General features: G+C 69.9%; 50 protein-coding genes and 1 pseudogene (1 of these 51 running past the window's edge). 32 read left to right on the top strand and 19 right to left on the bottom strand.

What is annotated here, in order from left to right; genetic code table 11:
- The 6 genes from ABZ873_RS15165 to ABZ873_RS15140 all read left to right on the top strand — a co-directional run.
- Positions 1-1,170, top strand: the 3' portion of a protein-coding gene (locus ABZ873_RS15165) for an MFS transporter (protein ID WP_360870813.1). 93 nt of this gene lie to the left of the window's left edge; 1,170 of the gene's 1,263 nt are visible here — the last part of the coding sequence; its start codon lies off the left edge, out of view; the stop codon is at positions 1,168-1,170.
- A gap of 35 nt (positions 1,171-1,205) precedes the next feature.
- Complete coding sequence (locus tag ABZ873_RS15160) at positions 1,206-2,402, top strand: hypothetical protein (RefSeq protein WP_360870810.1); 1,197 nt, start codon at positions 1,206-1,208, stop codon at positions 2,400-2,402.
- 65 nt (positions 2,403-2,467) lie between these two features.
- On the top strand, positions 2,468-3,277 hold the full coding sequence (locus ABZ873_RS15155) for a DUF317 domain-containing protein (protein ID WP_360870807.1): 810 nt from the start codon (positions 2,468-2,470) through the stop codon (positions 3,275-3,277).
- Positions 3,278-3,297: 20 nt separating this feature from the next.
- On the top strand, positions 3,298-3,774 hold the full coding sequence (locus ABZ873_RS15150; RefSeq protein WP_360870804.1) for a hypothetical protein: 477 nt from the start codon (positions 3,298-3,300) through the stop codon (positions 3,772-3,774).
- A gap of 90 nt (positions 3,775-3,864) precedes the next feature.
- On the top strand, positions 3,865-5,553 hold the full coding sequence (locus ABZ873_RS15145; RefSeq protein ID WP_360870801.1) for a SpaA isopeptide-forming pilin-related protein: 1,689 nt from the start codon (positions 3,865-3,867) through the stop codon (positions 5,551-5,553).
- Positions 5,554-5,633: 80 nt separating this feature from the next.
- On the top strand, positions 5,634-6,686 hold the full coding sequence (locus ABZ873_RS15140; RefSeq protein WP_360870798.1) for a SpaA isopeptide-forming pilin-related protein: 1,053 nt from the start codon (positions 5,634-5,636) through the stop codon (positions 6,684-6,686).
- An 830-nt stretch (positions 6,687-7,516) separates the two neighbouring features.
- Here the strand turns inward: ABZ873_RS15140 and ABZ873_RS15135 are convergent.
- On the bottom strand, positions 7,517-8,863 hold the full coding sequence (locus ABZ873_RS15135; RefSeq protein WP_360870795.1) for a pyridoxal-dependent decarboxylase: 1,347 nt from the start codon (positions 8,861-8,863) through the stop codon (positions 7,517-7,519).
- A 278-nt stretch (positions 8,864-9,141) separates the two neighbouring features.
- Here ABZ873_RS15135 and ABZ873_RS15130 point away from each other — a divergent pair, with 278 nt between their 5' ends.
- Positions 9,142-9,876, top strand: coding sequence for an amino acid racemase (locus ABZ873_RS15130; protein WP_360870792.1), 735 nt, complete (start codon positions 9,142-9,144; stop codon positions 9,874-9,876).
- 88 nt (positions 9,877-9,964) lie between these two features.
- Positions 9,965-11,638 carry a helix-turn-helix domain-containing protein gene (locus tag ABZ873_RS15125; protein ID WP_360870789.1) on the top strand — a complete coding sequence of 558 codons (1,674 nt, stop codon included), beginning with the start codon at positions 9,965-9,967 and terminating at the stop codon, positions 11,636-11,638.
- Between the two features lie 114 nt (positions 11,639-11,752).
- On the opposite strand, the gene ABZ873_RS15120 is transcribed toward ABZ873_RS15125, so the two are convergent.
- A complete protein-coding gene (locus ABZ873_RS15120) occupies positions 11,753-12,367 on the bottom strand; it encodes an isochorismatase family protein (RefSeq protein ID WP_360870787.1) in 615 nt (204 codons plus the stop codon).
- Between the two features lie 144 nt (positions 12,368-12,511).
- On the opposite strand from ABZ873_RS15120, the gene ABZ873_RS15115 reads away from it, so the two are divergent.
- From ABZ873_RS15115 to menC, 11 genes are all read left to right on the top strand, one after another.
- A complete protein-coding gene (locus tag ABZ873_RS15115) occupies positions 12,512-13,837 on the top strand; it encodes a serine hydrolase domain-containing protein (protein WP_360870784.1) in 1,326 nt (441 codons plus the stop codon).
- Positions 13,838-13,858: 21 nt separating this feature from the next.
- Positions 13,859-14,797: a serine hydrolase gene (locus tag ABZ873_RS15110; RefSeq protein WP_360870781.1), complete on the top strand. Its 939-nt coding sequence runs from the start codon at positions 13,859-13,861 to the stop codon at positions 14,795-14,797.
- Entirely contained in the window at positions 14,788-15,702 is a 915-nt protein-coding gene (locus ABZ873_RS15105) for a serine hydrolase (protein WP_360870778.1), read from the top strand. Before ABZ873_RS15110 ends, ABZ873_RS15105 begins: the two co-directional genes overlap by 10 nt.
- A 226-nt stretch (positions 15,703-15,928) precedes the next feature.
- Complete coding sequence (locus tag ABZ873_RS15100; RefSeq protein WP_360870775.1) at positions 15,929-17,512, top strand: ABC transporter substrate-binding protein; 1,584 nt, start codon at positions 15,929-15,931, stop codon at positions 17,510-17,512.
- The gene (locus ABZ873_RS15095; RefSeq protein WP_360870772.1) at positions 17,509-18,528 is read left to right on the top strand and encodes an ABC transporter permease; all 1,020 of its coding nucleotides are present in this window, start codon (positions 17,509-17,511) and stop codon (positions 18,526-18,528) included. Before ABZ873_RS15100 ends, ABZ873_RS15095 begins: the two co-directional genes overlap by 4 nt.
- A complete protein-coding gene (locus ABZ873_RS15090) occupies positions 18,528-20,345 on the top strand; it encodes a dipeptide/oligopeptide/nickel ABC transporter permease/ATP-binding protein (RefSeq protein WP_360870768.1) in 1,818 nt (605 codons plus the stop codon). Before ABZ873_RS15095 ends, ABZ873_RS15090 begins: the two co-directional genes overlap by 1 nt.
- On the top strand, positions 20,342-21,034 hold the full coding sequence (locus tag ABZ873_RS15085; protein ID WP_360870765.1) for an ATP-binding cassette domain-containing protein: 693 nt from the start codon (positions 20,342-20,344) through the stop codon (positions 21,032-21,034). Before ABZ873_RS15090 ends, ABZ873_RS15085 begins: the two co-directional genes overlap by 4 nt.
- A gap of 81 nt (positions 21,035-21,115) precedes the next feature.
- A complete protein-coding gene (locus ABZ873_RS15080) occupies positions 21,116-22,138 on the top strand; it encodes a membrane dipeptidase (RefSeq protein ID WP_360870930.1) in 1,023 nt (340 codons plus the stop codon).
- 242 nt (positions 22,139-22,380) lie between these two features.
- Entirely contained in the window at positions 22,381-23,463 is a 1,083-nt protein-coding gene (locus tag ABZ873_RS15075; RefSeq protein ID WP_360870928.1) for a M20 family metallopeptidase, read from the top strand.
- A complete protein-coding gene (locus ABZ873_RS15070) occupies positions 23,460-24,239 on the top strand; it encodes a GNAT family N-acetyltransferase (protein WP_360870762.1) in 780 nt (259 codons plus the stop codon). The genes ABZ873_RS15075 and ABZ873_RS15070 overlap by 4 nt, the downstream gene beginning before the upstream one ends.
- Before the next feature lie 24 nt (positions 24,240-24,263).
- The gene (menC, locus tag ABZ873_RS15065; protein ID WP_360870759.1) at positions 24,264-25,376 is read left to right on the top strand and encodes an o-succinylbenzoate synthase; all 1,113 of its coding nucleotides are present in this window, start codon (positions 24,264-24,266) and stop codon (positions 25,374-25,376) included.
- Positions 25,377-26,141: 765 nt separating this feature from the next.
- On the opposite strand, the gene ABZ873_RS15060 is transcribed toward menC, so the two are convergent.
- The 4 genes from ABZ873_RS15060 to ABZ873_RS15045 are packed head-to-tail and all read right to left on the bottom strand — an operon-like array spanning position 26,142 to position 32,387.
- Positions 26,142-28,442, bottom strand: coding sequence for a TniQ family protein (locus tag ABZ873_RS15060; RefSeq protein WP_360870756.1), 2,301 nt, complete (start codon positions 28,440-28,442; stop codon positions 26,142-26,144).
- On the bottom strand, positions 28,439-29,548 hold the full coding sequence (locus ABZ873_RS15055) for a TniB family NTP-binding protein (protein WP_360870753.1): 1,110 nt from the start codon (positions 29,546-29,548) through the stop codon (positions 28,439-28,441). The genes ABZ873_RS15060 and ABZ873_RS15055 overlap by 4 nt, the downstream gene beginning before the upstream one ends.
- Positions 29,545-31,668 carry a helix-turn-helix domain-containing protein gene (locus ABZ873_RS15050; protein ID WP_360870750.1) on the bottom strand — a complete coding sequence of 708 codons (2,124 nt, stop codon included), beginning with the start codon at positions 31,666-31,668 and terminating at the stop codon, positions 29,545-29,547. The genes ABZ873_RS15055 and ABZ873_RS15050 overlap by 4 nt, the downstream gene beginning before the upstream one ends.
- Positions 31,665-32,387: a TnsA-like heteromeric transposase endonuclease subunit gene (locus tag ABZ873_RS15045; protein WP_360870747.1), complete on the bottom strand. Its 723-nt coding sequence runs from the start codon at positions 32,385-32,387 to the stop codon at positions 31,665-31,667. The genes ABZ873_RS15050 and ABZ873_RS15045 overlap by 4 nt, the downstream gene beginning before the upstream one ends.
- 322 nt (positions 32,388-32,709) lie before the next feature.
- On the opposite strand from ABZ873_RS15045, the gene ABZ873_RS15040 reads away from it, so the two are divergent.
- The 3 genes from ABZ873_RS15040 to ABZ873_RS15030 all read left to right on the top strand — a co-directional run bounded on the left by ABZ873_RS15040 (position 32,710) and on the right by ABZ873_RS15030 (position 34,284).
- Positions 32,710-33,069, top strand: coding sequence for a DUF317 domain-containing protein (locus ABZ873_RS15040; protein WP_360870744.1), 360 nt, complete (start codon positions 32,710-32,712; stop codon positions 33,067-33,069).
- 93 nt (positions 33,070-33,162) lie between these two features.
- A complete protein-coding gene (locus ABZ873_RS15035) occupies positions 33,163-33,489 on the top strand; it encodes a hypothetical protein (protein ID WP_360870741.1) in 327 nt (108 codons plus the stop codon).
- A gap of 15 nt (positions 33,490-33,504) precedes the next feature.
- Positions 33,505-34,284 carry a DUF317 domain-containing protein gene (locus tag ABZ873_RS15030; protein ID WP_360870925.1) on the top strand — a complete coding sequence of 260 codons (780 nt, stop codon included), beginning with the start codon at positions 33,505-33,507 and terminating at the stop codon, positions 34,282-34,284.
- 183 nt (positions 34,285-34,467) lie between these two features.
- On the opposite strand, the gene ABZ873_RS15025 is transcribed toward ABZ873_RS15030, so the two are convergent.
- From ABZ873_RS15025 to ABZ873_RS14980, 10 genes are all read right to left on the bottom strand, one after another.
- Entirely contained in the window at positions 34,468-34,968 is a 501-nt protein-coding gene (locus tag ABZ873_RS15025) for a hypothetical protein (RefSeq protein ID WP_360870738.1), read from the bottom strand.
- 55 nt (positions 34,969-35,023) lie between these two features.
- Positions 35,024-35,650 (bottom strand): hypothetical protein, encoded by a 627-nt coding sequence (locus tag ABZ873_RS15020; protein ID WP_360870735.1) that lies wholly within the window; start codon positions 35,648-35,650, stop codon positions 35,024-35,026.
- Between the two features lie 100 nt (positions 35,651-35,750).
- Positions 35,751-36,047 carry a hypothetical protein gene (locus ABZ873_RS15015; RefSeq protein WP_360870732.1) on the bottom strand — a complete coding sequence of 99 codons (297 nt, stop codon included), beginning with the start codon at positions 36,045-36,047 and terminating at the stop codon, positions 35,751-35,753.
- A gap of 235 nt (positions 36,048-36,282) precedes the next feature.
- Positions 36,283-37,992 (bottom strand): mobilization protein, encoded by a 1,710-nt coding sequence (locus ABZ873_RS15010; protein WP_360870729.1) that lies wholly within the window; start codon positions 37,990-37,992, stop codon positions 36,283-36,285.
- A gap of 15 nt (positions 37,993-38,007) precedes the next feature.
- Positions 38,008-38,535 carry a plasmid mobilization relaxosome protein MobC gene (gene mobC / locus ABZ873_RS15005; RefSeq protein ID WP_360870726.1) on the bottom strand — a complete coding sequence of 176 codons (528 nt, stop codon included), beginning with the start codon at positions 38,533-38,535 and terminating at the stop codon, positions 38,008-38,010.
- A 243-nt stretch (positions 38,536-38,778) separates the two neighbouring features.
- Positions 38,779-38,970 carry a hypothetical protein gene (locus tag ABZ873_RS15000; protein WP_360870723.1) on the bottom strand — a complete coding sequence of 64 codons (192 nt, stop codon included), beginning with the start codon at positions 38,968-38,970 and terminating at the stop codon, positions 38,779-38,781.
- On the bottom strand, positions 38,970-39,872 hold the full coding sequence (locus tag ABZ873_RS14995; RefSeq protein WP_360870720.1) for a DUF2637 domain-containing protein: 903 nt from the start codon (positions 39,870-39,872) through the stop codon (positions 38,970-38,972). Before ABZ873_RS14995 ends, ABZ873_RS15000 begins: the two co-directional genes overlap by 1 nt.
- A 69-nt stretch (positions 39,873-39,941) precedes the next feature.
- The gene (locus tag ABZ873_RS14990) at positions 39,942-40,589 is read right to left on the bottom strand and encodes a WhiB family transcriptional regulator (protein WP_360870717.1); all 648 of its coding nucleotides are present in this window, start codon (positions 40,587-40,589) and stop codon (positions 39,942-39,944) included.
- A 112-nt stretch (positions 40,590-40,701) separates the two neighbouring features.
- On the bottom strand, positions 40,702-41,457 hold the full coding sequence (locus ABZ873_RS14985; RefSeq protein WP_360870714.1) for an ATP-binding protein: 756 nt from the start codon (positions 41,455-41,457) through the stop codon (positions 40,702-40,704).
- Positions 41,454-42,557 (bottom strand): hypothetical protein, encoded by a 1,104-nt coding sequence (locus ABZ873_RS14980; RefSeq protein WP_360870711.1) that lies wholly within the window; start codon positions 42,555-42,557, stop codon positions 41,454-41,456. The genes ABZ873_RS14985 and ABZ873_RS14980 overlap by 4 nt, the downstream gene beginning before the upstream one ends.
- A 1,026-nt stretch (positions 42,558-43,583) precedes the next feature.
- Between ABZ873_RS14980 and ABZ873_RS14975 the strand changes: the two genes are divergently transcribed.
- Positions 43,584-44,933, top strand: coding sequence for a helix-turn-helix transcriptional regulator (locus ABZ873_RS14975; RefSeq protein ID WP_360870708.1), 1,350 nt, complete (start codon positions 43,584-43,586; stop codon positions 44,931-44,933).
- Between the two features lie 164 nt (positions 44,934-45,097).
- Complete coding sequence (locus tag ABZ873_RS14970; RefSeq protein ID WP_360870705.1) at positions 45,098-45,523, top strand: thioesterase family protein; 426 nt, start codon at positions 45,098-45,100, stop codon at positions 45,521-45,523.
- 217 nt (positions 45,524-45,740) lie between these two features.
- Here ABZ873_RS14970 and ABZ873_RS14965 read toward each other — a convergent pair whose 3' ends face one another.
- Complete coding sequence (locus ABZ873_RS14965) at positions 45,741-45,938, bottom strand: DUF397 domain-containing protein (RefSeq protein ID WP_360870702.1); 198 nt, start codon at positions 45,936-45,938, stop codon at positions 45,741-45,743.
- The gene (locus tag ABZ873_RS14960; RefSeq protein ID WP_360870699.1) at positions 45,935-46,801 is read right to left on the bottom strand and encodes a helix-turn-helix transcriptional regulator; all 867 of its coding nucleotides are present in this window, start codon (positions 46,799-46,801) and stop codon (positions 45,935-45,937) included. The genes ABZ873_RS14965 and ABZ873_RS14960 overlap by 4 nt, the downstream gene beginning before the upstream one ends.
- Positions 46,802-47,323: 522 nt before the next feature.
- Here ABZ873_RS14960 and ABZ873_RS14955 point away from each other — a divergent pair.
- The 5 genes from ABZ873_RS14955 to ABZ873_RS14935 all read left to right on the top strand — a co-directional run bounded on the left by ABZ873_RS14955 (position 47,324) and on the right by ABZ873_RS14935 (position 52,144).
- Positions 47,324-47,542, top strand: a complete 219-nt coding sequence (locus tag ABZ873_RS14955; RefSeq protein ID WP_360870697.1) for a hypothetical protein — start codon at positions 47,324-47,326, stop codon at positions 47,540-47,542.
- A 619-nt stretch (positions 47,543-48,161) separates the two neighbouring features.
- Positions 48,162-49,322: a glycosyltransferase family 1 protein gene (locus ABZ873_RS14950; protein WP_360870694.1), complete on the top strand. Its 1,161-nt coding sequence runs from the start codon at positions 48,162-48,164 to the stop codon at positions 49,320-49,322.
- Entirely contained in the window at positions 49,319-50,026 is a 708-nt protein-coding gene (locus ABZ873_RS14945) for a hypothetical protein (RefSeq protein ID WP_360870691.1), read from the top strand. The genes ABZ873_RS14950 and ABZ873_RS14945 overlap by 4 nt, the downstream gene beginning before the upstream one ends.
- Positions 50,023-51,228: a glycosyltransferase gene (locus ABZ873_RS14940; RefSeq protein WP_360870688.1), complete on the top strand. Its 1,206-nt coding sequence runs from the start codon at positions 50,023-50,025 to the stop codon at positions 51,226-51,228. The genes ABZ873_RS14945 and ABZ873_RS14940 overlap by 4 nt, the downstream gene beginning before the upstream one ends.
- A 22-nt stretch (positions 51,229-51,250) precedes the next feature.
- Positions 51,251-52,144 carry a glycosyltransferase family 2 protein gene (locus ABZ873_RS14935; protein ID WP_360870686.1) on the top strand — a complete coding sequence of 298 codons (894 nt, stop codon included), beginning with the start codon at positions 51,251-51,253 and terminating at the stop codon, positions 52,142-52,144.
- On the opposite strand, the gene ABZ873_RS14930 is transcribed toward ABZ873_RS14935, so the two are convergent.
- A complete protein-coding gene (locus ABZ873_RS14930; protein WP_360870683.1) occupies positions 52,102-52,584 on the bottom strand; it encodes an ATP-binding protein in 483 nt (160 codons plus the stop codon). The genes ABZ873_RS14935 and ABZ873_RS14930 overlap by 43 nt on opposite strands.
- A gap of 113 nt (positions 52,585-52,697) precedes the next feature.
- Here ABZ873_RS14930 and ABZ873_RS14925 point away from each other — a divergent pair, with 113 nt between their 5' ends.
- The 3 genes and pseudogenes from ABZ873_RS14925 (at position 52,698) to ABZ873_RS14915 (ending at position 57,590) form a co-directional block, all read left to right on the top strand.
- Positions 52,698-53,609, top strand: a complete 912-nt coding sequence (locus ABZ873_RS14925) for an FkbM family methyltransferase (protein ID WP_360870922.1) — start codon at positions 52,698-52,700, stop codon at positions 53,607-53,609.
- A 232-nt stretch (positions 53,610-53,841) separates the two neighbouring features.
- Positions 53,842-54,315 (top strand): hypothetical protein, encoded by a 474-nt coding sequence (locus tag ABZ873_RS14920; RefSeq protein ID WP_360870680.1) that lies wholly within the window; start codon positions 53,842-53,844, stop codon positions 54,313-54,315.
- A 999-nt stretch (positions 54,316-55,314) separates the two neighbouring features.
- Positions 55,315-57,590 (top strand): annotated as a pseudogene (locus ABZ873_RS14915) (catalase).
- The last annotated feature ends 81 nt before the right edge of the window (positions 57,591-57,671 follow it).

Raw genomic sequence — 57,671 nt, 5'->3', positions numbered from 1 at the left:
CGGACGGCCGATGCCGGCGCCTTCGCGATGAGTACGTACGGCATCCCGCTGCTCGTCCTGGCCGTCACCGACTCGGCCACCCTGACGGGCATCGCCTTCACTCTGGAATGGGTGCCCCGCCTCGGCGCGTTCGCCCTGGCCGGCGCCGCCGTGGACCGCGTGGGCAGCACCCGGGTTCTGCGCATCGCCTCGATCCTGCGCGCGCTCGTCGTCCTGGCCGCCGCGCTCGTGCTCCCCGCCGTCGACGGCGCCACCGCCATCGCCACGGTCATGCTGCTCGCCGCGTCGACCGGCGTCCTCACGGAGTTCTCCTATATCGCGGCCGAGACCGCGGGCGGCGCGGCGAGCCGGGACGCCGGAGGCCAGGCACACCGTGTCCAGGCCGTCCTCCTGGGCATCGACCAGGGCGCCACGCTGGCCGGCCCGGCCCTGGCCGGAGTCCTGCTGCAGTACACCGGTGCCACCGGCATGCTCCTGACCATCGCTGTCTGCTCGGTTCTCGGCGCAGCCCTGGCCCCCCGCCAGCGCCCCGCCTGGCCCCACGAAGCGCCGATTCCCGTCGCCCACGGACTGCGGATCGGCTGGCGTTGCCTGCGTTCGCTGCCCGCGCTGGGCTGGCTGTGCGTCGGTCTCGTCCTGTCGAACACCGCGATCGGCCTCGTCCAGGCCGCCGGCCCCGTACTGGTCATCCAGCGGCTCGGCGGTACCAGCAGCCAGGTCGGCCTCGTCTGGTCGGCCGCCGCCGTCGCCTCCCTGCTCATGGTCGCCCTTGCCCGGTTCGCGATCGACCGGGCCGGTCTGTGGCCGGTCGGCGCCAGCGCAGCCGCACTCGCCTCCCTCGCCTGCCTGGCCCTGGCCGTCGCCGACACCTACGCCGCCTTTCTGGTCCTGGTGGCCCTTCTGATGGCCGGCGAGGCGGGCATGACCGTGGTGCTGCGCACCCTGCGCGCCCATCTCGTGCCGGAAAAGGTCTTCGGCAGCACCCTGAGCCTGATCATCCTGCTGCTGCTTGCGCCCTTCCCCCTGGCCGGAGCCGTGGTCGCGCTCACCCCGCCCGACCTGCTCGGTCACGCCATCACCGCGTGCGCCGTCCTGCAGGCCGTCGGCCTTGCCGTGTCCTTCGCGAAACTCCGCACCCATCCGGCCACCCGCCGCCCGCTCCCCGCCTGATCGCCCCAACCACCAACCTTGCGAAAGGGACGAGCATGCTTGCGTCCTCCGACGCCGCCCAGCCGCAGAACCGCCTCCGCCTGCGCGAGGTCGCCGACCTCGACGACACGGAGTTCTCCGACTACGTGCAGGACCGCTTCAACCAGTTGGTCACGGCCGCGATAGCCGACGCCGCCGGCTACCTCCGCCCCGTCCAGCACGACCTCCTCCACGCTCCGCACCGCGTTCACGACCTGCGCGACGCGCTCACCTTCGCCGAGGGCGACCTGCAGCTCGCCGGCGAGCGGATGTCCTACCGCCGCGACCCGCGCGCCGCCCACACCTCCCGCCGGCTCCGGCAGGTACGCACCGCTCTTCACCAGGTCCACCGGGAAACCGCAGCCCTGAGCCGGGCCGAGAACCGCAGGCACGACGCTGCCGCGGGGAGGGGAGCCACCGACACGGCCACCACCGCCCGCAGCTGGCTCGCCCACGCCTACCACGCCCGCTTCGCCCAGCTGCTCACCCAGGCCCAGACCGCCGTCGGTCTTCCCGTACGCCCGCTCGCCAAGGACATCTTCGACACGATCGAGGAAGGCTGGGCCGACGGCCATCTCACCGCGCCCAGCACCCCGGATGTGGAGCGGCTGCTGGCCAGGGGAGTCGTGGCCTTCCGCAGCGCCGTTGCCGACGACGCCCGTGACCAGAACGACCGCGTCCCCGCGCTGCGCCACCCCCTGCTGCAGCGGCGCTGGAACATGGCACTGGACGAACTCGCCGCCCTGACCGTGCCGGTGGCCCGCGCCTCCAGCGCCTCCGCCCTCGGGGCCCTGCCCAGCGACTTCTCCCACCTGCCCGAACCGGACGCCTTCAAGATTCTCAACGCCCGCCGGTTCCTGGTCGCCATCAGGCAGCGCCGGGCCGAACACACCGGCCTGATCAACCAGTACGCGGGGATTGTCACCGGCCAGCGCCGAGTCGCTCCTGACCACGACCTGCGATCCCAGGCCCTGGACACGGCCCTCGACCGCCTCGTCGCCGAGCACCCGGCCGCCGCCACCCTCGCCCTGGCCCGGCTCCGACCGTACGCCACCGCCGACGGCAGGCTCGAGGAAGACGTCTTCACCCCAGCCCTTCGCGCCCAGGTCAAGCGCGAAGTCCTTGCCGACCTGGCCGTGATCCGCAGGCCGGACGTCGTCTTGCCCGCCACGATCGTGCCCCGCCCGGTCCTCGCCGCCCCCGCTGCCCGCTGACCGCTACCCCTTCCGCCCTGGAGACGGCCTTGCCCGCACACGCCCCCCGAGCCACCGCCACTCCCGTGGACGGCGACGTTTACGTCACGCCTCGATACCTCGCCGGAACACCCGGCCACGGCGATCCCGGCTTTGCGCCCGTTGCACACTGGCCCCACCACCACCTGGACGAGGGCCCGCATCAGCTCGTCGTAACCAGCCCGGACCACCGCATCCGCATCGGCTGGGCAGGAGACGACTACGACCTGTGGACCATCAGCGCCGCGCCGGACGCCGTCTCCGGACCGGCGTGGACCGCGATCGTCAACGAGAGCACCCCGCCGGAGCTCGTCGCGGCCCTGACTACCGCCCTCGCCAAGGACTGGGCCGACGGCCAGGACCGCTTCCTCGCGGCTCCGTCGGCGTACTGGGCCGACAGCGTGAAACCGCTGGTCGCGGCTGGCTGGAAGCGTACGGGCGCCGAGCTCGGCACCATGGAGCTGGCTGCCGCGGACCGCAACGCGGGGGTATACATCAACTGTTCGCGCCGCGACCTGGAGGACGGGACGCAGCTGTGGGCCGGCCCGCCGGGCCGAGGCACCCGCGCGGAGATCACCTTCAGTAGCCGTACGCCCTCCCACCTCATCGCCGCCACAGCGGCGGCCTTCACTGATCCGACCCCTGCGGCCCGCTGGCGAGAGAGTCTTCACCCCCAGCTCGCCGCTCTCGCTCAGCTCGCGCCCGTGGTACCGCCCCGCCCGGCGGTGCCCACCCCCCGAGACCTCCGCCCCCGCCTCGGAGTCCGCCCGCCCGTCCCGGTCACCGGCATTCCGCGCTGGAGCACCGCCACCACCCCGTCCGCCGCCCTGCCCGCGCGCCCCGCCGCACGGCGCTGACCGGCCAACGAGGCAGTCCTGTGCCCCTGTTCACCGAGCAGCTGTTCGCCGACCACCTCGCGCTGCCCTACTCCGAGGCCGCTGTCGTCGGCGATGCCTACTACGCCGCGCCCGTCCCCGACCTCCCGCTGCTGCTGCGCATCGACTTCGCACCCACGATCCGCTCCGGGCACTACGACGGGCTGCGCCTGCAGGTCGTACACAGGGAACACGGGCGGCTCGACACCGCCGTGCTGTCCTTCGCCGATTACGGCGCCTTCGAGGTCCGAGATCGGCGGCACGGCAGAGCCCCCGCCCATGACGGGTACGGAACGTTCACCGACTGGAACCACAGCGAGTACGCGCCCTGGGTCGGCATCGACGTCACCCGGCTGCGAACCGCGATCGGCCATTACGTCCGCCTGTGGATCCCCGGCGCCCCGCCGGTACATACCCGACCGCCCCTTCTTATGTCTGCGGCCCCCCGACCCCGGACCTCCCCTGCCCGGAAGCGGTAGGTGGCCCCCGGTCGGCCGCCGCCCTGGCATCCGCCGACGCACCAGCGTCCGCACCCTCATTCCCTTCACCGACAGGACCTCTTCCCCCATATGCGCCCCCGCCCCGCCCGCCCCGCGCACCTGGCCGTCGCCGTTGCCGCGCTCGCCACCAGCACCCTGCTGCCCGCGCAGGCCATCGCCGCTCCAGACGCCCCTGCCGTACTGGGCCCCGGCTACGCGATCCCTGACTCCGAGGGGCACGCGGCCTCCAGCCACATCGGCGCTTACGGCCCTCCCGGCCCGGCCGTCCACGGTGACACTGAGACCTACTGCGCCGACCCCGGGCGCAAGGGCCCGGCCGACGCCGGAGGCTACGGCGACCCGCAGCCGGTTCCGTCCTGGACGTCTTCGGTGACCGGGAAGTCCGTCGCCAAGGAGAACCTGGCGGAGGCCGCCTACGTGATCGGTAAGTACGGGCAGACCCGCGACAGTGCCCAGGCCGCCGCGGTTGATGCCGTGGTGTACGAGTACCTGGCCGGCGGCACATACGCCCTCGACGGCGAGCGCGGCAAGCAGCGCCTGGCGTACCCGGTCGTCTCCCCGGCCGCCCGCACCCTCGCCCAGGGCTATGTCGCCGAGGCCAAGAAGCTCACTGGCCCCTACACCCTCCAGATCACGCCGTCGGTGAAGAACACCACTGCCGGGACGAAGGTCACCGTCGCGGTCAAGGTCACCACCGCCGCCGGCACCCCGGTCCCCAAGGTTGCCGTCACGCTCGCAGAGTCGGGCTCAGGCACCGCCTCCGGCAAGGTCACCACCAACGACAACGGCGCGGGCTCCTGGGAGTTCACCGCCGAGGAGCCCGGGACCGCCAGCGTCACCGCGACGGCCGAGGGGCTGCCGGCCATCGGGCTGCAGGTTCTCATGCCCAAGAACCCGGCTGCCCAGCGGATGCTGCTCGCCGGGGGCACCACCAGCGTCAAAGACTCCGCCGCCATCACCGTCGGCGAAGCCACGGGCGGCGTGACGATCCGCAAGAAGGACCCCGAAGGTACCCGCCTGGTCGGCGCCGCGTTCGAGCTCCTGGACTCCGGCGGTAAGCAGGTCGCCGCGGGCAAGACGGATGAACAGGGCAGCCTCGTCTTCGACAAGCTCCCCGCTGGAACCTACCGGCTTCGGGAGACCTCCTCCGGCAGCCCCGTTCACGACCTTGTCCCCGAGCAAGCCATCACGATCACCGCCGGACGCACCGCCAAGGCCAACCCCCTCGACCTCGTCGACCCGTTCAAGAAGGCCCGCCTGTCGGTGAAAAAGACCGACAAGAACACAGGCAAGACCCTGCCCGGCGCGGTCATCGCTATCCACGCCGACGAAACGGACAAGGCCGGCAAGCACACCCCCGGCAAGGTGATCACCAGCCTCACCACCGGGGCCGACGGCACTGCGACCGTCCCCCTCGACGTCACGCTCAAGGCAGGCACCCGCTACTGGGCAGGCGAGACCAAGGCACCCGACGGTTACAAGCTCGACGCCACCCCGGTCACGTTTACCGCCCGGCCCGGCGCCGACGTCACCGTAACCCTCGCCGACCAGCCCGCCGCGCCCACGTCGCCGAGCCCGAACACCCCGCCCGCGACACCCCCGGCCATCACCACCCCGCCGACGACGCCGCCCGGATCCCTCGCCCACACCGGTGCCGCCACCACCTGGCTGGCCGGCGGAGCCACCGCCCTGCTCGTCGCAGGAGGCGGCCTCTACCTGATCAACCGCCGCCGCCGTACAGGCGACGCGCCCAGCTGACCCCTCGCGCTGACGGGGCCCGCTTTCGGAGCCCGCGCCACACCGTCCCGCACCGCACGATCCCGCCCGGAGCACCCCTCATGAAGCACCGCCCCCTACTGTTCACCGCGCTCGCTCTGACCGCTTCCACCGTCCTGACCAGCTCGGCCACCAGTGCCACCGCAGCCCCCTCCCCGTCCGCCGAAGCCCCCAAGGAGCAGGGCGCCCCGGCGTCGGCGGACAAGGCTGAACTGCGCATCGTCAAGACGGACCCCGAAGGTCAGCCCGCCCCCGGAGCCGCCTTCCGGCTGCTCGACTCTGCGGGCAAGACGCTCGCCGAGGGCAAGACCGCCTCCGACGGCAACCTCGCCTTTTCCGATCTCGCCCCCGGCGTCGTACGTCTCAAGGAGACCTTCTCCGGCAGCCCCCTGCTGGGTACTGTCCCGGACCAGGACGTCGTCGGCGCCCCGGGCGAGCCCAAGGTCCTGGCGATCACCGACCCGTACAAGTCCGCCGGCCTCACCCTCAAAGTCACCGACAAGGCCACCGGGAAGGGCCTGCCCGGCGCCATCGTCAACATCGCCCCGAAGGACGCCAAGGACGGCAAGGGCGCCTTCACTCTCACCACCGGCCCGGACGGCACCGCCAAGGCCCCTCTCCCGGTCGGCAAGAAGACCGGCAGCGCCTACACAGCCACCGAAACCAAGGCCCCGGGCGGCTACCGCCTGGAGACCACCCCGGCGGAGATCACGGCCAAGCCCGGCGCCGAGACCACCGTGGTCCTGACCAACACGACCACTGCCAGCCCCACAGAGGAACCGACCGGAAGGCCGACGACCAAGCCCACCGGCGACCCCACCATCCAGCCCACGCCGACCACCTCGTCAACGGCGATCACTGGGGAGCCCGCCGATACGCCGTCCTCTTCCAGCAGCCCGGACATCGCCGCCGGGACCCCTACCTCCACCCCACCCGACGCCGAGCCCGATGGCTCCCTCGCCCACACCGGCGCCGACAGTAAGAACGGGTGGCTCCTGGCGATCGGCGGCATTCTTCTCGCCACCGGAGGTGGCGCCGTCTACGCCGCACGTCGCCGTAAGAACGACGACGGCGAGACCGGCACCGGCCAGCACCGGCGCACCGACGACAACTGACCTCACCACCACCGGCCCCGGGAACCAGCCAGGTTCCCGGGGCCGACTGCATTTCGGCCCTGTGGCTGGTGCGGTGCGTCAACGACGTTCGCGTGGGCGGCACGAGGTGTGCACATGTAGGGTCCCGTCGTTTGTGGCATAGCGCAGCACGTTGACCAGCAAGTCTCTGGGTCTCGCAGTGCGGGTCGACGTCCTGTGTCTCAAATCCGTGGCACTTCCTCAGGGCAGCGCTGGGAGATGTCGGTGTGCAGCTTTCCCACGTCAATCGCGTCACCAAGTACGACCCTGCATATCACGACGATCGCGGGCACTAGAGCTGGATCGTGACCTTCTGAACATATGGGTCGTTGTGAGGGTGGCGCATGCATTGGTGCCGGACCCCCACGTCGGGCCGGTGCAGTCCGCGGCCCCCGATTCCGCGCTCTGGCGTAGGGACCGCGTCACCTTCCCGGCATGCGAAGGTCTCGATCTCCCCGGGCAGTCGGGGCCTTCGTGCTGCCGGGTGCCGTTGCCAGCACCTCCAGCCGATTGATGGACCGGTGGCTGCCGGACTGGCGGGCCCAACCATGGTGTGCCGGTCCGGCAGGCCCGGGAGCATGGGCGCCGTACGGCACCGGCGCGGGTGCCGGTGGAGCCCGTGTCCGCACCGCGTGGTCAGCGCCCGGGTCAGAGGGAGCGGCGAGCGAGGACGGTCCAATTCTTCATCGGACCGGCCGGGTACGGGTCGCCCTGCCTTCTGTCATCGTGCGGCGAGTGCGGTGAAGATTCACTCCAGCGCCGGAAGGTCGCATCTGATCGCAGCAGGTGATCGCAGCGGTCCACTGCCGGTCTCAGGCCATGGTGCTCACTATCTCCTCGACCACGTCAAGTGTGGTCTCCGGGTGCAGGAAGGCGAAGCGGGCGACGGTCTCGCCCTCCCAGCCGGTCGGCGCGACGAAGGCGGTCTGGCCAGCGAGGAGGCGGGCGGACCATTCCGCGTAGTCCTCGGCGGTCCAGCCGATCCGGCGGAAGAGCACGACGGACAGCTCGGGTTCGCGGATGAGCTCGAGGTACGGGGTGTTCCTGATGAGCGTGGCGGTGCCGCGGGCGAGGGTCAGTGCATGCTCGATGGCCTCGGTGTAGGCGCGGGTGCCGTGGACGGCGAGGGAGAACCACAGGGGGAGGCCGCGGGCGCGGCGGCTGAGGTGGTGGGCGTAGTCGCTGGGGTCCCACTGGGCATTGTCGTCGGTGTGCAGGGCGTCGAGGTAGGAGGCGTCCTGGGTGTGGGCCGCTCTGGCCAGGTGCGGCTCGCGGTAGAGGAGGGCGGCGCAGTCGAAGGGGGCGAACAGCCACTTGTGGGGGTCGATGACGAGAGAGTCGGCGTGCTCGATGCCCCGATAGCGGTCCCGGACGCTCGGGGCGAGGAGGCCGGCGCCCCCGTACGCGCCGTCGACATGGAGCCACAGGCCGAAGTCACGTGCCACGGAGGCGATTCCCGCGAGGTCGTCGATGATCCCAGCGTTGGTCGTACCGGCGGTGGCCGCCACCCCGATGACGTCGGACGGGTCAGCGTCGGCGAGGAGCGCGGCGCGCAGCGCGGAGCCGGTCAGGCGGTGGTCCACGGTCGGCACCTCGAAGGGCTCGACGCCGATGATGCGCAAGGCGTTGCCGATGGACGAATGGGCCTGGTCGGACACGGCGAACCGGACACGGTCGTACGGGCCGAGGCCCCGACGGCGCCGCGCCGTGTCGCGCGCGGTGACCAGGGCGGAGAGGTTCCCGGCCGAGCCGCCCGAGACGAAGCACCCGCCGGCCCCGGCCGGCATCCCGGCGAGATCCGCGAGCAGGCGCAGCACCTGGTTCTCGGCGGCGATGGGACCGGAAGCGAGAAGCCACGAGACGCCCTGGATCGACGAGCACGAGACGAGCATGTCGAAGAGGACGGCGGCCTGCGTGGGAGCGGCGGGGACGAACGACAGGAAGCGGGGGCTGTCGACCGCGATCACTGTAGGCGCCAGCTGCTCGGTCCACAGCTGCAACACCTCCGCCGGATCGTTTCCCTCGGGTCCGATCAGCCGCGCCAGGACGCCGTCGAGTTTGTCCCCCTCTCCCGGGTGGTTGAGCACGGGCCGGTTCAGGAGGCGGTCGCGCAGGGAAGCGACGACGAGGTCGGTGAGGGCGGGGTCGTACGTGTGCATGGTGGACCTTTGCGTTGACGATCAGCAGGCCGGGACGGGCGACGGAAGAAGGCCAGTGAAACGGGCGCCCGGGCGTAGGAGTTCGGTGTAGGCCACAGCTCTGGTGCGGCCACTTCGTCGGTGCGACCCAATGCCTCGTCCGGCTCGGGGACGCTCGGCCCCCGGTACCAATCCGGGCCGCACCTTTTGGCGTCGCCCACGACATGGCGTCGAGGCGATCGGACCACGATCGCGGGAGGCCCCGCGGACGACGGCGGGAAACGGAAAGGCTGCCCCGCATGCGTCACGTCAACCGTCCGACCCTCGGCATTCTCGGCGGGATGGGCCCCCTGGCCACGGCCGACTTCTACCGCCGGCTCGTCGAGCGCACCCCGGCCGGATCCGACCAGGCGCATCTGCCCGTCCTCATGTGGGCCGATCCCGCCGTGCCCGACCGCACCGCGGCACTGCTCGGCGAGGGTCCGTCTCCCGTGCCCGCCCTGGTCGAGGGGGCCCGCTGGCTCCAGCGCGCGGGAGTCAGCTGCATTGCCGTCCCCTGCAACACCGCGCATGCCTATGCCGAGCAGCTGTCCAGGGCCACAGGGGTCGAGGTACTCGACATGATCAGGGCCGCACTGGAGGCAGCGGCCCGCCGCACGCCCGGCCTGGAGCGAGTGGGCATCCTCGCCACCCGCGGAACGCGCCTGACCGGCCTGTACGAGCGGACCGGCGCCCGGCTCGGCCTCGACGTGGTCCAGGTGCCCGGCCCCGTACAGGAGAGGTACGTGGACGCCGCGATCCGCGCGGTGAAGGGCGGCGCCGACCCCGCCGGGCCCACACGTTGGATCGCTACGGCGGCCGACAGCCTCAAGGAGCGGGGCGCGCAGGCGGTCGTCGCCGCCTGCACGGAGATCCCGCTGATCAGCGGACAGGCCGCGCGTGTGCTGCCGCTGGTCGACTCGACCGACGCCCTCGCCGAAGCCGCCGTCGCCCGCCTGTGGCGCCCGGTGCCCAGCCCCGCCTGCGGTTCGTAGGGGAGGACGAACCGGTTGACGTATCCTCGTCCGCACGTACCACGTCGTAGGGCTACGGCAGCCCTAACCTGCGGAGATGATCAGGCACATGTCGACGCACCCCGCCCGAAGCCTCAGCCGGGTGCTCGAGGACTTCGGCCACACCCTCCTGGACCTGCTGTACGGCGACCCCGACGCGGCCGGTGAGATCGGCGGCGTCGGCATCCACGATCCGTACGACGAGCAGCACTACCCGGAGCGCGCCATCGTGCTCGGCGTCGGTGTCCACGGCGCGGAGGAGATCGGCCGGCTCCTGCGGCACCTCGCCACGCTCGGTGCCACCGCTCTCGTTGTCCGCGGCCCCGTCGAGGACGCCGACGAGCTGGAACCGGTCGTGAGCGAGACCGGCGTCGCGCTGTTCGCCCTGACCCGCGGCGCCTCCTGGGCCCAGCTGGCGGCGATGCTGCGCACCCTGCTCTCCGAAGGCGACGTCGGGGAGTCCGAGGAGCAGACCCTGGGCGGTGTGCCGTCCGGGGACCTGTTCGCCCTGGCCAACGCGATCGCCACCCTGCTGGACGCTCCCATCACCATCGAGGACCGCCGCTCCCGCATCCTGGCCTTCTCCGGCCGGCAGGACGAGGCGGACGCCCCGCGGGTGGAGAGCATCCTGGCCCGCCAGGTCCCCGAGCGTTACCTGCGGATCCACGAGGAGCACGGCGTCTTCAAGGAGCTGTATCGCAGCGAGGGCCTGGTGCACGTGCCGGCGCCGACCCTCGGTGACGAGGTGGCACTGCCGCGGGTCGCCGTGGCCGTGCGTGCCGGTGACGAGTTTCTCGGATCCGTGTGGGCGGCGCTGCGCAAGCCGCTCACCCCGGAACGCGAGAAGGCGTTCCTGGAGGCGGCCAAGCTTGTGGCCCTCCACATGCTCCGTTACCGGGCCGGCACGGACGCGGAGAACCGGCTGCGCGCCGACCTCGTATCAACCGCTCTGGAGGGCGGTGCCGGGGCGGTCGAGGCACTCGGCCGGCTCGGTCTCGTCGACGAACCGACCCTCGTCATGGCCATGGGGCTCGCACCCGAGCGTGGCGAGGACCACGCACATGTCACGGCCGAGCGCCAGCGCCTGGCCTCCGCCCTGGCCGTGCACCTCACCGCCGTACAGCCGCGGTCCGCCGTGGCACTGCTCGGCGACGTGGCCTACGCGCTCTTCCCCGTGCCCGGCGACAGCACCCACGCCAGGGAGCGCGCCCTGCACGTCGCGTCGAACTTCCTCCAGCGCACCGGCGACCGGGCCGGCGCCGTCATAGGGATCGGCTCGGTGGCCGGGGAACCCTCCACGCTCCCGCGTTCCCGCGCCAACGCCGACCGGGCACTGCGCGTGCTGTTCACCGGCCAGACCGGAAAGCACGCGGCCTCGATCTCCGATGTGTACGTCAACGCCCTGCTGCTGGAGATGCGGGATCTCGCGGTCGCCAACCGGGACGAGCTCTCGGGTCCCCTCGCGCGACTGGCGGCCTACGACGCCAAGCACAACGCCCACCTCATCGAGACACTGCGTGCCTGGCTGGACGCCTTCGGAGACGTGATCACTGCCTCCGCCAGCGTGTTCGTCCACCCCAACACCTTCCGCTACCGCATCCGCCGGGTCGCCGAGGTGGGGCAGATCGACCTGCAGGACTCCTCCGCCCGCTTTGCCGCGATGCTCCAGCTGCGCCTGATGGCCATGGACGACAACGGTGGGGCCCGCCCCGGAGGAACGGCGCCCCTCTCACCAACCGACTGACGGGCGCCGCCGGGCTCAGGGCTCACCCCGCTGGATCTGCGCCGAACACGCCGACGCCGAGCACCACCGCTCCAGCGAATACACAGGGCCCCGTGATCAATCCCTGGGGAGCTGTCAGAGGCGGACGCCCGGCGGGACTGTCAGCTCGGTGTGGGTGTCGTGGAAGGTGTCCGCGTACGCGATGGTGCGCACCCAGTCGTAGAACAGCTCCTTGGTGGACAGCGTCTCGATGCCCCGGGCTGCCAGGCGCCGCAGCCCCCGCTCGTGCGCCTGTCCGGGCGAGTAGGCGGCGTCGTCGACGACCACGACGCGCTTGCCGGCGTGGTGGAGCTGGATCGCGGAATGGGCGACGCAGATGTCGGTCTCGATGCCCACCAGGATCATGGTGGTGCGGCCCGTGGCTTCGATCGCGGCGGCGATATCGGGGTTGTCCCACACGGCGAAGGCGTTCTTGGGCAGCGTGACCGCCTTGGCCGGCAGCGCGTCGCGGATCTCCGGCACGGTGTGGCCGCTCGTACCGGGGTCTTCCTCGGTCACCACGACCGGAATGCCCAGACGGTCGGCCACCGACGTGATCCAGGCGATGCGCTGCACCATTTCGTGGAACCGCTGCCGGTCCACATCGCGCCGTTGCGGGGGGTAAAAGTTGCTCTGCACATCGATGATCACCAGCGCGGAGTCGTCACGGTCGATCAGCGGCATCTTCGTCTCCTCGTACTCCAGGTTCACGCCACACTAGAAAGCGAACCGGCTCCCTGAGTTGTCTGGGCATCCAAGCTGTGACCTGTTGGTTCGTATCGTGGAACCAACCATTCGGGGGTTCGTCGTGCGTACGCTGCGGGCCAAGTTCGACGGATCACTCGGAGGGTGTGCATGAAGGCCGACATGGAGCACTGGGCGAGCCGCCTGGCGGCGCTGGCCGCCGAGGCCAAGGTGCCCGGCGCCGGCCTGGCGTTCTGGCACGACGGCCAGGTACACCAGTGCGCCACCGGTGTCCTCAACACCGCGACCGGCGCCGCCGTGCTGACCGACTCGCTGTTCCAGATCGGCTCGATCACCAAAGTCTGGACAGCGACGCAGCTCATGCTCCTGTCCGAGCATGACCGCACCACCCTGGACACCCCTGTCGTCGACGTGCTGCCCGAGTTCCGGCTGGCTGACCAGCAGGCCGCGGCTGCCATCACGCTGCGGCATCTGCTCACCCACACCTCCGGCATCGACGGCGACCTGTTCCTGGACACCGGCCGAGGGGACGACTGCCTTCGGCGGTACGTCGAAGCGTGCGCCGGTGCGGAGCAGACCTTCCCGGTCGGGGACTCCCACTCGTACTGCAACTCCGGTTTCGTCATCGCCGGCCGGGTGATCGAACAGCTCACCGGCACCACCTGGGACCAGGCGCTGCGCGACCAGATCTGCGCGCCCCTGGGGCTGAACCACACCTGGACGCTGCCGGAGGATGTGCTGCGGTTCGGTGCCGCCGTCGGACACGACGATCACGGAGCCGTGGTGCCGCAGTGGGGACTGCCGCGGTCCGTCGGCCCGGCGGGGCTGATCTGCGCAACCGCCGCCGACGTGGTTGCCTTCGGCCGTGCCCACCTCACCCCGGGGGCCCTGCTCGCCGACCCGGCGGTGATGCGGCAGGCACAGGTCGACCTGCCCAATCCGTATGCCGGCGGGCATCAGTGGGGCATCGGCTGGAGCCTGGACGAGTGGGACGGCCGGCAGGTGGTCTCCCACACCGGGGACACCATCGGCCAGCACGCCGCCCTGTGGGTTCTGCCCGAGGTGGGGACCGTCATCGCCGTGCTGATCAACGGAGGCGACAGCGTCGCCTTCCAGCACCGCCTGGTCAGCGAACTCCTTCACGATCTGCACCAGCTCAGCGTGCCGGCGCTGCTCGGGCCGCCCGCCGAGCCGGTGGAGGTGGACGTGGACGCGTTCACCGGCGTTTACGAGCGCGCGGGCAGTCAGATCCACGTCACGTCCCACGAAGGGCGGCTGTGCCTGCGTACCGAACCCACGGGCATCCTGGTGGGTCTCGCGCAGCCGCGGGCCCTGGAGCTCACCGCGGTCGACGCCACCACCTTCGTCGGCCGCCCCGACGGCGACTCCATGTGGGACGCCGTGGTGTTCGAGAACCGCCCCGACGGTCGTTCCTACCTGCACTACAGCGGCCGCGCCACCCCCAAGATCCGCTGAACGAAACACGATCGGAGCCCCATGGCACCATCGCCCGCCGCCCCTCGGGCGGCTGCCGACCTCCAGGCGATCTTCGACGAGGCCCAGGTCGAAGGCTTCCTCCACGCCCGCGACATCGACACCGGCCGGGAGGTCGCCCTGCGGGCCGACGCCCCCGTCATCGTCGCCTCCCTCCGCAAGATCCCCATCGCGCTCGCCTACGCCCGCCTTGCGGCAGCCGGCTGGCTGGACCGGGCGGCGCGGCACACGATCACGGCCGTGAACCGCGAGGGCGGCGGCATCGGCACCGACAGCTGCCTGCACGACGTCACCATCAGCAATCGGGACCTGGCGTTCTTCATGCTCTCCATGAGCGACAACGCGGCCACCGACAAACTCATGGAGATCCTGGGAGCCGACCACGTGCGCGCCCTGGCCGCCGAACTCGGCTGCCCGCGGATACCGGTCGGGCGCTACCGAGACCTGTGGGACCCGGTCTGGGAAGAGCTGGACATCGACCCCGGCGGCGACATCGACGCCCAGCTCGAGAAAGTGAGCGAGGAGCGGATCCGGGGCCTGACCATGCTCGACCCCACCCGGTCCGCCTCCAGCACCCCGCGCGAGATCACCTCCCTGCTCACCGCGATCTGGCGCGATGAGGCCGGCCCGGCCGAAGCGTGCGCGGAGGTGCGCGATCTCATGAGCCGGCAGCTGTCCGCCCACCGCCTCATCGCCGGTTTCGACGACAAGGTCAAGGTCGCGGCGAAGAACGGCTCCCTGTGGGGCGTCCTCAACGAAGCCGGCGTCGTCGAGTACCCGGACGGCGGCCGCTACGCCGTCGCGGTCTTCCTGCGCACTCCCGCTCTCGGCGGCCGCAACCCCGCCGCCGACGCCGCCATCGCACGCGCGGCACGGGCGGCCGTCGACCACCTGCGCCGCACACCGGCCGACACCACACCCGAGGAGACGACATGTCCCTAGCCGCCCACGCGACCGGCGCCGACCAGGTCAGCACCGTGCTCTCGTACACCTTCGCGCAGGCCGGTGTCGAAGGCTTCGTCCACGCCCGTGACATCGACACCGGCACCGAGTTCGGTCACCACGCCGACTCCCCGGTCGTGCTGGCATCCGTCTTCAAGATCCCCATCGCGCTGGAGTACGCCCGCCAGGCGGCCGCAGGCCGACTGGACCGCGCCGCACACCACACCGTGACCGCGGCCTACCGGGCCGGGGGCAGCGGCACCGACGGATGCCTGTACGACGTCGAGATGAGCGCCCGCGACCTGGCGTTCATGATGATGACGATCAGCGACAACGCCGCGACCGATCTGCTCCTGGACGTCGTCGGCATCGACCGGGTTCGCCGGACCTTGGAAGAGCTCGGCTTCGCGGGGTTCGGGGTGTCCTCTTCTCGCGCTCTGGACGAGGACATCCGCCGCGAACTGGGCTTCGCGCCGGGCTCCTCCATCGATGACCAGCTCGCCGGCATCTCCGACGAGCGGCTGCTGGCCCTCGGCGTGAGCGACCCGGAACGCAGCCCGTCGAGCACCCCGCGCCAGGTGACCGCACTGCTGTCCGCGATCTGGCGCGACGAGGCCGGTCCGGCCGAGGCGTGCGCGGAGGTCCGCGGGATCATGAGCCAGCAGGTCTGGCAGCACCGTCTGGTGGCCGGCTTTCCCGAGGCAGGGGTGAGGATCGCCGGTAAGACGGGCACGGACTTCGCCGTCCGCAACGAGGCGGGCGTCGTCGAGTTCCCCGATGGCAAGCGCTATGCCGTGGGCGTGTTCCTGCGGACCTCGTCTGCGGCCGGCCGGCAGCCGCTCGCGGACCGGGCGGTCGGTCAGGCCGCCCGGGCCGTCATCGACCATCTGCGATCCCGACAGTGAAGCACCACACAGGCCGTAACCCCCGCCTGCCCCGGACCGCGAGCGCGGTCCGGGGCAGGCGCGTTTGCGAGCCGGGCGTGCGCAGCGGGCCGCCGGGCACAGCCCGGCCTCCACGACTTGGGGCGAGGATCCGAACTCAGCCCGTGGACTTTGTCGTCCCGTCTGAATCATTTCCGGCCAGCAATCGCGAATGTGGGGCCACCTTTCCGCCCCAAGGGAGCCCCCAATGAACAGAGCCCGAGCGGTTGCCGCGTGTCTCGCGGCGTCGCTGCTGGCGGCCGGCTGCGGCAGTGGCAGTGGCCAGGCCGGGACGGCCGGTGGTGACGCCTTCAGCTTCGCGATCAAGAGCGATCCCGGTCTGCTCGATCCGGCCCAGGTGCAGAACACCAACACCTACACCGCGTTGTCGCTGGCCTACGACACCCTGGTCACCATCGGGGCCGACGGCCGCGTCGTCTCGGGTCTCGCCGAGAAGTGGGACGTCAAGCCGTCCTCGGTCACCTTCACCCTGCGCCGGGACGTCACGTGCGCCGACGGCAGCCCGGTGACCGCGAGCACGATCGCCACGAACGTCGACCACATCACCGACCCGGCGACCAAGTCGCCCGCCTACGGAGTCGTGGTCCCCGAGGGGATGACCGCGAAAGCGGACGATGCGGCCGGCACGGTCACACTGTCGACGCCGGAGCCGTTCGCGTTCACCCTGCAGAGCACCCGCTACCTGTTCATCGTGTGCGGCAAGGGCCTCAAGGACCGCTCTGTGCTGGAGAGCGGCACTTCCGGATCGGGCCCCTTCCCGCTCACCTCCGTCCGGCCGAACCAGAGTTACACCTTCACCCGCCGCGACGGCTACACCTGGGGTCCTGGCGGGGCCACGACCTCCGACCCCGCCACGCCGGGCTCCGTCGTCCTCAAGGTCGTCGGCAGCGAGGCGACCACGGCGAACCTGCTGCTGTCGCACCAGCTGAACGCCGGGCAGTTCGCCGGCCCGGACCGGGCCCGGGTGACCAGAGTTCCGGGCATCACCACGACGGTGCAGTCCAACGGCACGCAGGAATTCTTCTTCCATCAGGGCGAGGGGCACCCCGGACACGACCCGGCCGTCCGCAAGGCTCTGCTCCAGGCCGTCGACCTGCACGATCTCGGGGCGATCGCCACCGGCGGCAGCGGCCGGCGGCCCACGGGCCTGGTGATGCAGCCGCGCCCCTGTCCCGGGGACACCGTCACCGGGCACCTTCCCGCCTTCGACCCGCGGGCCGCGGAGGCGGCCTTTGAGGCTGCGGGCTGGCACCGCTCGGGCGACGGCGTCCGCCGCAAGGATGGCCAGAGGCTCACCATCCGGATGATCTACGGCATCTCCGCCGGCGAAACCATGGCTGCCGCGGCCGAATACCTGGCCGACGTATGGAAGGGCATCGGTGTCGACGTGCGGCTGCGGGCCCTGTCGGACGCCGCCTACGGGGAGGTCGAAGCGGTCACCCAGGACTGGGACGTGAACTGGGTGCCGCTCGGCGTCACGCTGCCCACCCAGCTGCTCGGCGCGCTGTCCGGGCCGTTCACCCCCGACGGCGGCAACTTCGCCCACCTCACCAACACCGGGTACGAGCAGCTCACCGCCGAGGCGAGCAAGCTTCCCGGCACGTCGGGCTGCGACCAGTGGGCGCGGTCGGAGAGCGCCCTGTTCGACAGCGCCGACCTCATTCCCGTCGTCGACAAGACCCTCACCATCGCCGCGCACAACGCCACGTTCCGCATCACTGCGGGACTGTTCGACCCGACGTCGATCCGGATGACGGGAGCCGACAAGTGACCATCACCCTCACGGATGAGCCCACGAAGGCTCCCGTTCCGGCGCGGGGCGCCCGGCGGCTGACGCCGCTGTTCTTCGCCCGGCACCTGCTGCGGCTGGTCGTCTCCCTCGCCGTGCTCGTCGTGGCGTCGTTCGCGATGATCCACCTGATTCCCGGCGACCCGCTGCGGCACATGCTCGGCCCCGCCGCTCCCAAGGAACTCGTCGACGCCCGCCGGGCGGAACTCGGCCTGGACGACTCGCTGCCCGCCCAGTTCGTGCACTACGTCCAGCAGGTGTTCAGCGGCGATCTGGGTACGTCGTTCTTCTCCTCCCAGCCGGTGAGCGACATCATCGCCCAGGGCCTGCCCAACACCCTGGCTCTCGCCGTGCTCGCCACGGGCGTCGCGCTCGCCGTGGCGATCCCGCTCGGTCTGTGGGCCGCCGTACGCACCCACCAGGGGCGCCGACGCGGCACGGAGACGGCCTTCACCACGCTCACCGGTGCCGCGGTCGCCATCCCCGAGTACCTCTACGGCCTCGCGCTGCTGCTGGTGTTCGCCCTCGGGGCGGGGCTGCTCCCGCCGGCCGGCCTGACCGGCCCCGCCTCCTACGTCCTGCCCGTCACCGCCCTGTCGATCGCCCCCGCCGCGATGATCGCCCGCCTCGCCCGGGTGGAGACCCTGCGCGAACTGGACACCGACTACATGCGCCTGGCCCACGCCAAACGGCTGCCCGTCCGGCGGCTGTACGCGGTGCATCTGCTGCCCAACACCCTCACCGCGACCCTGACCATGGGCGGCCTGCTGCTCGGCGGGCTGATCACCGGAAGCGTGCTGGTGGAGAACGTCTTCGCCTGGCCGGGACTGGGCCAGCGGACGGTCGAGGCGATCACCCAGAAGGACTACCCCGTCGCGCAAGCCATGATCCTCGTCTACGGCGCGCTCGTTCTGGTCGTCAACTTCCTCGTCGACGTGGCTCTCGGCGTCCTCGACCCGAAGTCCTCCCTGTCCGCTCCCACCCGCCAGGAGGGCTGATGCGCCGCCTGCTCAGAAACCCCGCCGGCCTGCTCGGCGCCACCCTGGTCGGCGTCATGGTCCTGCTCGCCCTCATAGGCCCGCCGATCTGGGGGGAAGCCGCGACCCGCATCGACCCCGGCCAGATCAACCAGGGGGCGTCGAGTACGCACCTGCTGGGCACCGACGCCCTCGGCCGCGATCTGCTCGCCCGCACCCTGGTCGCCACCCGGCTCACCCTGGGCCTCGCCCTCCTGGCGACCTTGATCGGCACCATGTGCGGAGTCCTGCTCGGCGCGCTGCCCGCCCTCCTGCCACGCCTGGGCGGCCGGCTCGTCGTCGCCGCCGTCGACATCCTGGTCGCCTTCCCCGCCCTGCTGCTGGCGATGTTCACCGCCGTCGTCACCGGCCTCGGTGCGCAAGGCGCCGTGCTCGGCATCGGCGTCGCGCTCGCGCCGACCTTCGCCCGCCTCACCCACACCCTGACCGCGTCCATCGCGGGCGCCGACTACATCGCCGCCGCCCGCATGCTGCAGGTGCCCCGGCGCCGCATCCTGACCCGGCACATCCTGCCCAACATCGCCGAACCCCTCATCCTCAACACCGCCCAGGCGATGGGCGCCGCCCTGTTGGGCCTGTCGGCGATGTCGTTCCTCGGCATGGGCGTCCAGGCACCGTCCTACGACTGGGGACGGCTGCTGAACGAAGCGTTCGGCCACGTCTACATCACCCCCTCCGTCGTCGTCGCGCCCGCTACCGCGGTCGCCCTCGCCGGCCTCGGGTTCATGCTGCTGGGCGACACCTTCGCCAAGGCTGCCGGCGGCTCCCGCGACCCCGTGGGCAAGCCCGTCACCCCCGCGGTGGCCCCCGCCCACGACACGCCGGTGCCCGGCGCGGTCCTTGAGGTCCGCGATCTGACCGTCGCCCTTCCCGGCGGTGTCACCCCCGTGCGGCAGGTGTCGCTGACTGTGCGCGAGGGAGAGATCGTCGGTCTGGTCGGCGAATCGGGCAGCGGCAAGAGCATGACGGCCGCCGCGATCGGAAGAATCGTGCCCTACCCGGGCCTGGTAGGCAGCGCCCGCGCCCGGCTGTGCGGCACGGACCTGAACACTCTGAGCGATGCCGAGCGGCGCAAGCTGCTCGGATCGTCGCTGGCGATGGTCTTCCAGGACCCCACGTCCTCGCTCAACCCCGCCCTGCGCGTCGGAAGCCAGCTCGCCGAAGTGGCCACCCTGCACAACGGCGCCACCCGCACCGAGGCCCGTGTCCGCGCCGTCGAACGTCTCGACCGCGTCCGTATCAAGCGGCCCGAGCAGGTCGTACGGCAGTACCCGCACGAGCTGTCCGGCGGCATGCGCCAGCGAGCCGTCATCGCAATGGGCCTGATGGGCACCCCACGCCTGATCATCGCCGACGAGCCCACCACCGCCCTCGACGTCACCGTCCAGCGCGAAGTGATCAAAGTGTTGCGCGAGGTCGTCGACGACACCTCCGCCGGTGCCCTGTTCATCTCCCACGACATCGCCGTCGTCAGCGAACTGTGCGACCGGATCGCCGTGATGTACGCGGGCCGCATCGTCGAGGAACTCCCCGCAGGCGCCCTCCGCCACGCCCGCCACCCCTACACCCGGGCGCTGATCGGCTCTCTGCCGGACATGGACACCGACCGCTCCCGGCCGCTGGCCACCATCCCCGGCCGTCAGCCCGCCCCCGGTGACGTCAACGACGGGTGCGCCTTCGCCGACCGGTGTGCGCTGGCCACCGACCGGTGCTCGACCCGACCCGAACTCCTCACCACCACCGACAGCCACGCGGTGGCCTGCTGGGAGGCCCAGTGAACATCAGCAACGTGACCGTACGGTTCGGCTCCTTCACCGCCGTCGACAACGTCAGCCTCAAGGTGGCCGAGGGCCGTGTCACCGGCCTGGTCGGAGAATCCGGCTCAGGCAAGTCCACCCTGGCCCGCGCAGCCGCCGGCCTCACCTCCTACCAGGGAACGATCTCCGGCGTCGAACGCGGTCGCGTCCAGATGGTGTTCCAGGACCCGTACTCCTCGCTCAATCCGCGCATGAGCGTCGGCGACGCCATCGCCGAGGGCACCCGCGTCCCGCGCACCCAGCGGCCGACGGAGGTCGCGAAACTGCTCGAACTCGTCTCCCTCCCCTCCTCCTACGCGGGCAAGTACCCCCGCGAACTCTCCGGCGGCCAGCACCAGCGCGTGGCCATCGCCCGCGCACTGGCTGCCCGGCCGGAGGTGCTCATCGCCGACGAGATCACCTCCGCCCTCGACGTGTCCGTCCAGGGCTCCGTCCTCAACCTGATGCGCGACCTGCGCACCGAACTCGGCCTGACCATGCTGTTCATCTCGCACAACCTCGCCGTCGTCCGGTACGTGTGCGACGCCGTCGCCGTCATGCGCCACGGACACCTCGTGGAATCCGGACCGGTCGAGGACGTGATCACCAGCCCGCGGCACGAGTACACCCGCACCCTTCTGGCCGCGGTCCCGCGCCTGGCCCACTCCTGACCCCGCCCGCCCCGGTCCGCCGGCCGCCCCGCGCCCGGCCGCCGGCCCCCTCTTTGCCACTCCATGCGAAAGGCCCTGCCCGTGTCCCTGGACCTGCACCGCCGCGCCGTCGTCGCCGACGCGCACAACGACCTCCTTATGGCCGTCGCCGCCCGCCCCCCGAAGCGCTGGGGCAGCTTCTTCCGCGAACGCTGGCTGCCACAGCTGCGCGAGGGCGGTATCGACATCCAGGTCCTGCCCGTCTTCATCGACGACCAGTACCGGCCCGAAGGCGCGCTCCGGCAGACCCTCCGCATGATCGAATGCGCCCACGTCCTCACCGAGGCCAACGCCGACCAGGTCGCCCTGTGCCTGGACGGCGACGGCATCGACGCGGCCCTCGCCGAGGGCAAGACCGCTCTCGTCCTCGCCCTGGAGAGCGCCCCGGGCATCGACGCCTCCGTCGAACTCATCCCCACCCTCTTCCGGCTCGGCGTACGGATCGCCTCGATCGCCCACTGGGGACGCACCCCGCTCGCCGACGGCAGCCGTGAGGACGCCACCGGCAGCCGACTGACCGCACCCGGCGTCGAGGCGCTGCGAGAGATGGAGCGCCTCGGCATGCTCTTCGACATCTCCCACCTCGGCGCGAGCGGCGTCGCGCACGTCTTGGAACTGGCCACCCGGCCGCTCATCGCCACCCACTCGTGCGCCCGCGCCCTGCTCGACCACCACCGCAACCTCACCGACGAGCAGATCCGGGGTGTGGCCGCCACCGGCGGTGTGGTGTGCGTGAATTTCGTCCCGGACTTCCTCACCGACGACCAGACGAAAGTGAGCACCGACCGCATCGTCGACCACATCGAGCACGTCGTCTCCGTCTCCGGCATCGACCACGTCGGCCTCGGCTCGGACTTCGTACGCGAGGTCATGACGGACGTCACCCCGCCCTGCTGCGAGAACCTCGACGACGAGGATCCCATGTTCGACTTCCCGGGGTTGGAGGGCCCGGCGGGCATGCCCCTGGTCACCGAGGCGCTCGTCCGTAGGGGCCTGCCGGAAGAGGACGTCCTGAAGATTCTCGGCGGGAATATGCGGCAGCTCATGAACAAGCACATGGGCTGACACCACTCAGTCAAGAAGCCGAGGCGGTGCCCGGGGGGTCGCACGGACCCGCCGGGCACCGCCTCGCTCCTGGGGATTCGGGCCCGGGTACGAATCGGCCGCGCAGGTTGTCACCCCGCTACCAACCCGGCCCTGGCCTGCGTGTTTAGCGTGGCGCTCATCCCACCCTGGAGGACTCACCCGTGCCCATTGACCATGAATCCCTTCCCGCGAAAGCGGACCATATGGCGGGCCTTCACGCCATGCTCGCCGATCTCGAAGAACTCGTGACCTGCGAGTCCTTCTCCACCGACTACAAGGCGGTGGCCCGCAGCGCCCAGGTGGTCGCCGCCCAAGGCAGCCGCCTGCTCGGCGCCGCGCCCCGGATCCTGGACATCGAGGGTGTCACGCACGTCCAGTGGACCTTCGGAACGCCGCGCATTCTGCTGCTGGGCCATCACGACACCGTCTGGCCGATCGGCTCCCTCAAGACCCACCCTTGGTCGATCGAGCAGGGCATCGCCCGCGGCCCCGGCGTCTTCGACATGAAGGCCGGCCTGGTCCAGATGTTCCACGCCCTGGCCTCCCTGCCCTCCCTCGACGGCCTGTGCGTCCTGGTCACCGGCGACGAAGAGACCGGCTCGGACACCTCCCGCCAGCTCATCGAAGACATCGCGCGCCAGTGCACTGCCACCTTCGTCCTCGAACCCTCAGCCCCGGGCGGAGCGCTCAAGACCAGCCGCAAGGGCGTGTCCCTGTACGACATCACTGTCCACGGCCGCGCCGCCCACTCCGGCCTGGAGCCCGAGAAGGGCGTCAACGCGGCCACCGAACTCGCCCACCAGCTCCTCGCCCTCGAAGCCATCACCGGCACCGTCACCGCTTCCACCGGGCCCGGAACGACCATCACCCCAACCCTGATGTCGGCCGGCACCACGAACAACACCGTGCCCGCACGGGCCGAGCTGAACGTGGACGTCCGCGTATCCACCGCCGACGCGCAGGAAGCGGTCGACCAGCTCATCCGGACCCTGCAGCCGCAGATTCCCGGCGCCCGCCTCCAGATCGACGGCGGCCCCAACCGGCCCCCTCTGGACCCCGCCGACTCCCACAAGCTGTTCGCCCTGGCCAGCGAACTGGCCACGCAGCTGGATCTCGGCCCGCTGCAGCAGGCGGCCGTCGGCGGAGCATCCGACGGCAACTACACCGCCGGTGCCGGCTGCCCCACCCTCGACGGCCTCGGCGCCGTCGGCGACGGCGCCCACGCCGACCACGAACATGTCATCACCGCCACCATGCCGGCCCGCGCCCGGCTCCTGACCTACCTCGTCGGAGCACTGCAATGACCGGACCCGAAATCCGCGAACTCCACACCATGGAAGACCTTGACACCGTCGCCCTCCTCTACGCCGACATCTGGGGAACCGAGCCCGACAACTCGCCCATCTCCGCCGAGGTCATGCGAGCCCTGTCCCACGCCGGCAACTACGTCGCCGGAGCCTACGAAGACGGCAGCCTGGTCGGAGCGTCGGTCGCCTTCTACGGCGATCCCATAGGAATCAGCCTGCACTCACACATCACCGGCGCCACCCAGGGCCGCGGCGTGGGCCTGGCCCTCAAGCTGCACCAGCGACAGTGGGCCCTCGCCCGCGGACTCAAGCGGATCACCTGGACCTACGATCCGCTCATCCGCCGCAACGCCCACTTCAACCTCGTCAAGCTCGGCGCACGCCCCGAGGAGTACCTGACCTCCTTCTACGGCGCGATGGACGACGCCATCAACGGCGGCGACGAGTCCGACCGCGTCCTGACCGCCTGGGATCTCACCGCGCCCCCCGAACCCTCCGCACCTGAGGCGTCCGAGCTGCCTGCCCACGCCGTTCACGGCGTCCGCAACCACGACGGCCGTCCCGAAACCGGCACGACCGACGCCGACACCGTGCTCATCGACCTCCCCGACGACATCGAGGCTCTCCGCCAGCAGGATGCCGGAGCCGCCCGCGCCTGGCGGCTGGCCGTCCGCCACACCCTCGGCTCCCTGCTCGCCGAAGGAGCCCGCGTCGTCGGCTTCCACGACCGGCGCAGCTACGTCGTCCACCGCACCCCCACCCCCACCGCCTGAACACCCGCCTGGGAGCCACCACACATGAAGACGAAGATCTCCGGTATCGAGCTGCGCCGCATCGCGATGCCGCTCGTCGCCCCGTTCCGCACCTCCTTCGGCATCGAGACCAGCCGCGATGTGCTGCTGCTCCGCGTCGTCACCGCCGACGGAACCGAGGGCTGGGCCGAGTGCGCGGCCATGTCCGAGCCCCGCTACTGCTCCGAATACGTCGACGGAGCCCAGGACGTCCTGCGCAAGTTCCTCATCCCCGCCCTGCCCAAGGACAACATCGACGCCGCGGCAGTGGGACGGATCCTGAAGCCCTTCACCGGACACCACATGGCCAAAGCCGCGCTGGAGACCGCGGTGCTGGACGCCCAGCTCCGCCTCACCGGAGAGTCCTTCGCCTCGTACTTGGGCGCGTCCCGCGACCGCGTCCCCTGCGGCGTCTCGGTCGGCATTATGGACTCCATCCCCGAACTCCTCGACGCCGTGGAGGGCTACGTCTCCGAGGGTTACGTTCGGATCAAGCTGAAGATCGAACCCGGCTGGGACGTCGAGCCCGTGCGCGCCGTCCGTGAACGCTTCGGCGACGACCTGCTCCTCCAGGTCGACGCCAACGCCGCGTACACCCTCGTCGACGCCCAGCAGCTCGCCAAGCTGGACGACCTCGGTCTGCTCCTGATCGAACAGCCACTGGCCAACGACGACATGGTTCAGCACGCCCAGCTCACGAAGCTGCTGCGCACCCCGATCTGCCTGGACGAGTCCATCGAGTCCGCCGCCGACGCCGCCGCGGCGATCTCCCTCGGCGCCTGCTCCATCATCAACATCAAGCCCGCCCGTGTCGGCGGCTACCTCGAAGCCCGCCGCATCCACGACATCGCCCGCGCCCACGGCATCCCGGTCTGGTGCGGCGGCATGCTCGAGACCGGCATCGGGCGCGCTGCCAACGTCGCCCTCGCCGCCCTGCCCGGCTTCACCCTCCCCGGCGACACCTCCGGCTCGCACCGCTACTTCGCCACGGACATCACGGAACCGTTCGTCATCGCAGACGGACACCTCGACGTCCCGACCACCCCGGGACTGGGGGTCGAGCCGCTCCCCGACGTCCTGAAGGAGGTCACCCACTCCACCGAGTGGATCACTTTCTAACTCCTCCCACCGGAAACAGTTGACCCTCCCGAGGCTCCCTGGGCGCACGTGCGCCCAGGGAGCCTCGGTGCTGATACGGCACATGTCTCGTTCCAGGGAACGGATCTGCACGGCGTGATTGATACCCGAACACGAAGGAAAACGACCGCTATTCCGCCACAGTGGAACTACCGCACCGAGTGACGCCAGGAAAGCTTCCATCAGCTGAGCATCCACGACGTCACGCCGCCCGCCCGCCTTGTCAGCTCGACCAACCCTTCCAGCGCGACGGCGGGCGGGTACCCCGGTAGGGGAACGCGTCGCGGGCAGTGTCGGCGTTGAGGAGGTGAACTCCTGGACGGGTTCCTCGATGTCTGCGATCACACCTCTCGACTGGCACAGCCGCATGGAAGACTCCCCGAACAGTGCAGGCCCCGTGGCCCCCTCAACGCCTCCATTGTCAGCACCGCCTGGACCTGCGACGCCCCCAAGGCGATGGCCGACTTCTAACATCAGCACACCGGCTGGCCGATCATGACCGTCGAAGACACACACGCCATCAACGACACCGAGGACCAGATGCTCGTCTTCGCCCACCAGGACGGCTTCAAGGCCCCGAACTGACCCGCCGACCCCCTCCCCTTCCACTTCGCCTTCCGCATCGAGAACACCGAGGCCGCCGTCGCGCAGCTCCTGGCGGCGGGCGGCACCAAGCCTAACTTCCAACCTGACAAAGACCAGTGGACCGTCCTGTGGACCCCGCCGGCTCCGGCCAGCCCCTGTGCATCAGCCCCCTCCACACACACAAGCACTGACACGGTGTCCGCCACCGTCGCACCGCGGCAGTGGCGGACTGCCGCCGAGCGGACCGAGAGGGATCAGCTGGTCGGCAGCGACGCTGCCGTCACTTTCTCCTCGGACGACCCGGATACGAACCAGCAGGGCGCAGCCGGACGCCGTTCTTGAGGAAGGCGAGCCGGACGGCGGCGAGGCTGGTTCCTTCGCGGTCGGCGATGTCCTGGAGCGACAGGTGGTCCTGTTGGTACCAGATGCGCCACTGCCCCAGGCGGGTAGCGGTGTGCTGGGTACGGCGGAAGCGGGGTGGGCTCCAGTCGACGGGGTGCTTCGACAGCAGCCAGATGACGTGGGCCGTGGTGGTGCCCAGGCTGCGCGCGACCTGGGCGACGGAGAAGTCGCCGCTGGGCACGGCCTGGTGCAGCCGGGCGACGGTGATGCTGCCCGGATCGGGGCCGGGGAGTGTGAGGTGGCGCAGAGTGCGGGCGGGGAGCCGGGGTGTCCATTGGAGTGGTTCGTCGATGTGATGCTCGTCGAGGATCGCTTGAGCGGTGTGAGTGAGCAGTTCGGCTTCGGCAGGCAGGATCCGCCAGCGGGAGCGCTGGTACTGCTGGCGATGAGCCCGGCGGCCGGCGTGAGGTCCGGATGGGCGAGGTGCGGCGGCGATCCCGTCAGGGTGTGGAAGATCCAGTGCTGGGCGTGCGCGACGTTGGGGGCGCCGGTCGAGCGCAGGCGGCGCTGCAGATCGCTCCAGCAGCGTGGGTCGATGAAGCGGGCCTGGTTGGTGAACAGGGCGCGGCGGCGTGCGTAGTCGATGGGGGTGCCGTGCTGGTCGAGGTGGTCGGTCAGGAGGATCAGGGCGTGCAGGACGTCGGCGCAGTCACTGCGGCGGGTGAGGTCGGCGAGGAGCGTGGAGACGTTGTGGCTGGTGACTGTGGTGCCGGTCAGCCGGATGGCGGCCTGGATCGAGGTGGTGTTGCCGACGAGCAGACAGGCCACGGACAGGAGTTCGTCCGTGCGCTTTGTTGCTGGCCTGCCGTTGGGGTGGCGTGGGGACAGGCGCAGCGTCCACTCGGGCCACAGGGCTGATGGCAGCATGTCGGCCCTGGCGTCATGGTTGGCCGGAGACCTGGTGGAGTGGGCGGCGGTGCGGTGGCGCAGCCGGTAGACCGGCATGATCTGTGTCTCCCGGCTGCAGCGCAGGGACGCTTCGAGGACGGGTGAGAGCGTCCCGCCGACGGAGACGACGCCAGCGGGATAGAGGGGGCGGCCGGAGGCGGCGACCCGCTCGGTCAGCCACCGTGCGGCGTCGGCTGCCGCGGGGATGTCCGCGGCGCACAGGATGCGGAGCCCCGCGGTGGTTGCCACGGCGGTGGCCGCGGCGTCGTCGGGCGCGAAGTAGCTGTGCACGTCACTGCGCCGGATGTCCGGATGGCGTTGGGAACGCGCAGACAGCGGATGGGTCCGGTATTGCTCCAGCCGTTCGAGGACTTCAACCGGAGCCACACTGTGTACGTCGGCGTTCGTCGCGTGGTTGAGGACGAGTGCACCCAGGCTTTTCAGGTCTCGCAGCGCCGTCCGCAGGGGTACGCCGCTGGGACCGTACAGCGGCCATCGCGCCATCCGGTCCGGGGCCGCGAGGGCCGTGTCGATCAGGCGCTGCGTCTCTTCCAGGGCGCCGCCGGGCGTGAGGGCGGTGACCAGGGTGTCGGTCAGGGGGTGGTGGCAGCGTCGTGGGCGGGGGCCGCCGCTCAAGGCCGCGCTGGAGCACAGGCCGGGGCGGGGTACCTCCCGGCGGGGGTGGGAACGCAGTCGCGGCGTGCGTAGACAGGCCGGACAGCGGTCGGCGAGCAGGATGTGGTGACGGGTGCAGGCGAACGACCAGCCCAGTCGCCAGGTCAGCTGCCAGCGGCCGCCGGATTCCTCCAGGCAGGCTGGGCAGAACCGAGATCCTGCCCGTCCCCACAGGGCTTGCCGGTGCACCCGGCGCTGTCCGGGCACGATCTCCACCGCGTGGCCGTCGTACGGTTGCAGGGTCATGGCCGTGAGCACATCGGCGGCGACTCCGGTGACTTCGGTGATGACGGCCAGCTCGTTGGGAGTGGCCACGGTCGTCCAGCGGGGCAGGATCGGGGCGGCCACGGCCGGGTCACGGTTCGGGAGTCCGAGTGCGCCGAGCACGTCGGTGAAGGGACAGTTCAGCCTGGCGGCGAATGCCTCCAGCCAGGAGTCCAGAGCCTCGCCCGGATACGGGGCGTACCGGATCGGCAAGGTCCGCCGTGCCGAGTTCACGTGGGGGTCCGAACGCTGTGGGGACGGCTGGTGGCCTTCCCCGCCCGGAAGGCGTATTCGAGTTCGCGGCGGGCCTGTTCGGCGGCCTCGTCGTTGCGGACCTGGTCGAGGAGGTCTCTGGTGAGGCGTTCGGTGCCAGTGCGCTGGGCGCGTTGGCAGCCGCGGTTGACCAGCGTCATGAGGGAGCCGATGTGGCCGGTGCTGCGGGTGAAGAGATAGTCGGACAGGTCGTCGGCGAGCATGCCGGGATAGGCGTCGGACAGCACGAGACGCTGTTCCAGCGCTAGCAGGAGCTGACGCCACTGGAGGCGGCCCTGCTCGGTGCCGACGGTGAAGGGCGGCATGTCCAGGCGGGTCGTGCGCCGCCCGGTCTGGGCCAGTACTGTTTCGCCAAGGGCTTCGCCTTCGCTGAACAGGCCCTTGTCCGCGAGCCCGACGCCGACCTTCAGGAGGGTGACGGGGAACTCGTTGGCGATCCATTTCAGGTGGTTGCTGACCTCGATGCCGCTGGTCCTGCGCCACTTCAGGAAGTGCAGGTCGTCCAGGATCAGCAGGCGGACCTCGCAGGACAGCACGCAGTCCAGCGCCTGGAGCCCGAGCTGGGTGGCGGTGGACGTCTGGCGTCCGGGGTGACCGAAGAACTCCAGCATCGCCCGGTTCAGATCCTTCATGCCGGTGTTACCGGTCAGGCCCACCCGGCACACCGGCCAGCGCTCATGGCCCTGCGCGGTGAACGGGCCGCGCTCGGCGATCTCGCGGCGGTGAAACTCCCGGGCGAAGGCGAGCACCGCGGTGGTCTTGCCCAGCCCCGGAAAGGCGTCCACCGCCACGGCACCCTTGGCCTTGTCGCCGTCTTGCTGGTTGCTGTCGACGATGTCCCACAGGTCCTCGTGCAGCGCCGCGAGCTGAGGGGTGCGAAGCGGACCCAGGTTGGCGTGCCACTCGCGCCGGACGAGGTCGTACTCCGCCCGCGCCGACGGACTGAGCGCGGCCAGCTGTCCACGGGTGAGCGGGTCCGGCCGGCGTCGGCGTGGAGCGTCCGCGAACGCCTTGAAGTCCTCCTTCCGGGACAACGACGCGCAGGCCAGCGACGGCCGGGCACTCATGCGTCGTCCAGGGCGGCGGCGTAGAAAGCGTCGAGGTCCGCCTCGTCGTCATCGCCGCCTTCCGACTCCGCTTGATCCGGTGAGGTCTCCTGGCTGGGGCTGAGCGGGAGGCCCTGCCCCAGGGCGCGGCGGACGGACGGCAGCGCCACCACAGAAGACCCTTCAGTAGTGGGAAGGTCGATGGCGGCCTGCTCCCGCGACAGCCGCAGGGCCATACGCCGCTCGGCGAGGGTATTACCCAGCCCCAGGCTCCAGCGTTCCAGCAGGTCGGCGACAGCCAGCCGGTCGTCGGGGTAGCGGTACTTCGCCGCGGCCAGCTTCCGCGCGAACGCCAGGGCGTCCTCGCTCAACGGCATCTCCACGCTGGGAGCATGCTCCCAGCGCAGCGTGTGCCACCTGCGATCATCGGGATCACGGAAGTAGATCCGGGTGATGTCGTCGGGATCCACCTGGAACGGCCAGCCGTTCTTCACCGGCCCCCGGTAGGGACTGCGGACCCCTTTCAGCTTGGTGAGGGCCGACCCGTTGTACCGACGCCGGTCGATCTCAACCCCATAGTGCTGGACCGTGCGCCACTTCGTCTGGAGAAACTCGAACGCCAGGTCCGGATCACGGGGCGCCTCGATGTACCCGGCCCGAGCCACGCCGTGCTCGAACATCGTGGCCGGCGACATCCGCAGCCCCGGCACGCCCGGATCGACGAGCGCCGAATGCGGCCGATGGTGATAGACGACCGCCACCCACTCCCGGATGATCGCCTCCAGCTCGTCCAGGTAGAAGAACGCCTCCGCCTCCGGACGCTCACCCCGGCCGTGAATGTCCGGGCCCTTGTAGCCGGGAAGGGCCTGCAGCAGATCTTCTCGCAGTGTGCGGAAGAACCGCTCGACCGGCCCCTTGTCCCGGCCCGTCCTCAGCCGTGCGGGCTGGATCGAGATCCCCATCCGCCGGCACACGCTCGTCAGGTGCACCGAGACGTAGACCTTGCCGTGGTCGACGACCAGCGTCTCCGGCACCATCGCCCGTCCCGCGAGCCCCGGCCCGTCCGCGGCATCGACGTCCACCAGCACCGACCGCGGGATCCCGTGCTCCGGCCACACCGCGTGCCGGGGCCAGTCCCTCCCCGCCGGCCGAGGACGGAACGCCTGGTAGAGCACGGCACTGACATCGACCGACTTCGTTGCGACTGGTGTCACCCGGATCCCCGTGATGCACCGCGTGTACCAGTCCATCCCGACGCTGAGCTCCGCCTGTACCCAGCGCAGCGTGACCGGGTCAAACGCGAAGACGTCCAGCCGGGTCGAGTCCATCAGCAGGTACTCGCCCGGCCGCGTCGGCCGCAGCTTTCCGTACGCGCCCTCCGGGCGGTCGGCGATGTCCCGGTTCCGCTTCGCACTCAGCCGGAACAACGGATGCCGCCGTTCCAGACCCTCCAGCACTCGAAACGCAGTCGCCCGGCTCGGCTGCGGCACCACCTCCGGACCGAACCGGGCAACCACCCGCGCCCGCGTCCGCTCAATCACCAGCGTCCGCGACGGCTTCGACTGGCCGGTGTATTCGACCATCACTTCCAGAGCGGTCTCCACCCACCGGTCATCGACCGACGGCTGCCTCGGCACGGACAGACCACGCTTTGAGACGAGGCCGGCCTCACCATGGCGCCGAAAGTCCGCGACCCACTGCTTGACCGACCGAACCGATACTCCCAGTTCCCGAGCCTTCGCCGCGTACCGGGCCTCGGCCGGCTCACTCGCCCCGTATTCCGTGCGTGGCTCCCCTTCGCGTGGGAGTTCCGCGCTGCCCGAGCGGTAGCCCGTCAGGACCTCGCGGACATGCTCCGCTCGCTCCAGGACTTTCCGGCGCTCGTCAGCACGCAGCTGACTCAGGACAACCGAGGCGATCTCCCCGGCGTCCTCTGCTGACGGACCGGCCTGGTCAGGGACGATCTCGGCACGATCGGAGAACAACAGCTCTTTCAAGGACAGCCGTCGGACGCGCCCATGCCCGTCCTTGAGGACCACTTCGTTCCCCGCAGTCGTCGCCGCCAGCTCGACCACTTCGACGGTCTCCCCGTCGTAGCGGAATCGCGTACCGACCCCTACACGAGCACCGGCCCTGCTCATGCTGCCTGCCACAGGATGTGGGAGGGCCGCAGTGGCCGGTCAAGATCGGTAACGAGACTCTGCGTCCAGAGCAGATGATGGATGGCTGACCGAACCTGGGAGGCCGGATGCACAGGCAAGTACGAAGCAGCCTGCCCCAAGGGCACTCCATGAAGGTCGGCTTCGCGAAGGTCCTGTAACAGCGCGGTACTGAACAGCCACTCCCTGCGGAAGCCCGCCAGGAATCGGACGTTCTCCAGCTCTCCGGTCGGAGGCTCGCTCCAGACCTCGTACTTCCATCCACGCGCTTCCACCGCCCGCCGGGTCCAACCGAAAGTGAACACGACCTCGGGCCTGGACAGACGATGCAGAGGCTTGACGTCGACGATCACTGGCACCTCATCGGTGAGGAGGAGAAAGTCGGGAACGTGCCTGCGGAGCTTCCCCTCCAGGACGGTCTGAAGCAGGAACGGCTGAGCCACGATTCCATGCACGCTGGGATCGAAATCCGCGAAAAGCAGTCGAGCCAGCTCCAGACGCGACTCGTAGATCACGTGGCTCCGCAAAGTCGCTGACCAATAGGCACCCGAGTAGTGCTTCTGCCCTCGGTACCAGCGAAACATCCGCCACGGTGCTGCAGAGGCCAACCGCTCCTCGGAAACGGATGACCAGACGTACTCCTCAACAGCGTCGCCGTTATCGCAGCGCACTCTGGCCACGACTTCCGCAGCAATGCCCACGACGTACCCCCATCCAGACCATGGTCCGTACGACCAGACTGCCCACCGCCGAGAGAACGCACCTAACCGAGAAGCGAGGTAGCTCGAAAGGGTGAACGCGCCGGCCTGCTTGTCTCATGAGCGCTGCATAAATGCAGTCGATATGAACCAGAGGATGAGACTGTGCAGCGAAACGTGAGGCCCTACAGCACACCAGGAAAGTCGAGTTCGCCGGTGGCAGACAGGAAAGATCCTGCAAGGGCTGGTGCGGCGCTGCACTGCATGTCAACCTAGACGACCTTCCCATGATTGGGAGTCTTCCCAGGTCAGAGAGGTGATGCTTGTGACGGTGGAACTGTCAAACGCCGGATTCCGCACCAGTATCGAGAAGTTGCGTTTGCATAGCTGGCTTCTGGGCCCCGGGCAGGCGACCGAGGTCATCGACTGCTTCCCTGAGGCGAACGGCGACTTCAACCTCATCGTCGATGACCGGGCCGACACCCATATCTCTTCGGCTGACGGGAGGCTGTATCTCGGCTGGTTTCCCGATGGACGGCCCGGAGCTGAGGAGGAGGGCTGGGTCCTCGCTGTCACCGGCACCGCGGAGGTTCCCGGTTACCGCGTCGTCTTCGATCCGCAGACCCCTGCACGGTTCGTGGCCGCCATCGTTTCCGAGGTGCTCGCCACCGCTCGCCGGTTGTAGCACCCACGCTCTTCCTCCACCGTGGTCTGCTCCCGCAGGCCGCGCGATGCACATCCGCATCCACCACAGCGAGTTCCACCCGTGAGGAGAACCGTGACCCTTGAAGTCGAGCTCGGCGCCGAGATGACCGTCGCCGATCTGATGAAACACCTGTCCATGGCGGATCCTTCCGCCCGCGTCCGGCTCGGGATCAACCCGTTCGCTCCCATGGCCCACAGGATGGGCACCGTGACCGCGGACACGGACCAGGACGGCCGACCGGTCGTCTATCTGGCCGAGGACGCGCAGGCGGTGCAGTACGGATACCTCCCCCGGCCGGTCGCCGAGTCCCTGACCTGGATGCCTCCTGTCGAGCCGCCGGCCTGCAGACGGCGGCTGCGCGCCGTCTCCGACGCCGGTACGCGCCGTCAAATCCCATAACGCCAAGGAGCACTTCTGCCCCCGTCCCCTGATTCCTCTTCCTTTCCCGCGTACTGGGTCACCCCACGCCATCTCGCCGGTGACGACGGCCTCCTCGCCGACCAGGTCGGCTCCCACCTCGCTGCTGCGGGCTGGACCAGCCTCACGCTCGTCCGGGGCCGACGCGAGCCGGATGAGTCCGACGACGCCCGGCAGGTTCTTCGCAGCACTGTCCTGTACGTTGCTCCGGACGCGCTGAGCTGGGCGCAGTGGGTACTGGCCGACGAGCCCATCCTTTTGGGCGACCAGCCGGTGGCATGGACGGTCTCTGCCCGCGCCACACCCGAGAGCCTTCCCCAGTGGAGCGCCTACTTCTCCGCCGGCACGCCGCACGAGGCCGTCACCGACTTCCTGTTCGCGCTGGAGGACCGCCCGGATCCCGCCCACGGCTACGCCGGACCGCAGGCGGTGCTCGACGCATTGGCGGGCGCTGGCTGGGTCCGCGACGTCGATACTCCGGCCGTCATGTCCGACCCGCGGATGGCGGCCAGCATGGCCTTCACGACGCTGCCGGCCGAGGGCATCCAGGACGGCGACCCGCTCGTCCTCGATCCTGAGGGAGAGGCAGCGGGGTGGCAGGCGTGGTGCGAACCGAGGATGGGCGCCGGACTGCTGTGGGCCGCCATGTTCTCCGCGAGTACGCCGCATGATCTCGTTGCTGCTTTTGCCAGCTCTCTGGCCTCGCCCGCACCGGTGCTCCGCCACACCCTGCCGGGGAGCAGCGCAGGCCAGCTCACTGTGAAGCCGACTGCCTGATTTGCCGACGGCCGGACCCCTTTTGGGTCCGGCCGTCGGCCTTTGCGTCTCGCTGCGGTCATTGATCGACATGAGACTCTGGCGGATCGACGCACCCCTATCTACGCCCGACGCCCCGCCTGGCCTCAGCGCTTGTGCGTGCGGGGCGGGCGGGGAGTCGGCGGCACGAGTGGGGTTGGTCGCCTATGCCGGCCCGCTCGTGAACCGGTCGGACGACATCCTGAGATTCCGCATCGGGGAAATCGGCACATTGACACGGGTGTTCTGCTGAAACCGGGCCACTGCCGTTGCCCAGACGTCTTCGACAGCGGACACGGTGGTCCTCTGTTCGTTGGTGCGCTCTTCGCCCGTGCCATCGACGTGTTCTTCCCCGAGGGCGAGGGCAAGCATCTCCTGCTCGGCAGCACGATCAGCAGCAGGCCGACCAAGCAGCAGTGCTGTTGCCTGCCGCAAGAGAATCCCGGAGTTCTCCAGCAAGGCGAGAGCCCGTCCGATCTCATGCCAGCCCACACCGGCCGCCAACGCGGTGTCGATGGCACTCCCCGACATCTCGTGCATCACCAGCACGAAGCGCTCCACACTCTCCAAGGCGGCCTGCGGCTGCGTCGCCATCTGCCGCTGCATCTGGGCCAAGAGCACGCCCTCGGCCAGCTCCTGGACCAACGCCTTCTTTCCCTCTTCCACCCCCACTCAACGAGGACAGAGCTCCAGAGCAACGACTCGGATCTCGAGCAGTCGCTCAGCGAGTCGTCACCTTGGCCAGGGCGGTCTGCCCGTGGACCATGACCTCCGCAGGGCTGCCGGAGACGACCAGGAGCAGGGCCCCGTCCCGAATTACGGTCTGCTGGACGACGGTGCGCCGCCCGCCGGCGGTGATGGTGAGGACCTGTCCCCACTGCTCGTCACCGAGACGGGGCGCCCGCACTGCCTGGGTACGGACCTCCGCCACGGTGGTGGCGGTGACCAGCTGGTACGACGGGCAGGCAGCCATAGCGGTCATGATCCGCCCGACTCCCGCGGAAAGTTCCTTCGGCGGTGCGGAGTACAGCTCCTCGGTTAGCTGGGTGCCGCCGGGGCCGACGAACACACGCTTTCCCTGGGTCGGGAACATCGCGTACGGGTTGTCCGCGGCACTGCCCAGCTGCTCCAGCTGCGGGCACCCCTCGACGGACGTCTCGGGCAAGGCCGTGGTTGCGGCGGGGCGGGAGGCGTAGCCGGGGCCGAGATCGTCGGCGGTGAGCAACCTCTCCTCCAGCTGCTCCGACGTCGCGGTGGGCGTGCTGTCGGAGGGCGGGGTGGAACAGCCGGTCAGAGGCCAAAGGGCGAGGCAGGTGCTGGTGAGGATGGCGGAATGGCGAAGGCGCATACAGGTTCCCTGGGTCGGATACGAGTGGGCTGACCGTGGCCGCCTCCTCCGAGCGGCAGGGCAGGAATACAGGGGTTCCTGGGGGACACCGGGCGCCGGATCAGTGGTCGAGGGAGCGCAGGCCCTCCTCAAGCGTGCCGAACTTGCCATTGCTCGGTCCGCTGTTGCGGTTGTACCAGGCCACGTCCAGGCGGGGCTCCAGGGTCTCGTGTCCGTCGCGGCAGCGCAGCCAGATCCGGCCCTGGGTGCACAGAATCACCCAGTCCCGGTACCGCTCGCACTGCGGGCAGGCGCGGACCTCACCGTCGACGACGAGGGGGCGGCGCCACGGCATGAACCGGCCGGCCAGCTCGTCGTCGGTGTCCATCCGGAAGTCCGGAGGCAGGAAGTCGTCCACTACCGGAGCGGCCGGTGCGGGCTCGGGCGTCGGCTGGGCGGGCTGGGGCCACTGCGGCTCCGGGTACGCCAACCACGGGACGCCCGCTGGCCCTGTCTGCCCACGCTCCTGCTTCGCCTTCCTACGACCGAACACTCGGACTCCCCTCCCAGTTGGCTCCCCGCAACGGCGGCGGGTCATGAAGCGTGCCCCACCGCCCCCACCTGCGGCAACTCACGTATTCCTGAAAGCTCAGTCACCTCCGGCGGCGCTGTGGGCCCTTCGCGGCCGGGTTCCCGGCCTTCCGCCCGGCGGGGTCCGATTGGACGGAGCCGCCCTCGGGCATGGGCGTCACCTGGGCGTCGGCCGGTAGGTCCGCGGCGCGGCGCAGCCGCCACACCAGCACGTCGGACATCGACTCGGCGCTCGCCAGCTCTCGGCGGGCAGCCGCGTCGGCCAGCAGGGCGGTGGCGTCGTACCCGGCCGCCTCGGCATCGGCCAGGGTCGCTGCCAGCGCTGCCCACCCGGCTTCCGCCAGCACCTGCTCCGCCACCGCCGACGGCAGTGCTTCCCGGACTCGGAGGACCTGGCGGCGCAGCACCGGAAGAGCGAGCGACCGGCCTCGTACGGCCAGCACACCCATTGGCTGCGCGGCGGCGGCCCGGTAGGCCGTGCGCAGGTGCACGGCGGCCAGCTGGGCGGCGGCGGCCTGTTGGGCGTGTGCCTTCTTCCCGTGCCAGTGCGCGGCCACGGTCACTAGGAAGAACACGGCGTCGATCACCATCGCGGTCGTCGCGCCGTCTTCCCCTCGCCCGAGTGCCGGACCGCTGTGGACGAGGTCGCGGGCAGCCTGGCGAAGGGCCCGGTCGTGCCCTCGTTCGGCCCGCACATGCGAGCGGGAGGCCCGCTCGAACACGAACGCGGCTTCCCGTAGTTCGCGCCGGGTGTGGGCGGCGGACGTCTTTGCGAGCGCGTCCAGGACCTCCCCGGCAGCCGCGATGTAGGCCGCGGCCACCCCGTCGTCCGCCCTGTCCATGACCAGCACCGCCTGCCACAGCGCCGTGCTCGCCCGGCGCCGCGCCGATGCGGGCCCCGACGACACCGTCTGCTCGGATACCGGGCCGGTGCCGCGGCCAGACCAGCGCTCCCGGATCCGGGGCAGGGACAGGTCCGGGCCCAGCTTCGAGCCGGGGTAGAAGACCGGCTCACCTTGAGCGTTGACGTCTCCGGGCAGCGCGACCGTGTACCCCAGGAGGTCACCGGACGGTGCGACACGTGTGCGGACCAGCACACCGGCGGTGCTCAGGCGGTCGAAGAACTCCGTCTCGTTTTTGGCGCCGGCAACGGCCCGACGGACGGTCTCGCGCAGTTCCTCCCGGGCGGTGCGCTCGCGGCCCTGGCGGGCAGCCTTGTGACGCTCGGCGCTGGTGGGCCGCTTGGCGGCGGTGCCGTCACCGGGGTTGAGGCGGCGAAGCCCGAGCTCCTGCTCCAGGCGGCGGGCCTCGGCCTGGACGCGGACGGCGTCGAAGTCGAGGTCCGGCCGGTAGCCGTCCTCACGCACCAGGGTGGCCAGGATGTGGATGTGGTCGGCGGCGTGCCGGACGGCGACCCAGCGGCAGCCCGCGCCCTGCTCGGGGTCGTCGATGCCGGCGGCGGCGACCATGCGGCGGGCAACGTCGCCCCACTCCTGGTCGGACAGGATCCGGTCGGTGGGGCCGTTGCGTACGGACAGGTGCCACACGTGCTTCTTCGGGCGCTCGTTCTCGTCGAGCAGGGCCAAGGGCTGGTCGAGGAGCTGCTGCAGCTGCTGGTACGTGGCCTCGGGGTCGCGGCCGGGGTCGGGGGCGGCGTGGTCCCAGGACGCCACGAGATGCGGGTCGATGTGCTCTTCGGCTCTGCCGGGTCCGTACAGGTAGTACAGCAGGCCGATGGTGCGCGCCCCGCGCTTGTGGATCTTGGGGACCATGACGGTGGGGTGTTCCTAGCGGTGTTCGAGGAGTCGGTCGGTGGCGGCCTGGACCCGGTCGGTGGCACGGCGTACGGCTGTCAGTACCGCGTCGAGGTGGGCGTCCGTCGGTCGGTCACCGGAGTTGATGGCGCGGGTCAGCTGGTTGAGGTTGTTGCCGACGTGGCCGAGGTGCCGGCGGGCGGCGAACATCTCGGAGATCAGCTCACGTTCGCCGGCGATGGCGCCGGCGGCATGCTCGGGGTCGCGGGCGGCGGTGAGGGCGCTGCGGGCGAGGAACGCGGGCAGGCTCGTGCGGGCTGCTGCGGCAGCGGTGGCGAGTTGGTGCTTCTCGGCGTTGTTGAGGCGGACGCTGCACACGTAGCTGCGCTTGTCGGCGGCGGTCTTCGGCGAGCGCTTGCGCGAGGCGTTCTTCGTGGCGCGGCGGTTGCGGCGCGGCGCGGGCTGCTCCTCTGGCTGCGATCCGCCCTCGGTCGCTGTCTGGTGGACCGGTGCCCCCTGGCTCCGGTCCGCTCCCGCCACCCCTGGGGCGGGATTGGCCATGGCGCTCTTCCCCGACGGGGAAGAGCGTCTTGGCCGATAACTTGCTCCTTCCGGGGACGAGTTGGTACTCGAGGAACGGCCGTCATGGCGGGACGACTCGGCCGGTCCGACGCGCTGGGTCTGCTCCGTTTCCGGAGAGTGCTCGGCTGAGGTCATGCGCGGTTCGGCCCTTTCGGGGGTCAGGTGCGGAAACGGGGAGGGGCGGCCCGGGCGCTGCTCCGGGCCGCCGTACGGGTAACGGGCTCACGTGCAGAGGGGGCAGCGCGCGAAATGGCGGGTGAGCGCCCGGGCCATGTTCTGCTTCACCGCCAAGGCGTGACGCGTACTCGACTTCGAGGCGATGCTTCCCGCGTGAAGGGCGGCATGGTTCCGCAAGAAGACGATGTCGCGTTCGTATCCAGCCTTCAGGTCGGTGAATCGGTCGCATGTCTTCATCAGCGGGTGGCTCCTTCGGAGGACGTGGTGGGGGCGGTGGCGGCACGGAGCGAGGTCAGGACGGGACCGATGTGCTCGTTGCCGAGGGGGATTCCGCGGGCACGCATGATGCTCCGCAGTTGTGCCCTGGTGATCTGCTCGTTCCCGTCGGCCGCCAGGACCGCAGGCACGTCCGGGAGGACCTGCTCGACGACCTCGGCCTCAGAGAGGCGCCGCGGTCCGGTCCGGCGATCCCCCCGTCCGGTGTGCACTCTGGCCCGGACGGTCCCGGGGCGGACTGGTCCGGGGCGGGGCGGCGTGGTGGGCGTTTCGGTCCGGTCCGGGTTGGGTCCGGTCCGGGTTTCCGTGCGGTCCGGCCGTCCGGTGGTCCGGCCTGAGTCCGGGTCCGGTCCGGGTTTCGGTCCGGGGCGGGGCGGTGTGGTGGGGATGTCGGTCCGGTCCGGATTGGGTCCGGTCCGGGCCCCGGTCCGGCCGGTCCGGATCGGCCTGGCGACACGTTGCTGGATCTGCCTCATCATGACGCCGAAGGCCAGCAGGGCGGCGGTCGGTGGGACCGCCGCGACCAGGTAGTCGAGGAGTGGAACCGGACCGGTCGTGGTGCCGCTCACGCCGGCCACGTTCAGGGCGATCGATCCGAGTGACCCGACAGCCGTCAGTCCGACCGCCCACCAGTCCGTGACCCGCCGAAGTCCTGCCCGCAGCATCAGCAGCTCGCCGGCGACGATGAACATGTCCAGTGTGGCGGGCCAGGCCCACTGCCGGATCGGCGAGCTGTGCAGACCGTGACGCCCGGCGACCTCGGCGAGGTGGGCGTAGGAGAGCCAGAATCCGGCGCCGGTCAGGACGATGATCACTGTCCCGGCAGCGATCAGGGCGTATCGGTCGGCGTTCTCCTCGGTCAAGGGCTCCCTTTCTCCGGGCTTGCTGGGGGATGCGGGGTGTGTCCGCTGGTGGTCGGGCGGGCGGGCAGTTCAAGCCGCCTTCCTCAGGGCATTGATCAGTTCGTGCGTCTGGGCCTGGCGGGGCACCTGGCAAATCGTTTCCGCAGGTGCGGTCTCGCCGTCGGCCTCCTCGCCCTGGTCCGGAGAGCTGGTGTCCTCGCTCTCCGCGGCAGGGACCTGCCAGTACCGGTCGCGGTCGGCCACGGCGTGGCGGGCTTCGCGCAGCAGGTCACGGGCATGGTCGAGGTCGATGCGGAGTGCGTAGGCCAGACGCTGGGCGCTCCAGCCGCGGAGATAGGCGGCGCGGGTGACGGTGTCGCGTTCGGGTGCGGTGAGGTGGACGTCGCGGCCCATGAGTGCGGCGCGGACTCGGGCGTAGTCGAGGCGCTTGGCGACCTTGGCGTGCCACGGCTTGCGTTCCGCCTCGGTCAGGCCGCCCCACATGCCCCAGCGGATGTCGTTGTCCAAGGCGTGCGTGAAGCAGTCCTGGCGTACGGGGCAGGCACCGCAGAGCGTCTTTGCCTCGGCGATAGGGGTGTGGGCGCGCGGTGCGGAGAAGAACAGGCGGTCGGCCTCGGTGGGGGTGAGGTCGTGGCACTTCCCGCGGGCGTGCCACGAGATGTCGGCGATGCCGCGCAGTTCCGAGACCGGCTGGGTGTTGGTGGTGATGTGGCGCATGGGGAGGGTCTCCAGGGCATGCCGGGCTGCGGCGAGCGGGGGCGGCACGCGGCGGCGGGTGCCCGCGGGCCGGCTCGCGGGCCGGGCGGTGGAAGGTGGTGGGCGCGGCGGGTCAGGCGGCGCGGTAGCGGCGGTCGGGTCCATCGATGTGGACCGGCAAGCACATGCCGGACAGGCGGCTCAGCACGCGGTCGCCGACTTGGTCCCGCAGTACCGGTTGGCCGGGGGCCATCTTCGGCATGCGGACCGGTGGCAGGTTCGTGGTGATGATCGTCGGCAGCTGGTTCTGCGCTCGCCAGTTCAGCAGGCGGAAGTTGATCTCTTCGGTCCACGCCGAGCCCTTGGCGGCGCCGAGGTCGTCCAGGAGCAGCAGCGGCATCCGCACGATCCGGCGCAGCAGGTACTCCGGATCGGTGCCCCCGCGCGCTCGCATCGCGCCATACAGGTCTGCGGCAGTTGTGGCGTGCCAGCGCACTCCGCACCCAGCCGCGGTCAGGGCGCGGATCGCGGCGTACGCCTGATGCGTCTTACCGGGGCCGGTGGCCCCCCACAGCAGCAGGCTGCGGCCATGGGTGATCTCGCGCTGCCCGGCGGCCCCGAAGTGCGGGTTCAGCGGGCTCGCCGCGTGGCCGACTGCGCTGTCGGCGATGGTGCGGACCCACTCGGCTACGGCGGGGTGCTCGACCTGGGCCTCTCGGTAGTCGCGCGGGATGCGCAGCTGAGCGGCTTCCAAGGCGGGGATCGCTTCCGGGGTGTCTGCGACGGGGGCGCTGGGGTCGATGCTGCGCTCGGCGAGCTTGCGCCGCATCCAGGCCATCGCTGCGTTGTCCGCGGTGGTCTGGGGGTCGGCGAGGCTGGTGCGGTTCACAGGGCGACTCCGAAGGTGCCGGTCGGCTCAGTGGGATTGCGGTACGGCGTGTACGCGGGGGAGGCGTTGGCCCAGGGCCCCGCGCCGGAGGCGGAGGACGGGCTCGAACTCGACGACGGCGCAGGCCCGGCATTGAGAAGTTCGTTGACTAGGCTCGGCAGGACACTGGGGTTCAGCCCCTTGGAGCGCAGCCGCTCCAGCGCCGGTCTCAGGACGTCGGGGCCGTAGCCCTCGTCCAGCAGCGAGCGGATCTCCTTGCCGAGGTGCCCGAGGAACTTCTTCGGGGGACGTCCTCCGGGGCAGCCGCGAAGGTACTCGGCCATCAGGACCTTCGCCGACCACTCGCTCGCCTCAGCCGCTTCCAGGGCTTCCTCCGAGGAGGAGCTGAGCGTGGGCGTCCCGCGCCCCCTACGGGGAGATCCAGGATCCAAGATCCTAGATCCAGACCGCGAACCCTCAGTGAATGTGGCGTCAGTCACGTCGCCTGCTTGCGGCGCAACGCCCTGGCCTGCGGCTTTCCTCGCGGGGCTCTCGATGGGAGGGCTCGGGGGTGTTGCGGCCGCAGTCTCATCCCCATGGGTGGGCGTGGCGCGCATCACCGTGGGCGTGGATGCGGTCGAATCGGACGGACCGGTTCGGGTGAGCACTCCGTGAGTTGCCGCAGAGTCGCCCCCGCCGACGGGCGGCTCGTGGGCCGCCGCATGGGTCTCGGTGCGGCAGCGGGGGCGGTCGCACTCGCCGCACGCCTTGGCCGCCTCGTGGGTGGGGCAGCGGGGCAGTCGGGATTCCGAAGCGCGGTTGATCTTCTGGTGCCGGTCCCAGGTCACGATGTGCAGCCAGGACTTGCCGTCGCAGCCGGTGTACCGGCACACCAGGCCGGCTGCGGCCAGCTGCTCCAGATCGTGGGCGACATGGGCGGGAGTGTGCTCCGGGCGCAGCGCCCACAGTCGCCCGGCGATGACGGCCGGGTGGTCGCGGAACCGACCGGAGTCGTCCGCCTGGGTCAGCAATCCGAAGAAGGTGAGCACCGCGGTGACGGTGACGGAGGCAAGATCCTCGGATTCGAAAGCCTCGGGCTTGATGGTGCGGATGCGTGCCATCAGGCTTCACTCCCGTGCCAGAGGGGCGGATGGGCGGCGTCCGCCGTACAGTCCGCGGAGGCGGCCAGAGGGTCCGGCCTTTCGCGCAGGGGCGTGCCCATGCAAAACTCTCCCTGAGTGATGCCGCAGCCGGTGTGCCCCGTGGAAAGGGCCGGCGCGGTGATGATGGGTCTCTCCGACCGTTGCCTCGGCTGGAGATGTGGCTCTTCGCGTTCGGCGCCCGGGAGTTGCCTCTCCCGGGCGCTGTTTGCTTTTACGGACTAGCCGCTCGGTGGTTCTTGCATGTGGTCCCTTCTCGGTCTCCCGGGTTGCCTCCCGGTGGGGGACGACGAACATACGCAGACACCCGCGCAGGATCCAGACCTGGCTCTACAGAGCGTGAAAGGTTGTCTGCGTCAATCATTTCGCTCAGGTGCTGCTGTGTTTCGTTGTGATCCTCCGCGCACGGACACCGGTGTGGTGCGCGCCGAGCGCGGCGGAAAAGATCTTCAAGAGGGCCCCCACGTTCTGAACCGGCAGGCTGAGGCTCTGTACCGGCTGGTCTCGTCTGGATTTAAGCCCGCAGGCAAAGCCTTCGTCAACGGCGTCTCGTGGCCGAATCCACGCGCGTAGAAGGATGTGTGGGATGTGTGTGGGCCTGATGAGGTGGTGCATCAACGACGCTCATTCCGAAGGGGGTTGCTCGCACGAACGCCACCCAGGGGGAATGCCTGCGGGGGGAGTTAATGATCATTAGGGGGCTTGCAAGAAAAACCGGCAAGGATTTGCCGCTTTCCTGATCATGGTTAGCTTGTCGGTCGGGGAATGTCCATGTTCGTCACGGATGGCGAGGTGGAGGCGGCCTGCGTGGTTGCACGTTTAACCAAAACGCCTGTGTCTGAGGCCACAAATTGTGGAAAGCAACCAAGGTCGTCGTATCGTCTTTGCGGGAGACATCCGGCCGGGGGGCCAGCATCCGTGCTGCCCCCTCTTTTTCATGCCCTCGGCCCGGGTGTCGCCCTGTGGACGAGACAAAGGAAGGGCCTCATGGTTGCTCAGGGGATAGTCCCCTTCGGCGATGATCACGCCGAGAACAAGGGCGGCACGCTTGGTGGAGAAATCGCCGGTCAGTTCATTGGATTCGGTGGCTGGCTGAAGCGATGGCGTCACGCGGCGGGGCTCACCCAGACCCCGGTGGCGAAGGCCCTCGGTATGGGAGTGCGTACCTACCGGAACGTTGAGAAGGGCGCCGCGGCCCCGAGGTTCACGAAGAGCCAGTGCGAGGCGCTCGCGGACCTGCTGGGGCTCGACAAGAGTGAGCGGCACGCTCTGCTGCTGTACAACGTCGGTACCACGCTCAGTGATCCTCAGATCGACGCGAGTCCGGAGCTACGCCGAGCGCTACGACTCCTGATTGACCGACAGATGCCCTCGCCCACCTACCTGACCGACCGCAACTGGAACGTCCTGGCCTACAACCAGGCCATGGCCGAGTGGTGGCCCTGGGTCATGGAGTCGCGGGCAAACCTGATGCGGTGGGCGCTGACGAATCCCGAGGCCCGCACGCAGTACCACGACTGGGACATGCACGCCGGCGCCTATGTCCGTCTGTTGAAGTTCGCCCAGGCCACGCACAAGGGAAACGACGAGCTCGTCGAATTGATCGCCGAGGTGCGGCTGGATCCGGACGTCGAGCGAATCTGGTGCACACAGGGTGATCTGGAAGCGGATCGGGACGGTCACGTCTTCCGGATGATCATCCCGGCCCTGGGTTGGGAAACCGTCGAAGTCGTCTCCCACGTCCTGTATCCGGCATCGATGCCGTCCCACCGGTTCGTGGTGATCACCTGGGTCGAGGCCGAGGACTCCGACGAGGAGACTGACGCGCTGGGCGGTAAACGCAACGCGTGGGCGCATGCTGACGCTGGTCCACCTGCCGCCCCGCAACCCTCCTCCCAGGCCGAAGCCGATGCTGCCCGCCGCCGTGCGGCCCGCGCGCTCACCGCCCGCCTGGTCGTCGACAGCGCGGACGAGGCGGCAGCGCTCGCGGGCCCCGACGGCATCCCGCTGCCCGCGCTCAGCGCGCTGGCAGGACCGGGGTGTCGACTCACCTTGTCGCCGGAGAACCACTCCGTGGTGTGGGCCATCCAGGAGGCCCCCGGGGAATGGGGCGTCACGCAGCTGGGGGCCGGCGCCGTGGTCGACCGCGTCCAGGCGCCGATTTTCGACCCCGATGCCCGGGCGGAGTTGAAGCTGCTTCTGCGAGCATCCTTGCCGGACGCTGACCAACTGGCGCTCGGCCGACTGCACGGTCAGCTTCCCCAGGCTGACCTCCGGGCCGCGCTGCTCCGCGAGATCTTCGACGACCTCCGAGAGGTCGAGACGCGGCCCCACTAGTGGGCGTGGTTGGCCGATAGTCCGTCAGAAGCAACTTAATGTCACGACCGGCGCCATCTCCGTGCGAGGCGGGAGCCGGGATGGGGCCGCCTGGACGGTACGGAACGTCTGGGCGGGCCGACTCCCGGAAGGCGTCGCACATCACACAACCCTCAGGAGTTACCGTGTCCCGACACGTCTACGACTGCCCCATCCGCTTCTCGGACCTCGACGCGAACGGCCACCTCAACAGCTCCCGCTACGGCGTCCTGCTTGAGGAAACCCGCATGCGGATGTTCAGCATGCTGGTCCCCAGTGATCCTGCGGAGCGTCTGGCGAGGAACTTCCTCCTGCGGGAACAGACCATCCGCTATCTGTACCCGCTGGAGAACTGGGAAACCCCGGTCCGCATTGAAGCCTGGGTGACCGACGTCAAGCGCGTCTCCCTCACCTTCCACTTCGAGGTCAGGGACGACCAGCACCTCTACGCCACCGCGACCTCCGTCGTGGCCGGCTACGACTCCGTCCGTGGGGGCATCCGTCGCTTCGAGCCGAACGAGCTTGAAGTCTTCAAGAGCTACGCCGACAGCGCTCAGGATGTCAACGGCTGATCGCCCCGGTGGAGCGGACCCACGCTCGTCACCGTGGTGGGTCTGCGCCCCCGGTGGCCGGGGGCTGCGGTCTGCTGTAGAAGTCCCGGGCAACTGCACCATCTGTCAGCGTGCCGTGGCGGCCGGCGTCGACCGCCAGCGGCTGAGGCGGGGCGGGGGTCTGCTCCCCATTGCCCCTGTGGTTGGGGGAGGCGGACTTGCTTCGGGCGCGTTTGCCTCAGCTGCCGGATTGGGCGACAAAGGCGACCAGCTTGGCGAAGCCTGTCGGAGCCAGTTCCAGGATGGGGCCGGTCTTCCTCTTCGAGTCGCGGACGAACACGGTGCCCGGGGCCACGGCGACCTCCAGGCAGTCCTGTACACCGGCGCTGTGCGACGACTTGAACCAGCGGGTGCTGTCGGGGGCTGGGGCGCTCATGCGTGCTGCTCCTTCAGAATCATTTTGATCGTGTCGCGCGACTCGTCCGGCGAGAGGGCGTTGGCGACGATCTGTGAGAAGGCGTCTTCGAAGATCGCTACGTCTTGCGTCCCCTCCACGAAGGTGCCCCCTCTCAGGTTTTCCAGGTTGACCACGGTCGGCCACGGCGAGGGGAAGCTGATGATATTGAACATCCCGGCGATGCCCGGGTGGGCACCGTTGAGGAGCGGCATCACCTGGACGGTGATGTTCGTGCGGGTGGACGCTTCCAGCAGGTAGGCGAGCTGGTCGCGCATGGCGTCCGGATCAGGGAACGTGTGCCGCAAGGCGGCCTCGCCGATGACCGCCCACAGGCGCAGGGGGTTGGGGGAGCGCTCCAGGACCGACTGGCGCGCCAGCCGGAGTCTGACGAACCCCTCTTTGTCTTCGGCGCTCCGGTTTATGGCCGTCGAGTTGATCACTTGGCCTGCGTACGGGCCGCGCTGCAGCAGGCCGGGGACAAGGTCGGACGAGTAGAAGCGCATGTCAGATGCGTCGTCGTCGACGCTGAGTAGATCTTCGTAGGAGTCGCCTACCGCGCCGAAGCCTGCCCACCAGCCGCGTTTGCCCGTGTCCCGGGCGAGGGCCGTCATGGAGTTGATGAACTGGGCATCTTCGACGCCATAGTGGTGGCTGAGGAGCAGTTCGACATCTCGGGCGGCGATGTGCTGGCGGGCGTTCTCGATCTTGGACAGCTTGAACTTGTCCCACCCCATAAGTGCCGCAGCCGCCTCCAGGGAAAGATTGGCGGCCGCCCTCCGCGCCTCCAGTTGCTCTCCGAGCCTGCGGCGCCGAAGGGTGGGCCTCGCCCTCTGGTTCGGCACATCTTCCCCTGATCTGTTGGCGAGTGACGTGGTGTCACCTACGGGTGCAGGTGGGCTGCCCCTGGGTCGCATTGTGCCCGTTCCGGGTTTCATGCGTCGAGGGTGAGTTGAAATCTTATTGGGTGATCCTGTTGCGCACCCGGTGTGTCGAGGGCACTCTATCTATCGCCCCGAGATGACGACTCGTCACTTCAAGATCTTTTGTCACTGCCTGTCGTCGTCCGGGATTGCCGGGTTCGCACACGGGCCCCGGCACGGTAGCCGTGCCCGTTCCATCAGGGGATCCGGCGCCGCCCTAGCCCACCCCCTACCTGACGCCGAGGCCGCCATGAGCCAGAGCACCACCAGCGCACGAACCTCATCGGTACACCCCGCCAGCTTCTTCCGCTCCGTGCACGGACCCGCCGCTACCTGGGACGCCGCGACGTGTCAGCTGTACCTGGAGCTCTTCAGCCAAGCCGGTGAGCCCGCCTCCGGCCCATCGGGTCCGAAGACCGTCCGGTGACCCCGGGGGCAAGCACGATGCCGCACTCGTCCGCGGTCGGACCGCAGAGCTACTTCGACAGCTACCCCGCCAACGGACGCGTCCTCCCGGGGGCGGACACGAACGTCGGCGACACCCATGAGGGCCGTGCCCACCTGTTCCCGGTCCCGCAGCGCACGGGCGCCTGGGATGCTGGACGCAGCCTCGGGGGACGGCATCTCTGGGCCGACCTGAACACCGCCAGGACTCAGTCGTGAGCGCCCGGACGGGTGGGGCCCACCGGTTACCCCGCCGCCGACGTCGCCATCTCCCCTTATCCCCCGACGGCGACGTCATTTCGGGGTTGCTCCTGGCGGCCGGAAATGCCATCGGACTCGCGCTGGCGTTCCTGCCTATCGCCGGCACGCAACAGGCGCAGGCCGCAGTGCCGAGCGAGACCGCGCCTGTCGCCCCCGACGTTGAGTCGGCCGAAGAGCAGCCGCCCGCGGCCAATGCCACGGCCGACGGGCAGCGGACGGCCGGAGGGTCGCACGACGTTGCCACGTGCTCCTGCCGCTGCGGCACCAAGCACCCCGCCCCGGCACTGTTGTTGGCCGGATCCGAAACCTCGGCAGCGGCCCCTGAGGCCGAGAGCCTTGGGAATCCGGTCCCCGGACCCTCGCGCGTCCAGCCGGACCCGGCATAACTCCCAAGCCATCAGAACGCCCGGGAAGACAGGTCGGCCGGAAGGTGGCCCTTGCCCGGCAGTCGACGCCTGGTCGACATCGGGCTCGTCTCCACAGAGCCAGTCCCCCTCACCTAGCACACGTGCATCCCCAGGCCGCACCACCCGCCCGCGCCTCGTACCCAAGGCGCCGCTCGTAAGGAGATCCGTACATGCCCAGAATCCTGTATCTGCTGAACATCTCGAACCCTGACAAACTGGCCTCGGACTCCGGATGGATCGTCGCTGACATCCTCGCCCCCGCATTGATGGACCAGGGCGCCGACTTCGTGATGGCCGCGCCGGCCCGCGTCCGCGACGGGCGGGCCCGCTTCGAGCGGACGGCGGTGCCCGTCAACAAGTACAGGGCCAGGCTCGACCCCACCATGAACGAGCTGGTGGCGCTCATAGACCGGACGACGCCCGACGTCGTGGTCGCCAACCAGGTCGAGGCCGCCACCGCGGTCCGCGCGGCCCTGCTGGAGGCGAAGTCGGACGCGTTATTGGCCGGCTACTGCCACTACCTTCCCTTCTCGCCGCGGCGCGGCCAGTTGCTGCACGATCCGGCCCTTGACGACCGAGGACTGGGTTGGCCCGTCCTGCTCACCTTTGCCGCGGGCCTGGCCGCCTGCGACCGGATCCTGGTGCACTCGGCCACGGCGGCTACCTGGGTTGTGGACGCCGCGGCCCGTGCGGGTACCGACATCACCGACCGGATCCGGATCGTCCCGCCCCCCAGGGACGAGCGCCTGGTTCGCGACCCGGCCGAGCTGAGCGCCATGACGACGGGCACGTCCCTGACCGGCATCTACAACCACAGGCTTTACCAGCACTACGGCACGCCCCGATTCGTGACGCTCGCCCAGCAGCTCACGGCCCGTACGCAGGCACGGCTCCGGGTAATGGACCTCTTCGGCTCCCGCAGTCCCGAGCGGGTCGCCTTGGACGACAGCCCTGAACGGATGCGTGACGAACTCGCTGCCCTCCCCAACGTCGAGGTCCGCACAGACCGCGGCGACCGTGGCACCTACCGCCGGATGTTGGAGGAGTGCCACTTCGGCTTCGGCCCGTTCCGCCCCGGCTGTCCCTGGGCGATGTCGGTAATTGATTGCCAGGGCATGGGTCTGCCGGTGATCGCGCCCAGGATGGACTGGTTCGCCGAGCACATCGCCGCGGACTTGCTCTTCACCACCGACGCAGAAGCGGTGGCTCTCGTCGAACGACTCGCCTGCGACGCAGACTTCTACCTCGCGCAGGCCAAGGGCGCTCTTGCCTCCACGGCCGGACTCAACCCGGCCGTGGTGGCCGCCCGGTACCTGGAGGCGGTTGCGTGATTGCCACCGACGCCGTCATGCTCAGCTACGACGAACCCCTCGCCGATGAACTCCACGCCCGGGCCGAGCGAGTGCTGCGCCGGCCCACGAAGCGGCTGCATGGTGTTCGGGGCATGCGCCGCGCCTACCGCCTGACTGCTGAACTGGTCGACTACGAGCTGTTCTTCCTCATCGATGGCGACTTCGCCATCAGCGAGGACTTCGACCCCAGCACGGTCGCCCCCCTCGCGCGGGACGTGTCCATGAGGGTGTGGCCCGCGCTGAACCCGCTCAACGGCCTCGTCTACGGGTACGGCGGGATGAAGCTGATGCGCCGCTCGGACCTCTACCAGCTCGGCAGCGCGGTCGACGTGCTGGCGGCCCTGCCTGGGAGGGTCGAGTTCAGCCGCGAAGCCGCCGGCACCACCCGCTGCAATCAGAGTCCCTACCACGCCTGGAAGGCTGCGTTCCGGGAGTGCGCCATGCTCTCCCAAGGCAGCGAGTACGGGATGAGCGACGAGGGCACCAGGCTCCGGCTGGACGCCTGGAAGTCCTGCGGTCAGGGTGGTGACTTCGCCGAATTCGCCGTCGCTGGCGCGCACGAGGGAATCGCCTTCGCCGCGGGTCGGGGCGACCGCTCCGATGACTTGGACCTCATCAACGACCCGGGGTGGCTCCTGGCCCGCTTCACCGCCAACCACAGCACGGCAGTGGTGACAGGATGAAGCCGACGCTCGTGCTCGTCGAGCGCAACGCGCACCTCCCCAGCGGCCACCACCATGGCGCCCTCATCGCCCTGGCAAGCGCCCACCAGCCGACCGTCGTCATCGTGCCGAACGGCGTCACCGCTGAAACTCGTACGGCCCTCGTCAAGGCCCAGGCCCAAGTCGTTGACCGGCCCCACGGCACGGCCAGCCGGATCTTGACCGCCGCGGCCAGAGCCACCGAGGCGACGGCCGACGTCGCCTTGGCCCTCTTCCGCTCACGGCACTGGCCCAGGAAACTGCGTCGCGCGCCACATCAGATCACCGCGCTAGCCCGATGCCTGACCGAGTCCGCAGCGGTGCGTGCGGGGCGGTTTGTGGCGGGCTCCCACCCGGTCACCGTCCTTTCGGCCGGAGAGGCCCTCCACACGACCGCCGGCCTTTTCGGCGGACCGCACGCCCGCTACGTCCACGAGATCAACACCACCGAGGACTCCTCGCTCCGGCTCTTGGGGAAGATCACCAGGCGGGTCGGGGACCGCGTCACGCTCCTCGCCCCGACCGACCAGGTCCGGGACGACCTGGCCGCCCTCTTTCCCTATCTGCCGTGCCGCACCCGCCCCTTCGCGGTGGCCGATTCCGGCGACCGGATCAGCGAGACCGAGCGTTGTGCCGCGAGGCAAGAGGCTGGTCTGAAGGCTGCCGACCGAGCTGTGTGCCTGGTGGGCGGCTGGTGGCCCTCCAAGGACTTCGCGACCATCGACGCGGCCTTGCACCGCATCACCCGCCCGCTCACCGTGCTCGTCATCGGCGCCCCCCTGGACGAGCAGCTGCTGCGGAGGTGGCGCAGCCTTCCCCGCGTCCGTCTCCAAGCCACCCACGCGGCGGCCACGCAGGCGCAGATCCGCAGCGTGTACGCCGCGGCAGACGCAACCGTCCTCGCGCGCCATCCCGGTGTCGGCAAGGAGTCCGGGCTTCTTGCCGATGCCGTCAGGCTCGGTGTCCCGCTCCTGGCCTCCGACCACGACCCAAGCCTCTCGGAACGCCTGCGGGGCCGGGATTGGGCTCGGATGTTCCCCGTCGGCGATGCCTCGGCACTCGCTGAACAGCTGGACCGCCTGTCCAGCAGCCTGCCCAGGCGGCCTGGGCCGAACGCCGCCCAGCAGATCGGCATACCCACCGCCGCTGAACAGGCCGCGTTCCTCGTCCACCTCCCGCACTAACCGATGCAAAGGACCTCACCCCATGACCGTGATGCCCACGCTCGTGGCACTGATCGGCCCCGTTGAACCTGACCTATTGGAGACCTGGCTGCGCCACTACCGCGAGATCGGAATCGAGCGCTTCACCCTCGGCTTCCACTACCCCGACCACGTCACCGAGGACGTGAAAGAACTCCTCAGTGATGTCTGCCGCCGCGAGGGCATCGCCCCCGCTCTGGTCAGCGGCGGGCCCTGGCACGAACACACCAACCCCCAGTTGACCGCCGAGCTCCGCGGCATCGCCGGGGACGGATGGCACCTCGTCGCGGATTCCGACGAGTTCCACACCTACCCGGCACCGCTGGCAGACGTCCTGCGCGACGCCGAACATCGCGGAACTCAGACCGTGGGTGGCCTGATGCTCGACCGCGCCAGCGCCGACGGCACCCTCACCGGCTGGGACCCGGCCGCCGGACTGGACGCCGGCTACCCCCTCGGTGCCTTCCTCACCCACCGTCTCCTGCGCGGCGACCCACGCAAGATCGTCCTCGCGCACTCCAGCGTCGTCCTGTCCTCCGGGAACCACCGTGCGCCCGGGCACCGGCCCATCAACCGCCCGCCGGTCGTCGTCCACCATTTCAAATGGCGTGCGGACATCCGCGATGACCTCGACCGCCGTTACCGGCACAGCCTCGACGGCAGCTGGCAGACGGACTCGCCGGCTATCCCCACTGAGGCCCGGCGGATTCTGGATCACCTCGACCAGCACAACGGCCGGATCAACGTCCACGATCCCGATCTGGCATTCAGGCCCGTCTCCCTGATGCACCAGCCCTCCTGGTGGGTGGGAGAAGCTACTCAGATCGTGGAGACCTGGCGGCCCCCGGCCCGCGGTCACAGCCAGTCCGGGGCGATGACCTCCTCGCCTTCACCCTGAGGCACCTCGAACCGCGCGAAGAAGTCGTCCAGCGCCTCCGGCGACACGAACAGGGCGTTCGCGTCCTCTCGCCGGTTGCGCTCCTCCAGCCGCCGGAGCAGTTCCTCCCGGCCGACCGGGAAGTACAGCAGGCGCCACCGTCCGCCCGCCGCTTCCACCAGCTGCTTCATCTCGTCCCGGTGCTTGCGCGGCCACAGTCCGTGGTCCCACACAACATCCCGGCCCTCCGCCACGAGCCGCACCAGCTGCTCCTGCAGCTCAGCGACGATCGGGGCCTCCTTCTCGAAGTACGTGGGCTCTGGGTAGTCCACCCCGTACCGGCCGTGCCGTTTGTGCACCACCTCGTCCACGGACAGCCGTACGGCACCTGCCGACTCAAGTCGGCGGGTGGAATACGTCGTCTTCCCCGAGCCCGTCAGCCCGACGAGCAAGAACACCACCGGCACACCGTCGCGCCCCACCGTCACACCCTCCGCCGCTGGCCACTACCTCCCACCAGCTTCCCACCGACAACCCGTTCTGCGGGCCACTTCAAGGAGCCGCCGTGCCCCACATGCCTCGTCCGCTCGTCACCGTCCTGCGCGCGTACGCCCGGTACGCGCCCCCCGCCCTCGCCTTCGCTCCTCTGATCCGATATCTCGATCAGGAGTTGGCCCGCCACCCCCGCACCACGGTCACCCGCACCAGGGACGGAGACCTGGTTGCCGTCACCACCAACGACCTGATCCAGCGCTACCTCTACCTCCACGGCGTGTGGGAGCCCCACCTCACGGCCTGGATCCGGGGGAGACTCGCCCCGGGTGACACCTTCATCGACGTCGGTGCCCACAGCGGCTACTACACCCTCCTTGCCTCCCGCCTCGTCGGAGCGGCCGGCCGCGTCGTCGCCGTCGAGGCATCTCCCGCCTTCCACAGCAGCCTCGTCGAGGCTGTCGGGCGCAACGCCTGTCACAACGTCCGTACGGTCAACGTTGCCGCCACCGACACTGCCCGCTCTCTGACCCTCTACCTCCAGGACGCGGCGAATCTCGGCAACACCTCCGCCGTCCAGCCGAAGAGCACGCACTCGTCCTTCGAGATCGAGGGCCTGCCTTTGCCGGGGATTCTGTATCCGGACGAGCTCGCAGAAGCACGCCTGATCAAGATCGACGTGGAGGGAGGCGAAGCCTCGCTGATGGATGGCCTCGCGCCGGCCCTCGGCACTCTTCGCGCCGACGTCGAACTCGTCATCGAGATCACGCCCCGCTCGCTGGCCAAGCAGGGGCAGAGCATGCAGGACGTCTTGGGGCCCCTTCAGGAGCACGGTTTCCACGTTTACCGCATCGTCAACGACTATGACCCCACCAGCTATCCGCGAGCGGTACGCCGACCTGCCGTCCCCCTACGGTGGGACGGGTCAATCAGCGAGATGAGCGACCTGGTCTTCTCCCGCGTCGATGCTGATCACCTCGATCCGATACCCTGAGCCCCTAGACCCATGTCTCCCGGATTTCGATGATCTCCGGCCGCTTGTCAGCGGGAAGTTCGTCAAAGAACCGGGCGTCCCGTAGGACGGACCGGGCTCGGCCCGGGGGACCCCGCGCGGGACGAAGTGCACTCACCAATAAGGTTGTTGGCCACCAGGAAGGATGGATAGGCACGCCGACGTCTCAGGGGCACGAGTTGGCTTGTCAGAGGCATCGGCTAACTTGCGGGCCATGGGAAATTCAGGCGGATCATTGACGACCCGGTCCACGGGGAAACTGCACCAGCTCATGCGGGAAGCCGGGTTCACGGGCATCGACGACACGCAGGCGTTGGCGGAGGGCTGGCAGGTCACGGACTTCGCCGACGCCGGACGGCGCAGTCTTGCGAACCTCGTCGAGCGAACGGGGACACCGGCCATCATGGTGTCCTTCCTCGACAGCGATGTGGGCTTCATCGAGGCCCTCACGCCGGACGGCAACAGCTGGGAGGGCCTGCTCAACCGCGAGATGGCGAAGAGCTACGAGATACCTCTGGAGCACTTCCCCATCGAACACGCCGTGGCCGGCGCACTCGCCTGGTCGGCCGCTGCCGGACTGACGCCCGACGAGGAAGCCATCCGGCAGACACTCACCGGGTCGGCCCTGTTCGCGGAAGAACTCTCCTCAGCCCTCCTGGTCGCCCTGGGACTGCCCGGCGCAACTTAGCAAGCCAGGGCCTGGGGAATTACGTGAACGTCCACAATGGCCGACCGGCACCTCGCGGAGGTGGCGGCCGGGTCGCGCCGACGATCGGTGCCGACGTGCACGGCGCGCTGGCCGCCTACCCCGTGTCGGTGTAGAACGTCTTGTTCGATGGTGGGGTTGCCGAGGTGATCCAACGCGGCGCCCGACACGCCGGCTCGAATGGGCGCTGCCCTCACGGCCGGCGCCGTGCCGGCTACACGACGTCGATAGCGACCTCTGTGCTGCCTAAGACCCTGCCGCCGGGGGCCCGGACCCGCCGACGGCCGCTTCCGAAGCGTATGGCTGAACCGCGGCGTCGCTCGGTCGGCGCACGTTCGTCCCCGACGATGGCCGTCCCCGCTTGACACCCGGCTGGGGCCGGCGTGGGCACTGGCGCTCGCATTGTCGACGGGGAGGTGTCCGACGGCACCGCTGTACCCTCCGGCCCGCGACAGCCGGTGACGCGGCGACAGGAAGTCCGAGCCAGCGCTGATGGGGCGTGAAGGCCGCCGACGCGGTGTGGTCATGGGACGACCAGCTGCCTGGCCGACGCGGTGACGTACGACGGGTGCCGGCTGACGCTGGGCGTGCGCGAGATCCACCGGCCCTGCTGCCGGCTCACCAGCCGACCGCACGCCCGGTACACGTGAGAACGGGTTCTGAGAACGGCGCCGGGCCCGGTGACGGTCCGGCGACCCGTCTCCGATCTTGCTCGGGCAAAGGATCGTTTGTCAGAGTCGAACGCTTGTATTGATGTCCTGTTTGCGGTTCGGGCATTCGGCCCCGCCGGAGCGAGCGAGTCACTGGCCGTCGAGGCATCCGCGCTCTCCTGGCAAGTGCCTGCTGCCAGCGGGCCCGTGATTGATGTCGATGGCTGATGAGGACCAGGGCGGCGCCGGGGGGTGGCCTGGGCAAGGTTTCGGTATCCGCTGCCCAGGTCACAGGTGTAGGGCCCGAGGGTCCCTCATTTGTGGAGATGTGATGTCCGAGAAAAACCCGGTGAAGGCCGTCGCTAACAAGATCGCCGGCGTCGTGCAAGCTGATCCGGCAGGCGGCCCGGAGGAGGGGGTCCCTGGTAAGCCGGCCCCCGTCTCCCCGCAACTGGTGGAGCCGACGACGCCGGTCGAGCCGCTGCAGCCGAAGGCGGACCAGAGCGGCCCGGAGACGGTTAGCCCGACCGGGCAGCCCACCGGCGCGGATCCCGCCCGCATGGCGCAGAGCGGCGCGTACCTGACGACCGCGCAGGGCGTCCGGCTGTACGACAGCGACCACTCGCTGAAGGCCGGCCCGCGAGGGCCGGTGCTGCTCCAGGACCACCACCTGCGCGAAAAGCTGATGCACTTCGACCACGAGCGGATCCCGGAGCGCGCGTGGTCCACGCCCGCGGCTCGGCCGCACACGGCGTCTTCCAGTCCTATGGGACCGCACAGGCGGTCAGCAAGGCCGCGTTCCTCGCCCGGGACGTCGAGACACCGGTGTTCGTCCGCTTCTCCACGGTGCTGGGTTCGCGCGGGTCGGCCGACACGGTGCGCGACACGCGCGGCTTCGCGACGAAGTTCTACACCGAGGAGGGCGTCTTCGACCTGGTCGGGAACAACATCCCGGTGTTCTTCATCCAGGACGCCATCAAGTTCCCCGACATCATCCACGCCGGGAAGCCGCACCCCGACCGGGAGATCCCCCAGGCACAGTCCGCCCACGACACCTTCTGGGACTTCGTATCCCTGCACACCGAGGCCACCCACCACACTCTGTGGAACATGTCCGATCGGGGCATCCCGCGCTCCTACCGGATGATGGAGGGCTTCGGCGTCCACACCTTCCGTCTCGTCAACGCACAGGGCGTCACCACGCTGGTCAAGTTCCACTGGAAGCCCAAGCTGGGCGTGCACTCCCTGGTCTGGGAGGAGGCGCAGATCCTGGCCGGGGTGGACCCCGACTTCCACCGCCGCGATCTGTTCGACGCCATCGAGGCGGGCGCGTACCCGCAGTGGGAGCTGGGGATCCAGACGTTCCCCGACAGCGACGACCAGATGTTCGAGGGCATCGACCTTCTCGACGCGACGAAGATCGTCCCGGAGGAGCTCGCGCCGGTGAAACCGGTGGGGCTGCTGACGCTGAACGCGAATCCGTCGAACTTCTTTGCCGAGGTCGAGCAGGTCGCCTTCCACACTGGCCACCTCGTCCCCGGCATCGACGCCACCGACGATCCGCTGCTGGCCGGACGGAACTTCTCCTACCTGGACACGCAGCTCACCCGGCTCGGCGGTCCCAACTTCCCGCAGATCCCGATCAACCGCACGCACGCCCCGGTCAACGACATGCTCCGCGACGGCTTCCACCAGACGGCCGTGCACCGCGGGGTGGCGCCGTACAAGCCCAACAGCCTCGACGGCGGCTGTCCCTTCGTCGCCGGAGCCGACACCGGTGCGTTCATCGACGTACCGGTGGAGGTCCCGGCCGGACGCAAGGTCCGGGAAGCCCCGGCCTCGTACGACGACCACTTCTCCCAGCCGCGTCTGTTCTGGCTGAGCATGAGCCCCGTCGAGCGCGAACACATCATCGCCGCCTACACCTTCGAGCTGTCCAAGTGCTACGAGCAGGCGATCAAGGAACGCACCCTGACCGTGCTCGCCAACATCGACGGTGAGCTGTGCGCCCAAGTTGCGGCCGGACTGGGCCTGCCTGTGCCCGCCGCCACCGAACCCCTCGCCGATGTCACCCCCAGTCCCCGCCTGTCGCAGGTCGGTGCCACTTGGCCGCTGGACGGGCGCGTGATCGGCATCGTCACCGACCAGGCCATCGACATGGCCGGCGTGCGCGAGGTCCGCGAGGCCGTACTCGAGGCCGGCATGGTGCCGCTGGTCGTGGCCGCGGCCGGCGGAGTGCTGGGCACGGGCGGCGACCCGGTGACCATCCAGCGCACCTTCGCCACCGCCCGCTCCGTCGAATTCGACGCCCTGGTCTTCGTCGGCGCCCCCCAGGCCGGAGCCGATGCCTACGGCGCCCGTGACGCCAAGGCTGGCGCCCCGGGCCGCGCGGTCGGTGACGCACGTGTGCTGACGCTGCTGACCGAGGCATACCGGCACGGCAAGGCCCTCGCGGGCTGGGACGGCGCGGAAGCCCTCTTTGAACAATCCGGCATCTCCGCCGGTGAACCCGGCGTCATCGTCTCGGACGGACCGCAGGCCCTGCCCCAGCTGATGGAACTGCTGAAAGCCCACCGTGTCTGGGAACGATTCCCCGCCGCCATGTGATGTCCCCTCCCGTGTTGGCCGGGCCCTGAGGGCCCCGCGCACACCGGCCCGCGGCGAACGGGGGTGGTGCGCGGGCGCGGG

Source organism: Streptomyces sp. NPDC047014 (genome assembly GCF_040644195.1).
In the GTDB taxonomy this organism is placed as follows: Bacteria; Actinomycetota; Actinomycetes; order Streptomycetales; family Streptomycetaceae; genus Streptomyces.
The sequence above is the reverse complement of the archived record's forward strand: the minus strand, read 5'-3'. Positions and strand labels throughout refer to the sequence as shown.

Bases quoted from the DNA above. Each gene is read 5' to 3' on its own strand.
- ABZ873_RS15160 (WP_360870810.1), top strand. From the start codon at position 1,206: ATGCTTGCGTCCTCCGACGCCGCCCAGCCGCAGAACCGCCTCCGCCTG.
- ABZ873_RS15145 (WP_360870801.1), top strand. From the start codon at position 3,865: ATGCGCCCCCGCCCCGCCCGCCCCGCGCACCTGGCCGTCGCCGTTGCC.
- ABZ873_RS15140 (WP_360870798.1), top strand. From the start codon at position 5,634: ATGAAGCACCGCCCCCTACTGTTCACCGCGCTCGCTCTGACCGCTTCC.
- ABZ873_RS15135 (WP_360870795.1), bottom strand. From the start codon at position 8,863: ATGCACACGTACGACCCCGCCCTCACCGACCTCGTCGTCGCTTCCCTG.
- ABZ873_RS15130 (WP_360870792.1), top strand. From the start codon at position 9,142: ATGCGTCACGTCAACCGTCCGACCCTCGGCATTCTCGGCGGGATGGGC.
- ABZ873_RS15125 (WP_360870789.1), top strand. From the start codon at position 9,965: ATGTCGACGCACCCCGCCCGAAGCCTCAGCCGGGTGCTCGAGGACTTC.
- ABZ873_RS15115 (WP_360870784.1), top strand. From the start codon at position 12,512: ATGAAGGCCGACATGGAGCACTGGGCGAGCCGCCTGGCGGCGCTGGCC.
- ABZ873_RS15110 (WP_360870781.1), top strand. From the start codon at position 13,859: ATGGCACCATCGCCCGCCGCCCCTCGGGCGGCTGCCGACCTCCAGGCG.
- ABZ873_RS15105 (WP_360870778.1), top strand. From the start codon at position 14,788: ATGTCCCTAGCCGCCCACGCGACCGGCGCCGACCAGGTCAGCACCGTG.
- ABZ873_RS15100 (WP_360870775.1), top strand. From the start codon at position 15,929: ATGAACAGAGCCCGAGCGGTTGCCGCGTGTCTCGCGGCGTCGCTGCTG.
- ABZ873_RS15090 (WP_360870768.1), top strand. From the start codon at position 18,528: ATGCGCCGCCTGCTCAGAAACCCCGCCGGCCTGCTCGGCGCCACCCTG.
- ABZ873_RS15075 (WP_360870928.1), top strand. From the start codon at position 22,381: ATGCTCGCCGATCTCGAAGAACTCGTGACCTGCGAGTCCTTCTCCACC.
- ABZ873_RS15070 (WP_360870762.1), top strand. From the start codon at position 23,460: ATGACCGGACCCGAAATCCGCGAACTCCACACCATGGAAGACCTTGAC.
- menC (WP_360870759.1), top strand. From the start codon at position 24,264: ATGAAGACGAAGATCTCCGGTATCGAGCTGCGCCGCATCGCGATGCCG.
- ABZ873_RS15055 (WP_360870753.1), bottom strand. From the start codon at position 29,548: ATGAGTGCCCGGCCGTCGCTGGCCTGCGCGTCGTTGTCCCGGAAGGAG.
- ABZ873_RS15050 (WP_360870750.1), bottom strand. From the start codon at position 31,668: ATGAGCAGGGCCGGTGCTCGTGTAGGGGTCGGTACGCGATTCCGCTAC.
- ABZ873_RS15020 (WP_360870735.1), bottom strand. From the start codon at position 35,650: ATGCGCCTTCGCCATTCCGCCATCCTCACCAGCACCTGCCTCGCCCTT.
- ABZ873_RS15010 (WP_360870729.1), bottom strand. From the start codon at position 37,992: ATGGTCCCCAAGATCCACAAGCGCGGGGCGCGCACCATCGGCCTGCTG.
- mobC (WP_360870726.1), bottom strand. From the start codon at position 38,535: ATGGCCAATCCCGCCCCAGGGGTGGCGGGAGCGGACCGGAGCCAGGGG.
- ABZ873_RS15000 (WP_360870723.1), bottom strand. From the start codon at position 38,970: ATGAAGACATGCGACCGATTCACCGACCTGAAGGCTGGATACGAACGC.
- ABZ873_RS14990 (WP_360870717.1), bottom strand. From the start codon at position 40,589: ATGCGCCACATCACCACCAACACCCAGCCGGTCTCGGAACTGCGCGGC.
- ABZ873_RS14980 (WP_360870711.1), bottom strand. From the start codon at position 42,557: ATGGCACGCATCCGCACCATCAAGCCCGAGGCTTTCGAATCCGAGGAT.
- ABZ873_RS14975 (WP_360870708.1), top strand. From the start codon at position 43,584: ATGGTTGCTCAGGGGATAGTCCCCTTCGGCGATGATCACGCCGAGAAC.
- ABZ873_RS14965 (WP_360870702.1), bottom strand. From the start codon at position 45,938: ATGAGCGCCCCAGCCCCCGACAGCACCCGCTGGTTCAAGTCGTCGCAC.
- ABZ873_RS14955 (WP_360870697.1), top strand. From the start codon at position 47,324: ATGCCGCACTCGTCCGCGGTCGGACCGCAGAGCTACTTCGACAGCTAC.
- ABZ873_RS14950 (WP_360870694.1), top strand. From the start codon at position 48,162: ATGCCCAGAATCCTGTATCTGCTGAACATCTCGAACCCTGACAAACTG.
- ABZ873_RS14940 (WP_360870688.1), top strand. From the start codon at position 50,023: ATGAAGCCGACGCTCGTGCTCGTCGAGCGCAACGCGCACCTCCCCAGC.
- ABZ873_RS14935 (WP_360870686.1), top strand. From the start codon at position 51,251: ATGACCGTGATGCCCACGCTCGTGGCACTGATCGGCCCCGTTGAACCT.
- ABZ873_RS14925 (WP_360870922.1), top strand. From the start codon at position 52,698: ATGCCTCGTCCGCTCGTCACCGTCCTGCGCGCGTACGCCCGGTACGCG.
- ABZ873_RS14920 (WP_360870680.1), top strand. From the start codon at position 53,842: ATGGGAAATTCAGGCGGATCATTGACGACCCGGTCCACGGGGAAACTG.